49 protein-coding genes (1 of these 49 running past the window's edge) are annotated in these 55,530 nt (G+C 38.3%); 34 read left to right on the plus strand and 15 right to left on the minus strand.

Annotated features, from left to right (window positions below):
• Positions 1-635: the 3' portion of an O-succinylhomoserine sulfhydrylase gene (locus TW85_RS12155; RefSeq protein ID WP_046017377.1), read on the plus strand. The gene continues 538 nt to the left of window position 1, outside the view; only the last 635 of its 1,173 coding nucleotides appear in the window; its start codon lies off the left edge, out of view; it ends in the stop codon at positions 633-635.
• Positions 636-697: 62 nt separating this feature from the next.
• Here TW85_RS12155 and TW85_RS12160 read toward each other — a convergent pair whose 3' ends face one another.
• The 5 genes from TW85_RS12160 to TW85_RS12180 all read right to left on the minus strand — a co-directional run bounded on the left by TW85_RS12160 (position 698) and on the right by TW85_RS12180 (position 4,626).
• Entirely contained in the window at positions 698-1,126 is a 429-nt protein-coding gene (locus tag TW85_RS12160; protein WP_046017378.1) for a PilZ domain-containing protein, read from the minus strand.
• A 12-nt stretch (positions 1,127-1,138) separates the two neighbouring features.
• Complete coding sequence (locus TW85_RS12165) at positions 1,139-1,915, minus strand: OmpA family protein (protein WP_046017379.1); 777 nt, start codon at positions 1,913-1,915, stop codon at positions 1,139-1,141.
• Entirely contained in the window at positions 1,912-2,712 is an 801-nt protein-coding gene (locus TW85_RS12170; RefSeq protein WP_046017380.1) for a MotA/TolQ/ExbB proton channel family protein, read from the minus strand. The genes TW85_RS12165 and TW85_RS12170 overlap by 4 nt, the downstream gene beginning before the upstream one ends.
• Before the next feature lie 291 nt (positions 2,713-3,003).
• A complete protein-coding gene (paaX, locus tag TW85_RS12175; protein WP_046017381.1) occupies positions 3,004-3,924 on the minus strand; it encodes a phenylacetic acid degradation operon negative regulatory protein PaaX in 921 nt (306 codons plus the stop codon).
• 87 nt (positions 3,925-4,011) lie between these two features.
• Positions 4,012-4,626 (minus strand): phenylacetic acid degradation protein PaaY, encoded by a 615-nt coding sequence (locus TW85_RS12180; RefSeq protein ID WP_046017382.1) that lies wholly within the window; start codon positions 4,624-4,626, stop codon positions 4,012-4,014.
• A gap of 177 nt (positions 4,627-4,803) precedes the next feature.
• Here TW85_RS12180 and TW85_RS12185 point away from each other — a divergent pair, with 177 nt between their 5' ends.
• From TW85_RS12185 to pcaF, 4 genes are all read left to right on the plus strand, one after another.
• Complete coding sequence (locus TW85_RS12185; protein WP_046017446.1) at positions 4,804-5,589, plus strand: enoyl-CoA hydratase-related protein; 786 nt, start codon at positions 4,804-4,806, stop codon at positions 5,587-5,589.
• Positions 5,590-5,675: 86 nt separating this feature from the next.
• On the plus strand, positions 5,676-6,482 hold the full coding sequence (gene paaG, locus TW85_RS12190) for a 2-(1,2-epoxy-1,2-dihydrophenyl)acetyl-CoA isomerase PaaG (RefSeq protein WP_046017383.1): 807 nt from the start codon (positions 5,676-5,678) through the stop codon (positions 6,480-6,482).
• A 20-nt stretch (positions 6,483-6,502) separates the two neighbouring features.
• Positions 6,503-8,134: a 3-hydroxyacyl-CoA dehydrogenase gene (locus TW85_RS12195; RefSeq protein WP_046017384.1), complete on the plus strand. Its 1,632-nt coding sequence runs from the start codon at positions 6,503-6,505 to the stop codon at positions 8,132-8,134.
• Positions 8,135-8,167: 33 nt separating this feature from the next.
• A complete protein-coding gene (pcaF, locus tag TW85_RS12200; protein WP_046017385.1) occupies positions 8,168-9,394 on the plus strand; it encodes a 3-oxoadipyl-CoA thiolase in 1,227 nt (408 codons plus the stop codon).
• Positions 9,395-10,338: 944 nt separating this feature from the next.
• Here pcaF and TW85_RS12205 read toward each other — a convergent pair.
• The gene (locus TW85_RS12205; RefSeq protein WP_046017386.1) at positions 10,339-10,818 is read right to left on the minus strand and encodes a carboxymuconolactone decarboxylase family protein; all 480 of its coding nucleotides are present in this window, start codon (positions 10,816-10,818) and stop codon (positions 10,339-10,341) included.
• Positions 10,819-10,898: 80 nt separating this feature from the next.
• Between TW85_RS12205 and TW85_RS25480 the strand changes: the two genes are divergently transcribed.
• From TW85_RS25480 to modC, 18 genes are all read left to right on the plus strand, one after another.
• On the plus strand, positions 10,899-11,717 hold the full coding sequence (locus TW85_RS25480) for a helix-turn-helix domain-containing protein (protein ID WP_052702126.1): 819 nt from the start codon (positions 10,899-10,901) through the stop codon (positions 11,715-11,717).
• A gap of 56 nt (positions 11,718-11,773) precedes the next feature.
• A complete protein-coding gene (locus tag TW85_RS12215; protein WP_046017448.1) occupies positions 11,774-12,955 on the plus strand; it encodes an AAA family ATPase in 1,182 nt (393 codons plus the stop codon).
• 1,011 nt (positions 12,956-13,966) lie between these two features.
• Complete coding sequence (gene paaA, locus TW85_RS12220) at positions 13,967-14,956, plus strand: 1,2-phenylacetyl-CoA epoxidase subunit PaaA (protein ID WP_046017387.1); 990 nt, start codon at positions 13,967-13,969, stop codon at positions 14,954-14,956.
• A gap of 1 nt (position 14,957) precedes the next feature.
• On the plus strand, positions 14,958-15,239 hold the full coding sequence (paaB, locus tag TW85_RS12225) for a 1,2-phenylacetyl-CoA epoxidase subunit PaaB (RefSeq protein ID WP_046017388.1): 282 nt from the start codon (positions 14,958-14,960) through the stop codon (positions 15,237-15,239).
• A gap of 11 nt (positions 15,240-15,250) precedes the next feature.
• Positions 15,251-16,027: a 1,2-phenylacetyl-CoA epoxidase subunit PaaC gene (gene paaC / locus TW85_RS12230; RefSeq protein WP_046017389.1), complete on the plus strand. Its 777-nt coding sequence runs from the start codon at positions 15,251-15,253 to the stop codon at positions 16,025-16,027.
• Positions 16,011-16,604, plus strand: coding sequence for a 1,2-phenylacetyl-CoA epoxidase subunit PaaD (paaD, locus tag TW85_RS12235; RefSeq protein ID WP_084616267.1), 594 nt, complete (start codon positions 16,011-16,013; stop codon positions 16,602-16,604). The genes paaC and paaD overlap by 17 nt, the downstream gene beginning before the upstream one ends.
• 22 nt (positions 16,605-16,626) lie before the next feature.
• Positions 16,627-17,724, plus strand: coding sequence for a 1,2-phenylacetyl-CoA epoxidase subunit PaaE (gene paaE / locus TW85_RS12240; protein WP_046017390.1), 1,098 nt, complete (start codon positions 16,627-16,629; stop codon positions 17,722-17,724).
• A gap of 62 nt (positions 17,725-17,786) precedes the next feature.
• A complete protein-coding gene (gene paaZ, locus TW85_RS12245) occupies positions 17,787-19,847 on the plus strand; it encodes a phenylacetic acid degradation bifunctional protein PaaZ (protein ID WP_046017391.1) in 2,061 nt (686 codons plus the stop codon).
• Positions 19,848-20,173: 326 nt separating this feature from the next.
• Positions 20,174-20,761: a phospholipid scramblase-related protein gene (locus tag TW85_RS12250; protein ID WP_046017392.1), complete on the plus strand. Its 588-nt coding sequence runs from the start codon at positions 20,174-20,176 to the stop codon at positions 20,759-20,761.
• A gap of 64 nt (positions 20,762-20,825) precedes the next feature.
• On the plus strand, positions 20,826-21,140 hold the full coding sequence (locus TW85_RS12255; RefSeq protein ID WP_046017450.1) for a 4a-hydroxytetrahydrobiopterin dehydratase: 315 nt from the start codon (positions 20,826-20,828) through the stop codon (positions 21,138-21,140).
• Positions 21,141-21,265: 125 nt separating this feature from the next.
• Positions 21,266-21,826 carry a GNAT family N-acetyltransferase gene (locus tag TW85_RS12260; RefSeq protein WP_046017393.1) on the plus strand — a complete coding sequence of 187 codons (561 nt, stop codon included), beginning with the start codon at positions 21,266-21,268 and terminating at the stop codon, positions 21,824-21,826.
• A 321-nt stretch (positions 21,827-22,147) separates the two neighbouring features.
• Positions 22,148-22,876 (plus strand): DUF4956 domain-containing protein, encoded by a 729-nt coding sequence (locus tag TW85_RS12265; protein ID WP_046017394.1) that lies wholly within the window; start codon positions 22,148-22,150, stop codon positions 22,874-22,876.
• A gap of 2 nt (positions 22,877-22,878) precedes the next feature.
• Complete coding sequence (locus TW85_RS12270) at positions 22,879-24,063, plus strand: hypothetical protein (protein WP_046017395.1); 1,185 nt, start codon at positions 22,879-22,881, stop codon at positions 24,061-24,063.
• A 21-nt stretch (positions 24,064-24,084) separates the two neighbouring features.
• Positions 24,085-24,615 (plus strand): hypothetical protein, encoded by a 531-nt coding sequence (locus TW85_RS12275; RefSeq protein ID WP_046017396.1) that lies wholly within the window; start codon positions 24,085-24,087, stop codon positions 24,613-24,615.
• A gap of 46 nt (positions 24,616-24,661) precedes the next feature.
• Entirely contained in the window at positions 24,662-25,345 is a 684-nt protein-coding gene (locus tag TW85_RS12280) for a polyphosphate polymerase domain-containing protein (protein WP_046017397.1), read from the plus strand.
• Positions 25,346-25,507: 162 nt separating this feature from the next.
• Positions 25,508-26,296, plus strand: a complete 789-nt coding sequence (modA, locus tag TW85_RS12285) for a molybdate ABC transporter substrate-binding protein (RefSeq protein WP_052702128.1) — start codon at positions 25,508-25,510, stop codon at positions 26,294-26,296.
• Positions 26,297-26,319: 23 nt separating this feature from the next.
• Positions 26,320-27,036, plus strand: coding sequence for a molybdate ABC transporter permease subunit (modB, locus tag TW85_RS12290; protein ID WP_084616269.1), 717 nt, complete (start codon positions 26,320-26,322; stop codon positions 27,034-27,036).
• 1 nt (position 27,037) lies between these two features.
• On the plus strand, positions 27,038-28,192 hold the full coding sequence (modC, locus tag TW85_RS12295) for a molybdenum ABC transporter ATP-binding protein (RefSeq protein WP_046017398.1): 1,155 nt from the start codon (positions 27,038-27,040) through the stop codon (positions 28,190-28,192).
• Between the two features lie 86 nt (positions 28,193-28,278).
• Here the strand turns inward: modC and TW85_RS12300 are convergent, their stop codons facing one another.
• The gene (locus tag TW85_RS12300) at positions 28,279-31,431 is read right to left on the minus strand and encodes an efflux RND transporter permease subunit (protein WP_046017399.1); all 3,153 of its coding nucleotides are present in this window, start codon (positions 31,429-31,431) and stop codon (positions 28,279-28,281) included.
• A gap of 8 nt (positions 31,432-31,439) precedes the next feature.
• Positions 31,440-32,549, minus strand: coding sequence for an efflux RND transporter periplasmic adaptor subunit (locus TW85_RS12305; protein WP_046017400.1), 1,110 nt, complete (start codon positions 32,547-32,549; stop codon positions 31,440-31,442).
• A gap of 318 nt (positions 32,550-32,867) precedes the next feature.
• On the opposite strand from TW85_RS12305, the gene TW85_RS12310 reads away from it, so the two are divergent.
• From TW85_RS12310 to TW85_RS12325, 4 genes are read left to right on the plus strand one after another with little or no spacing between them, the layout of a single operon-like run.
• On the plus strand, positions 32,868-34,772 hold the full coding sequence (locus tag TW85_RS12310) for an ATP-binding cassette domain-containing protein (protein ID WP_046017401.1): 1,905 nt from the start codon (positions 32,868-32,870) through the stop codon (positions 34,770-34,772).
• A 3-nt stretch (positions 34,773-34,775) separates the two neighbouring features.
• A complete protein-coding gene (locus TW85_RS12315) occupies positions 34,776-35,375 on the plus strand; it encodes a DUF2760 domain-containing protein (RefSeq protein ID WP_046017402.1) in 600 nt (199 codons plus the stop codon).
• A gap of 4 nt (positions 35,376-35,379) precedes the next feature.
• On the plus strand, positions 35,380-37,149 hold the full coding sequence (locus TW85_RS12320) for an Hsp70 family protein (RefSeq protein ID WP_046017403.1): 1,770 nt from the start codon (positions 35,380-35,382) through the stop codon (positions 37,147-37,149).
• The gene (locus TW85_RS12325) at positions 37,149-39,872 is read left to right on the plus strand and encodes a hsp70 family protein (RefSeq protein ID WP_046017404.1); all 2,724 of its coding nucleotides are present in this window, start codon (positions 37,149-37,151) and stop codon (positions 39,870-39,872) included. The genes TW85_RS12320 and TW85_RS12325 overlap by 1 nt, the downstream gene beginning before the upstream one ends.
• Before the next feature lie 51 nt (positions 39,873-39,923).
• Here TW85_RS12325 and TW85_RS12330 read toward each other — a convergent pair whose 3' ends face one another.
• Positions 39,924-40,415, minus strand: a complete 492-nt coding sequence (locus tag TW85_RS12330) for a putative 4-hydroxy-4-methyl-2-oxoglutarate aldolase (protein WP_046017405.1) — start codon at positions 40,413-40,415, stop codon at positions 39,924-39,926.
• A 109-nt stretch (positions 40,416-40,524) separates the two neighbouring features.
• A complete protein-coding gene (locus TW85_RS12335; RefSeq protein WP_046017406.1) occupies positions 40,525-41,061 on the minus strand; it encodes a hypothetical protein in 537 nt (178 codons plus the stop codon).
• Between the two features lie 39 nt (positions 41,062-41,100).
• On the opposite strand from TW85_RS12335, the gene TW85_RS12340 reads away from it, so the two are divergent.
• Complete coding sequence (locus tag TW85_RS12340; protein ID WP_084616273.1) at positions 41,101-42,246, plus strand: M14-type cytosolic carboxypeptidase; 1,146 nt, start codon at positions 41,101-41,103, stop codon at positions 42,244-42,246.
• Between the two features lie 69 nt (positions 42,247-42,315).
• On the opposite strand, the gene trmJ is transcribed toward TW85_RS12340, so the two are convergent.
• The gene (gene trmJ / locus TW85_RS12345) at positions 42,316-43,059 is read right to left on the minus strand and encodes a tRNA (cytosine(32)/uridine(32)-2'-O)-methyltransferase TrmJ (RefSeq protein ID WP_046017407.1); all 744 of its coding nucleotides are present in this window, start codon (positions 43,057-43,059) and stop codon (positions 42,316-42,318) included.
• 42 nt (positions 43,060-43,101) lie between these two features.
• Positions 43,102-44,394, minus strand: coding sequence for a J domain-containing protein (locus TW85_RS12350; protein ID WP_046017408.1), 1,293 nt, complete (start codon positions 44,392-44,394; stop codon positions 43,102-43,104).
• Positions 44,395-44,537: 143 nt separating this feature from the next.
• On the opposite strand from TW85_RS12350, the gene moaC reads away from it, so the two are divergent.
• From moaC to TW85_RS12365, 3 genes are read left to right on the plus strand one after another with little or no spacing between them, the layout of a single operon-like run.
• Positions 44,538-45,020 (plus strand): cyclic pyranopterin monophosphate synthase MoaC, encoded by a 483-nt coding sequence (gene moaC / locus TW85_RS12355; RefSeq protein WP_046017409.1) that lies wholly within the window; start codon positions 44,538-44,540, stop codon positions 45,018-45,020.
• On the plus strand, positions 45,013-45,270 hold the full coding sequence (locus TW85_RS12360) for a MoaD/ThiS family protein (RefSeq protein WP_046017410.1): 258 nt from the start codon (positions 45,013-45,015) through the stop codon (positions 45,268-45,270). Before moaC ends, TW85_RS12360 begins: the two co-directional genes overlap by 8 nt.
• On the plus strand, positions 45,271-45,738 hold the full coding sequence (locus TW85_RS12365; RefSeq protein ID WP_046017411.1) for a molybdenum cofactor biosynthesis protein MoaE: 468 nt from the start codon (positions 45,271-45,273) through the stop codon (positions 45,736-45,738).
• A gap of 36 nt (positions 45,739-45,774) precedes the next feature.
• Here TW85_RS12365 and TW85_RS12370 read toward each other — a convergent pair whose 3' ends face one another.
• Positions 45,775-47,022, minus strand: coding sequence for a site-specific integrase (locus TW85_RS12370; protein WP_046017412.1), 1,248 nt, complete (start codon positions 47,020-47,022; stop codon positions 45,775-45,777).
• A gap of 218 nt (positions 47,023-47,240) precedes the next feature.
• Between TW85_RS12370 and TW85_RS12375 the strand changes: the two genes are divergently transcribed.
• Complete coding sequence (locus TW85_RS12375; RefSeq protein WP_046017413.1) at positions 47,241-50,222, plus strand: HD domain-containing phosphohydrolase; 2,982 nt, start codon at positions 47,241-47,243, stop codon at positions 50,220-50,222.
• Between the two features lie 36 nt (positions 50,223-50,258).
• On the opposite strand, the gene TW85_RS12380 is transcribed toward TW85_RS12375, so the two are convergent.
• Positions 50,259-51,518: a hypothetical protein gene (locus TW85_RS12380; protein WP_052702131.1), complete on the minus strand. Its 1,260-nt coding sequence runs from the start codon at positions 51,516-51,518 to the stop codon at positions 50,259-50,261.
• Positions 51,519-51,672: 154 nt separating this feature from the next.
• Here TW85_RS12380 and TW85_RS12385 point away from each other — a divergent pair, with 154 nt between their 5' ends.
• Both TW85_RS12385 and TW85_RS12390 read left to right on the plus strand, forming a co-directional pair.
• Positions 51,673-52,347, plus strand: a complete 675-nt coding sequence (locus TW85_RS12385) for a methylamine utilization protein (RefSeq protein WP_046017414.1) — start codon at positions 51,673-51,675, stop codon at positions 52,345-52,347.
• A gap of 8 nt (positions 52,348-52,355) precedes the next feature.
• Positions 52,356-54,692 (plus strand): EAL domain-containing protein, encoded by a 2,337-nt coding sequence (locus TW85_RS12390; RefSeq protein ID WP_046017415.1) that lies wholly within the window; start codon positions 52,356-52,358, stop codon positions 54,690-54,692.
• 26 nt (positions 54,693-54,718) lie between these two features.
• Here TW85_RS12390 and TW85_RS12395 read toward each other — a convergent pair whose 3' ends face one another.
• Complete coding sequence (locus TW85_RS12395; protein WP_046017416.1) at positions 54,719-55,228, minus strand: sugar O-acetyltransferase; 510 nt, start codon at positions 55,226-55,228, stop codon at positions 54,719-54,721.
• Between the last annotated feature and the right edge of the window lie 302 nt (positions 55,229-55,530).

The following is a 55,530-nucleotide window of genomic DNA, read 5'->3' on the forward strand; positions in this document are numbered from 1 at the left end:
TCGATACTGTTGTAGCGACACCGGCATTACAAAATCCACTTACTCAAGGTGCTGATATCGTAATGCAGTCAGCAACTAAATTTATTGATGGTCAAGGGCGCTGTTTAGGTGGTGCTTTAATTTCTAGCCAAGAGATTGTTGATCAATTTACCGGCTTTATGAGAAGTGCAGGGCCTGCAATGAGTCCATTTAATGCATGGACACTACTAAATGGTCTAGAGACCTTGTCATTACGTATGAAGGCTCATTCTACTAATGCAATGAAGTTAGCTCAATGGTTGGAATCTCACCCCAAAGTGATCAAGGTAAATTACGGTGGCCTTGCTAGTCATAAATACCATGAGTTAGCAAAGCAACAGCAAAAAGATTTTGGTGGTTTATTATCATTTGTTGTTGAGGGTGGAAGAGTGTCTGCTTGGAAGGTAATAAATGGAACTAAGTTGATGTCTATTACTGGTAATCTAGGCGACACGAAAACGCTTGTGACGCATCCAGCGACAACCACTCATGGACGCTTAACTGATGAACAAAAAGCTGCGGCAGGTATTGCTGAAGGTTTGGTACGCATTTCAGTAGGTCTTGAAGATATCGAAGATATTATCAATGATTTAAGAGCTGGATTGGATAGCTTGTAAGTTGTCAGTTTTAATCAAAAAAACGACCTTATTAGGTCGTTTTTTTTTATGTCTAAAGAAATTTATTTAGGTTCAAGATCATCATCATCTTGAGCCAAAAATTCGGCTTCTTTTTCAGCCAGCCTTTTTTCAGCTTCTTTTTTAAGTTCAATCTTTTGAACTTCTAATACAAACTTTTCAATGAATTCCTGAACGCTCTCTTGGGTCTTAGTAAACTGCCAACTGGTGGATTCCGTCCTCGCATAAACCATCTTAGCAATGAGTGCGCCGATCTTCTTACCTTTATATGTGACAACAAACTTCATTGAAGTATTTAATTCATATTGAGGGGTGTCTCCTAGAGAGCAGCCGGTAAAACTTAAATCAGTGCAGTTGAAACGAGTGTCACGGTCAATATGAAATACAAGAGGGTAGCCATGCGTATCTACTCTCACTGCATTTCGTTTATTTGAGGATTCATATGTGAATCCAATTTCTTCTAAGTTATCCATTGGTTTAATCGCTTAATTCTTCTCTAAAACAAATTCTACACGCCTGTTTAGGGCTCTATTATCTTCATTATTATTAGGAGCAATAGGGACACTGTCAGCATAACCTGTTGCTGTCATCCTTTGTGGCGCTATTCCTTCTTCTAAAAAGTATCTCAAGACAGTGGTTGCTCTTATTGCTGATAGCTCCCAATTACTAGGGAACTTAACTGTGCGAATTGGAATATTATCCGTATGGCCTTTGATATTGATTGAAAATTCATAATAGAATTGGAACATTCTAATAAGTTCTTCAAAAATATAATCTGCTTGCCAAGAAAGTTCGGATTCACCAGATTCAAATAAGGTTTGGCCATCAACTGTGATGATGAGTTGGTCACCGTTTTGTTGAACAGAGACAACATTGCTTATTTGGGATACCTCCAGCTGTTTGTGAACCTCTGCAGTCATTTCCTCTATTTCTTTTAGCTCTTCCTGCTCCAGTACTTCGGCAGCACCAGCAGTATTAGTTGAGGACGTAATAAAGTCATCATTCACACCAATCTGGTGCTCTTCTGGTTGTACTACGTTCTCACCACCCGCTGAGTGTTTTTCTGGGTCTTGGGTAACATTAGCACCACTACTGTTCATTGCAATTTGAATGGAAGATAGGGCCGACTCTAACGTATATTTAGAGACTTTTGTCATACTAAAAAGCAAGATAAAGAAGACTAAAAGTAGTGACATTAGATCGGCATAGGTAAAAATCCAGTCTGCGACATCTTCTTGTTCAAATAACGGATCATCATTCATTTGCGTGAGCCAGCTGCTTTTTCGTTCTCTTTATCACCTGCCGTTGGTAGTTTTCTTTGTTTGGCCGGTATATATGAAGATAGGCGTTCATAAACCGCTAGGTAGTTATTACTACCCATTAAGCTAACAGTACCATCACGGATGATTTCTAAAGTTTGTATTTCTAGAATTGTTCTTGCTTTAAGTTTACCTGCTATTGGCAAAAAGATAACTGTTGCCATCAAAGAACCATAAAATGTAGTAAGAAGGGCCACCGCCATAGATGGGCCTATCATTTCCGGGTCATCAAGTCTTGATAGCATTTGTATCAAGCCTATCAAGGTGCCAAGCATGCCAAATGCGGGGGCATATGACCCCATTTTTTTGAACACATCTTGTACTACATAATGACGAATTTTTAGTGAATCGATATCCGCTTGTAATGTTTTTCTTATGTAGTCTTCATCATTAGCATCGGACGCCATATTGAGTGCACGCTTTAAGAAAGGTGAATCGGCTTCAACTCGACTTAATGCGATGAGACCTTCACGACGGGCAAGTTTAGTCAATTGAAGCATTGTCGCTATCATGACTTGAGGGTTCTGTTTATCTTGCGAAAAAATGATAAAGCCGGCTTTAAATGCGGCCAAGGTGTCTCGTATCTGAAAGGTAACTAAGGTAGCTGCAAGCGTTCCTCCGATTACAATCATGACACCTGGTATATTGATAAAGATGCTGAAATCATTACTTCCAAGCACAATGGCGTAAAGAATTAAGCCAAAACCCGAAATAATACCAACCAGTGACGTAAAATCCATCTGCAGTGTTACCTTAATAAAATCAAAACGTTAATAATTTAACTCATGTTTTTCTAAAAAACACCTTTGATTAATAAAAGAGTACGAAACTCATGATTTTTTCATCTATTACTGAGTGAATATTAGACAAGAAATGCGAGATAATCGTCAATGTAACAAAGTGTAGTTTTAATGGAGTTTTAAAGCCCAAGAATAATGGCGTGCTTTAATTTGGCGTTATCAATCGGCAAATAAAGCTGTCAAGCAGTAGTCTTGATAGAGCGGGGCTTGATACTAAGTAGAGTTAACTGATTAGAGTCCACCAAATCTTTGATAAAAGCTATCATCTGCTGGAGGTAGTTTACCCATTTCATTTTCCAAATGTTTATCTAGCCAATTATCTGCTTGTGCATATAAAGACTGATATAAACTTCGGCACAATTGTCTTGCTTGATAACCTTCCCATTCATTTGGAAGCAGAGGGTCTGGTAACTGAGGGTCTTTCAAAACAATTTTACGATACTCGTGTATTAGTAATGTTCTTGCGAGATGACACTCTTGATCGGTCAGATTCATATTTTGTTTTATTGTTTGGTGCAAAGGGGTGAATCTAGCAATAAACTGATGGTACCTTTGCGCTAGTTGATCTAAATTCCAACTTTCGTTTACTTGCTTATATAAAGCTTGTGGACTTTTTTCAGAAATTGCTTCGGTTTGCATGACGATGACATCTTGCTGACAATTTAATTCGTTTAGTAAAGCGGTAATGTCATGACGGTTAATTCTAGGATGTAAAAGCACATCATTACCCATTGAACCAAAGCTTAGCCATTCAAGTTCATCTCTAACCTGCTTACGCATATCATTTTTTAACTGATTAAGAAAAACAAGACACCAGCTACCATGCCAATGAGGGGTCTTCATCTGATAAACATGCTCGAAAGCATTTTGAAAGCGTTTAGAGCCAGATTGAGTTAGAGAGTAATAACTGCGTCTGCCTTGTTTATCCGCATTCAGCCAATTTTCATTTACTAATCGATAAACGGATGTTCGTACAAGCCTCTCATTAATACCAAAAGGCGAGAGCAATTCAAATAAACTACCTAACCATACCTTATCTGCTCTTGGAGTAATTGCATCACCAAATAAGCTAATAATAAGAGAGCCTGCACGCAAAGGTCTTTGCTTTTTAAAGTCATCTAACAAAAGTGTTAACTCGATTTGTGCTGACATCTATATATCTCATATTATTGGCGTTAAAAGTCTATGATGAAGCATTATATAGTTCACTAAAGTGCTAAAGCTAATAGAATCATGTATTTACTTCTCATTCGATTCTATTTTTGGTGCCAATGATGTACTTTTTATAAACTCATCCATACGCACTCTATTTTCTTCTACGTGCGCAAGAGGTTGGCATTCCTCTAAGCTTTGAAGGCAGCGTTGGGCTAGGTGTTGATATTCTTCTGTACCAAGCTGTTTCCACTTTATCTCTTTGTCTCTAAGTTTACGTATCACTTTTGCTGGTGAGCCAATGATAAGCGATGCTTCTTCACACTGAAAGCCTGCTTTGACTATCGCACCGGCTCCTACGAGGGAGAATGCAGCAATTTCTGCATTATCTAGGATAACAGCATTCATTCCAATAAGGCTGTCAGTACCAACAATGCAACCATGTAACACTGCGCCATGTCCTACATGTCCGTTCTCTTTAATGACAGTATCTGACTTAGGAAACCCATGTACGACACAGTTGTCTTGTATGTTTGATCCTTTATTCATAACGATACGACCAAAATCTCCCCTTAGAGATGCATTTGGACCAACATAACATTGTTCGCCTACATGAACGTCACCAATGAGTACAGCTGTTGGGTGGACAAATGCATTTGGATGTACCACAGGGCAAATACCATCCAATTTATAACATGGCATAAAAGCTCCCAAGATTTTGTTGAGTTGAAGGTTAATTTGACTTTAATAATATGACACATAAAATCATTAGTCTATAAGTTGACCTGTATCATAAAGTTATTATAATCGAAATAAGCTAACGAATAAGACTAGAGCATAAACCATGATGGTTTAGCCATTAATGAAAGTGATTCTATGATGACAAAAGATCCTGAAGCAGTACTGATTGTTGAAAAAATTGAACAGCACATATGTCTATTAACATTAAATAGACCTAAGCAATTAAATGCGCTCAATAATGAATTATTGGGTCAAATTGCTAAGCAGGTTTCGATTGCTGATGAGAACGATGATATTCATTGCATTGTCATAACAGGCAATAGCAAGGTCTTCGCAGCAGGTGCGGATATTAATGAAATGTCGAATATGAATATGAAGGGACTTTTGTTTGATCAAAGAGTCGATTATTGGCAAACAATTTCAAATTGTAAAAAACCGATTGTCGCAGTGATAAATGGTTATGCCTATGGCGGTGGATGCGAGCTTGCCATGCACGCAGACATTCTTATTGCAGGTGATAACGCTAAATTTGCGCAACCTGAAATTCAGCTCGGCATCATGCCAGGAGCAGGAGGAACCCAAAGGCTTTTTCATGCAGTAGGTAAATCCTTAGCAATGCAAATGACCCTGACTGGCGAGCCCATAAATGCAAGACAGGCACTTGATTCAGGTTTAATAAGTGAAGTGTGTGTACCTGAGTTAAGTTTAGAAAGGGGGTTATCCATTGCAAAGTGTATATCAGAGCAAGCTCAAATAGCGGTAAAACAGATCAAGCAAAGTATTCTCAAAGCACAAGATTGTGATTTATCTACTGGGCTTGCTTTTGAGCGGCAGGCTTTCTGCCTTCTTGCTGCAACGGAAGATAGGCAAGAAGGTTTACATGCTTTCAAAGAAAAAAGAAAGCCAATATTTAAAGGTCGCTAACACTAAGTATTCACATTAATGCTTTTTATAGGCTTTGAATTTTGCTTACGAGCCGACTTCCAGTCAATAAGATAAAGGAATCATTCATGAAAGATAATGCTCAACCGTTCGAAACAATATTGCTTGAAATTAATCAGACCATCGCGGTTCTAACACTCAATAGACCTGAGCAGTTGAATAGCTTTAATGGGCTTATGCATGAAGAGGTACGCTCTGCTCTTAAGTTAATAGAGACAAATAGCAACATTCGGGTTCTTGTCATTACTGGTGCTGGTAGAGGTTTTTGTGCAGGACAAGACTTATCAGATAGAAATGTTGCTCCTGGGAGTGAGGCGCCAGATTTAGGTGAATCGCTGGAGTTAAGATACAACCCTATGATTCGTAAAATTAGAGCCTTACCTATGCCTGTGATATGCGCCGTTAATGGTGTCGCAGCAGGAGCAGGTGCTAACATTGCACTAGCTTGCGATATTGTTTTAGCGGCAAAATCAGCAAGCTTTATACAAGCTTTTTGTAAGCTAGGTTTAATACCAGACTCTGGCGGTACTTGGAGCTTACCCAAATCAATTGGTATGGCACGCGCGAAAGGTTTAGCGCTGTTAGGGGAAAAACTACCTGCTGAAAAAGCTGAATCTTGGGGTTTAATCTGGCGAGCTGTTGAAAATGAATCTCTAATGGATGAGGTAATGTCTATGGCTCAACACTTTTCAGAACAACCAACAAAGGGCTTGGCATTAATAAAACGTGCTTTACATGCGAGTGAGGAGCAAAGCTTTGATGCTCAACTTGATTTAGAACGAGATTTGCAGAGATTAGCAGGCCGATCTGATGATTATCGTGAAGGTGTTAGTGCTTTTATTGAAAAAAGACCAGCGAAGTTCACTGGTAAGTAGCAGAAATGGAGACTAACACTATGACACTATCTAAAGCATTGATAGCAAAGTTTGATAGCACCAGCGTTGTTGCTGTTATAGGTGCTGGCGCTATGGGAGCAGGTATTGCTCAAATTACGGCGCAATCAGGCCATAGGGTATTACTTTTTGATCAGAATGAAGCTGCAATTTTCAAAGCTAAAGAGTCGGTTGCTTTACAGTTACATAAGCGAGTTTTAAAGGGGAAGTTAAGCCAAGAAAATTATGATTTATGTTTAGAAAATATTATCCCGACATATTCAATGGATGAGTTGGCAAGTGCCGATTTAGTCATAGAAGCAATCATAGAGAGCCTAGAAGTTAAGCAGTCTTTATTTCTTGAGTTAGAGTCGATTTGCAAAGAAACCTGCATATTTACCTCAAATACCTCATCTATTTCTATAACATCCATCGCGTCTAAGCTTTCTAGGCCAGAGCGTTTCTTAGGGCTTCACTTTTTTAATCCTGCACCAGTCATGCCATTAGTCGAGGTCATTAGTGGATTAGCAAGTGATCAAGTACTCGCCAAAGTTTTATACAAAGCGTGTATGCGTTGGGGTAAAAAACCTGTTTACGCCAAAAGTAGTCCAGGTTTTATTGTAAACCGAGTTGCACGTCCATTTTATGCAGAAGCATTAAGAATTTTAGATGAACAGGGAGCCAGTATTTCGCAAATAGATGAACTAATGCGAGAGTGTGGCCACTTTAAAATGGGGCCGTTTGAGTTGATGGATCTAATTGGACATGATGTTAATTATGCTGTGACGGAGTCTGTATTTCGCGCCTATTACCAAGATCCCAAGTTTAAACCATCTCTGAGTCAAAAAAGTTTATTAGAAGCAGGGTTTCTTGGAAGAAAAACAGGACGAGGCTTTTATCAATATAATTCCAATGGAGAGAAATACTTACAGAACAATATTACGGATTTACCAATAGATAGAAATTGGACTGAAAGCAAAGCGCCAGATGGGCTTATAAAACAAATACAAGTCACATCAAAACAAGAAAATCAGCCAAGTCAGATGAGTCCAACCAAGGGTTTAATTGAGCGGTTTCTAAGTAATAATTTTTATTTTGATAATGAAACCAATCAAGACTTAGAGCAGCAAATAATTACCATTTTTACATTCGGCGAGGCACATATAGGGTTAACAAATGGCCTTACTGCAACCGAAAGAGCGAAAGAAGAAAAGCTAAATAATTTGGTGTTATTTGACTTGGCATTTGATTACTCAAGCATTACTAAGTTAGCAATTAGTGCTTCAGATAATTGTTCATCACAAGCTCTAGATGATGCCTTTACCTTATTCGATTTAATTGGAATAACGCTAATTAAACTCGATGACATTCCAGGCTTAGTATTAATGAGAACATTGGCAATGTTAACCAATGAAGCGGTAGAAACCCGCTTACAAGGCGTTGCGACAGGTGAAGATATAGATAAGGCAATGTGTGCTGGAGTTAATTACCCTCAAGGGCCAATAGCCTGGGGGCAAAGAGTTGGATTAACTCTTATTCATCAAGTGCTTACAAATCTCCAACTTAGTTATGGCGAAGATAGGTATCGACCCTCATCTTTGTTAAGACGTTTAAGTGTTAGCGGTAAAAAAATAGTAAATGAGCTTGCTCAATAAACAAAATTATAAAAATTACTTTTGGTGTCATAAATGAATCAATTACAAAATGCTTATATTATCGATGCAATTAGAACCCCAATTGGACGATATGCTGGATCTCTTTCGAGTGTGAGAGCCGATGATTTAGGTGCTATTCCAATCAAATCACTCATGTCTCGTAATCATACTGTGAATTGGAGCAAAGTGGACGATGTTATATTAGGCTGCGCTAACCAAGCTGGAGAAGATAATAGAGATGTAGCAAGAATGAGCGCCTTATTAGCAGGCCTTCCTATTTCTGTTTCGGGTACCACTATTAACCGATTATGCGGTTCGGGTATGGATGCCGTTGGGTATGCTGCTAGGGCGTTAAAGACAAATGAAAGTGCTTTGATGATAGCTGGTGGCGTTGAGTCAATGTCTAGAGCACCTATGGTCATGGGGAAAGCTGAAAGCGCTTTTAGTCGTCAAGCTGAACTTTTTGATACTACGATAGGCTGGCGTTTTATAAACCCCTTAATGGAAGAAAAGTATGGTGTAGATTCTATGCCAGAAACGGCTGAAAATTTAGCGCAAAAATACCAAATAAGTCGCCATGATCAAGATACTTTTGCTTATTTAAGCCAAGAAAAAACAGCTAAAGCGCAAACTGAAGGGCGCTTTGAACAAGAAATCACGCCAGTCTTGATTAAACAGAGAAAGAAAGAAGACAGGGTGATTGATCAAGATGAGCACCCAAGGTTAACCAGCTTAGACAAGTTAGCTCAACTTAAAGCACCCTTTAGGAATGAAGGCAGTGTAACAGCAGGAAATGCGTCTGGTGTAAACGATGGCGCTTGTGCTTTGCTTTTGGCTAATGATGAAGCCATCACTGAGCATGGCTTGAAGCCAAGAGCAAAGATACTTGCTATGGCGACTACAGGTGTTGAACCTAAGTTTATGGGGATTGGTCCAGTACCAGCAACACAAAAAGTATTGAGGCAACTTGGTTTATCATTAGATGACATGGATGTCATTGAATTGAACGAAGCCTTTGCTGTTCAAGCTCTTGCTGTTATTCGTAACTTAGACTTAGATGAAAATGATTCTAGGATTAATCCCAATGGCGGCGCAATTGCATTAGGGCACCCTTTAGGTATGAGTGGTGCTCGTTTAATTACCACTGCGTTACATGAACTAGAATTAAGAGCTAGCAAGGGTGAGAGGTCAAAATATGCGCTTTGTACAATGTGTGTAGGTGTCGGTCAGGGGATTGCAATTGTGATAGAGCGAATTTAGTTTGCTTTTCTGCGGTTAAACCTTAAGTGATGAAACAATGCCTTTAATGATTAGTTCTGACCTTTAAAGGCATTCATATAAGAAGCAAAATATTATGATTTGAGGGATGATTTGTATAAATATAATCGTCTTTATTGAGAGGTTAAGTATAAAAGCTTCAATTTTATGCTTTGAACAAACTTCTTCACTAAATTTTATGCGTGTATTTTTCATTATTATTTCTGTCGACAACTTATTAGTTAAGGTATTCCTTAAATAATTGCTAAGCGCCTAACCTACACTTTCCCTGCCAAAAGCATTCATTGCTTTGTGATAATTATTTATGATTTTTAAAAAGCTAAAACCAACTTATCTTATTATTTGTTGCTTGACGAATAGGTGTTGAGAGAATCGATAGAAGTAATAAAATTACGTGCTTTTTCGCTGGAAATGAAAAAAAACAAGTATGAAATATGAGTAAAACAGTATGATTTTCAGTGCTTTAAGGGCTTTAAGGGCTTTAAGGGCTTTAAGGGCTTTAAGGGCTTTAAGGGCTTTAAGGGCTTTATGGTTACTTTTAGTTATTTTTACTTGTTTGACTATAACCCAAATAGAGGCTCTTTACGGGAATTAATAGGTGCTTTCGAAACTATGAGAAGAGACGATTCTAGATAGCAATTTACTCAGATTCTAAAGCACATTTATTTTAACAACTTTGCCGATGTTAATCCTATAATCTAAGTTATACAGGGATGCCTTGTTATAAAATTAGTTATAGATAAAATACTTTCATATTTCAAAAAAAAATAAAAAACGCCATTTATATTTCAAAATACTTTGTAAGTTTAAAGTAAATGCGGATAGTATGGCCACCGATCTTCGAAATAGACAATAGATGGCCAATTTAGCGCTTAAGTATTTACTCTACTTAAATTGCCATTATTTCAATAAACAATCTAGAGTGATCAAAGGTCGAAGTTGCCAACTTGATAGCCGCCTACTTCGGGCTTAAAACTTATTGCTATACGGTTCCAGCTATTTATCGTGGTAATAACCAACGTCAAATCTACCAGCTGCTCTTCTGAGAAATGCTCTCTCGTTGACTTATACAGTTGATCATCAATTTCATTTTGATGAATTAATGTATTTGCTTCGGCCCAAGCTAACGCTGCACGTTCTTTTTCACTAAAGAAGTTTGTTTCTCTCCATGCTATCAAGCTATGTAACCTTTGCTCTGTTTCACCTAATGCTCTTGCATCCTTACAGTGCATATCAAGACAGTAAGCGCAGCCATTAATCTGTGATACACGTATTTTTACTAATTCTGATAGGGTGCTATCCAAAGTATTTTTGATTTTGTAACAGCTAGAAATATACTTTTCAGCTTCAATTAAAGTGTTCATTGCGCCAGGGGATGCTTGAAAATGGTTAAGTCTTTGTGACATGGTATCGCTCCTTAATGGATTAATCGTATGAAGCAAGATTAGACTTAGCGCTTTATTAAAAATTGGATAAAAACGACTTAATGCCAACACTTGATGATATTAATTATCTTAAAATCTCTCCAGAACCGCCTTTGGGTGATTATGTACAAGCCATATGGTTGGCACGGCATGATAAGAACAAAGAGGTATTAGCCTTTAGTTTGTTAAGCGATTGTGGTTCTTGCATTTTGTTTAACTATGGTGATGAGATTAGATTAACAAGGAATAATCACTCGCACAGGATTTCAAAACAGGCCGCGGTAGTAGGACCAAGCAAAGCGCTTTTTGAGATTGGTTTTAATAATCAAATTTGCACACTCGGTATTAATTTTCACCCCGGTACTGGTTGTGCTTTCTTAGAGAGTGGAATGGAGCAATTGATTGATATAATAGACATTTCTAATGAAACACGTTTTGCAAATGCTTATCATATGTACATCAAATTTGAAACTAAAATTAAAGCGGAAACAGGTGAAAGCTTACTGAGAAAAGTAGAAGAAGGTTTAATTAGTAACTTGTCTAATTATCACTTACAAGCACAGGATAAATTAGAATCTCTCATTACTCTTTTTAAGCGCGAACAGGATATGCCATTAGAGTTATTAGCGGATATGTCTGGTGTTTCCGCTAGAGAAATTCAAAGAAAATTTAAACAGTACGTTGGTATCAGTCCAAAAGTTTATCAAAGGCTCATGAAGCTAAATAAGGTTAAAGGTAGGCTATCAAGTGGGGATTATGAAAGCTTAACTCAGTTAGCAATTGATAATGGCTATTATGATCAAGCCCATTTTATACGAGAGTTTAAATACTTTATGAAACTCACGCCAAAACAGTACCGAAAATTAAAGGAAAACAAATAAATTGAGCGCGCTCAATTAATTCGTCTTGTTAATAAGACATCAAAATGGAAGCTTTCATGTTAAACACGCTATCGATTTCAAATTATCGCTCATTAGTTAAGTTAGTTATCCCTTTAGGTCGACTTAATTTGATAACGGGCGCCAATGCTAGTGGTAAGTCTAATCTATATAAAGCCTTGAGATTATTAGCTGAAACTGCCCAAGGAGGAGTTGTCAACGCTCTCGCAAAAGAAGGAGGGCTTGAGGCTTGTTTTTGGGCTGGGCCAGAAGTTATTTCAGATAGAATGAGACGAAGTGAGATCCCTATACAGGGTGGACCAAGAAGCAAGGCGAAACGTTTAAGGCTAGGCTTCACAGGAGATGACTTTGGATATTCAATTTCTTTAGGTTTACCTAAACCGAGTAATTCTGCTTTTTCATTAGATCCTGAGATTAAAAGAGAATGTATTTGGGCGTGTCGCTCTGGCTCAAGTACATATCGTCCAGCATCGTCTCTCATCGACAGAGATACAAGCTTGATTAAAATTAGAGAAAAGCGTAATTGGCAGGTAATGAGTCAAAATATAGCTACTTTCGATAGTATTTTTAGTCAGATATCTGACCCAGATAAAACGCCAGAAGTAATCACTCTAAGAGATAATATTAGACATTGGCGTTTTTATGATCACTTTAGAAGTGACATGGATGCGCCTGCAAGGCATGCTCAATTAGGGACAAGAACGCCAGTTTTACATCATGATGGTCGAGATCTTGCCGCTGCACTGCAAACGATTAATGAAATTGGGAGTCATGAGGCTCTGGCTGACGCCATTAGTGATGCGTTTCCAGGAGCGCATTTAAAGATAGCGATAAAAGAAGATGCTCGTTTCGCGATCGAGTTTTACCAATATGGCTTGTTAAGACCTTTATCCGGGCAGGAGTTATCAGATGGTACTTTACGGTACTTGTTATGGGTGGCGGCACTATTAACACCAAGACCTCCACCATTAATGGTACTTAATGAGCCTGAAACAAGTTTACATCCAGATTTATTGCCTGCTTTGGCAAGGCTTATCATCAGCGCTTCTGAACGAACTCAAGTCTGGGTCGTATCTCATGCTTCAAGGCTTATTGCTGCTCTTGAAGAGCATGAAGATTGTCATAGTATCCGCTTAAAAAAAGAGTTGGGGGAAACAAGCGTTGTGGGTCAAGGTATGCTTGATGAGCCACATTGGGTATGGCCAGATGCGAGTAAATAGTGTCAAGTTTGATGAACCTGACACAAATATTAATTGTTAGTCATGGTGTCCCTAATGTGGCATTTGATAATGACTTGAGTTTGTTATCTTAAGCTCAACATGGGCGCATTAAACTGGCCATGTTTGCCGTATTAACTCTTAATTTAGCGAACCCGTTTTCTGCCACATCGTGATGGAATTTATATACTGATACTAGAATATCAGCATTGAGAGTGAAGTTTTTGTCAAAAGGCTCTTCAGAAAATGCCATATTTACAGAGTTACGAATGTCATTAATAAGGGTCAGATATTTATCTATATTCTTACGTGAAACTATGTTTTCGAGTCCTGTGTTGAGATACTTCCTTAACCTTCTTATAATTATTCTCAAGTGGTGCTATTTCAAGTGCGCCGACTAATCTGAAGTAAGGGATAAAGTCCTCTGGTTTAATCGCATCAGGGTAATGATGTACACCTTTACCTTCCAATAAGAAGATTTAATTTTCAATATTATGATTATCCGCACTATTAGGGAGTGGGCGTTACGCTATTCAAGCCGATTGATTCACTACAAATGATGTCTAGTTGAGTGATGAAGTATCAAGCTTTGTTAGTCCTTTTACTTCAACTAGCTTTTCTTAACTAGATGACACTTCTATTTCGGGAGGTGGATTTTAGGGCTAAATATGTTCTTTTTTTCACGCATATCTAGCTGATATCCATTTCATATAACTCTCCGATATAACTTCTTAAGTCTTGTTTCAACGTGATACTTGTTTGGCATAAGAGGCTTAATTTTTAAATTTACACTTTAAAATACTCATTAGGATACACAATAAAGCCTTTTTCTATAATTATTGTGCTGTATTTTTATCATTCTAAAACAATTAGTTATCCAATTAATTGTTAAATTTAGCGCTGTAAAAATAATTAACGACACATAATTTTATTGTTTTTGATCTTTATTGTGTCATAAACTTAATGCAAGTTAGTTAAACCTAATAGCCAAAATTAGTAGTTATAGAGGTGGTAATGTACGCTCAACTTGTCGAAACAGGGGTTAAAAAAGTCAAAAGTCAGGATGAAATGAGTCAGGACGAGAGTGACTTTCAAGCAAAAATAGATGCTGAAATTAAAATTGAAGCTAAGAATTGGATGCCCGAAGCTTATAGAAAGACTTTGATAAGGCAGATCTCTCAGCATGCCCATTCTGAAATTGTTGGTATGTTACCAGAAGGGAATTGGCTAACGCGTGCGCCAACTTTAAAGCGTAAATTGCAGCTATTAGCAAAAATACAAGATGAGGCCGGTCATGGCCTATATCTATACAGTGCAATGGAAACACTAGGTGCAGATAGGGATTTAGAAATAGAAAAGCTGCATACAGGAAAAGCAAAGTATTCGAGTATTTTTAATTATCCAACCCTAAATTGGACTGATATGGGGGCGATAGGCTGGCTGGTAGACGGCGCAGCCATAGTCAATCAAGTGGTATTACAAAGAACCTCTTATGGCCCTTATTCACGTGCCATGGTGCGAATTTGCAAAGAAGAAAGCTTTCATCAGCGCCAAGGCTACGAAATTTTATTAACCATAATGCAGCATGGTACAGTTGCACAAAAAGCCATGGTTCAGGATTCAATTAATCGTTTATGGTGGCCGTCTCTTATGATGTTTGGCCCTACAGATGATGACTCTCCTAATTCTAAGCAATCCCTAGCTTGGAAAATTAAACGTAAATCAAATGATGAATTACGCCAAATGTTTATCGATCAAACGATTCCTCAACTTGAATTTCTAGGCTGTACCGCACCTGATCCGGACTTAAAGTGGAATGAAGAAACGGGGCACTATGATTTTGGTGAAATTGATTGGGGTGAGTTTTACGCCGTGTTAAAGGGCAATGGTCCTTGTAACCAAGAAAGATTAGCTAAACGTAAAAGTGCGATTGATAAGGGTGCTTGGGTAAGGGAAGCCGCTGTTGCCTATGCCAAAAAACAAGAATTAATGAAGGGAGCTTAAGATGTCAGAGTATCCATTATATGAAGTGTTTGTACGAAGTAAACATGGTCTGAACCACAAGCATGTAGGTAGTGTTCATGCGATAGATGATGCCATGGCAATGGAAAATGCAAGAGAGCTTTACACCAGACGTTGCGAAGGTGTCAGTATTTGGGTTGTTCCTTCAAAAATGATTACAGCCTCTGCACTAGATGATAAAGAGGCCTTGTTTGATCCATCTGAAGACAAGGTATATCGCCATGCTTCTTTTTATGAGTTACCTGATGAAGTCGGTCACATGTAAGGATGAATACCATGATTAAAAATACCAAGCCTGTTGATGCTTTATTTATTTACCTGTTGCGACTGGCTGACTCTAATTTAATTCTATCGCAAAGGTTATGCGAACTTTGCGGTGATGCACCTTCTTTAGAAGAAGAGTTAGCAATTAGTAATGTTGCGCTAGATTTAATTGGACAAGCAAAAAATTGGTATGAGTACGCCAGTGAATTAGATCCATTAAAGCGCACAGTAGACCATTTAGCCTTTCGACGTGATGCCCATGAGTTTTATAACGTCCTTTTAGTTGAACAAAAAAATGGCAACTTTGCTGAAACAATTACTAGACAGTTTTTCTTCGATGCCTGGCATTTATCGATATTAGAGTCGTTACAGGACTCAAAAGATGAGCGTATTAAGTCTATTGCTAGTAAAGCAGTGAAAGAAGTTTCTTATCACCTAAGGCGTTCGAGTCAATGGATGATTCGATTAGGTGATGGAACTGAACTAAGTCACGAAAAAATGCAATCAGCGATAAATCAATTATGGCGATTTACTGGTGAACTTATAACGAGTGATCACCTTGAAGATGCTTTAGAGCGAGATGGGCTTATCCCTGACCCCCATAAAATATTTGGTTTGTGGAAGCATTCAATCGAGACAGTGCTATCGCAAGCTAAGTTAGTTAATCCTGATTATGATGCCTGGATGTACAAAGGTGGTAAACAAGGGGAACACACCGAGTTATTGGGTTTTATTTTAGCTGAAATGCAATATCTGCAGAGGGCATATCCAGATGCAAAAGTATGGTAGGCCTTCACCTAAATCATTGATAGATAGCACTCCTTATCAAAACTCGACTAAGAAGCAAATTTTAGCTACAGATATTCTAGGTGATCTTAGTAAACCTCTTGAGTATGACGAGACATCTATCTGGCAAGTTCTAACTCAAGTACAGGATCCAGAAATTCCGACAGTTAGCATTGTTGATTTAGGCATTGTTCGTAGTGTAAGTCTTAGCTTAAGACAAATTTCTGTTGAGGTAACACCTACTTATTCAGGTTGTCCTGCAACTGATCTCATCAATGATTTGATTTTAGAGGCATTGGGTCATGCTGGTTATCAGAACATTAAAATAGAACAGGTTCTGTCTCCCGCTTGGACGAGTGATTTTATTACAAGCACAGGGCGAAAAAAGCTGGTAGACGCAGGAATAGCACCTCCTAAAGGGCTTGTTTCTAAACCAAGTTTAATAGACCGAGAGATTTCGTGTCCCCATTGTAATAGTGAAAATACTAGATTAATAAGCGAATTTGGTTCGACAGCATGTAAGGCATTATATCAATGCCATGATTGTCGTGAGGCCTTTGATTATTTTAAGTGTATTTAACACTGGATGAGTATTAAATGTTATGAACAAATTTTACCCGCTAACAATTAGTAAGATACAAAGAGAGACGCGCGATGCTGTCTCTATTCATTTTTCAGTGCCTGATGAATTAGAAGACAAATTCAATTATGAACAGGGTCAGTATCTAGTTTTTAAAAAACACATTGAGGGTACTGATGTAAGGCGCTCTTATTCTATTTGTTCAAGTGTTAACGATGAGCAGCTTAGAGTCGGTATAAAGCAGGTTCAGAATGGTCTCTTTTCTAGTTTTGCAAATCATGATCTTAAAGAAGGGGATACACTTGAAGTAATGCCTCCTCAAGGTAGGTTTGGTGCCAGTTTGAGTCTAGCTATTGATTCAAAAACATCTGAGAGTAAACATATTTTAGCTGTTGCCGCCGGTAGTGGTATTACTCCTATTTTATCTATTATAAAAACCTGCTTAGAACAAGATGCAAAGAGTCAAGTGACTCTATTGTATGGTAATCGTTCAACAGCCAGCTCCATGTTTCGTAACGAATTAGAAGATTTAAAAAATGCCTACATGGATAGATTTAATCTTGTGTTTATCTTTAGTCGTGAGACACAAGATATAGATCTCTATAACGGGCGTATCGATGCGAACAAGTGTCAATTGCTATTGAAAAGGTTAATGCAGGTTAGCGAATTATCAGGAGCTTTCATTTGCGGCCCTCAATCCATGACAGAACAAGTGGCCAATAGCCTGATTGAGCAAGGCCTTGATAAGGATAAAGTACACTTTGAATTATTTCACACAGAATCAGATTCGACAGAAAGGCGTCAAAAAAATCAAGAAAATCTAGCCGTTCAAACCTTCGAGAAGAGCGATATTACCGTGATTCATGACGGTAGAGAAATGCAGTTTGAATTAGCTCATAACTCAAAAACAATTCTTGAAGCAGGTAATGATATTGGTGCCGATTTACCATATTCCTGCACCGCTGGTGTTTGCTCTACCTGTAAAGCAAAAGTCATTGAAGGTGAAGTAGAAATGGATGTGAATTTCGCACTTGAAGACTATGAAGTTGAAGCTGGCTATGTGCTCTCGTGCCAATGTTATCCCATTACGAACAAAGTCGTACTGAGTTACGACCAGTAAGCTTTTATCCCCAAAATAATAATTAGTTTAATTGCTAAACGAATAAGCAAATAGAGGTTTTCATGAAGATAATCCAAAGTTTTTTAAATGGCCAATGGATAGGTGAAGAAAAGAAGAGCGCATTAAAAAGCGCCATTAATGGTGATGTAATTGGTTATATCCATGCCGAGCTGCCTGATTTCGAAGAAGCAACTGACTATGCAAGAAAAAAAGGCCAAGCCTCATTAATGCAGATGGATTTTCAGCAAAGAGCTACCTGTCTTAGAAATCTTGCCAAGTACCTACTAGAGCATAAAGAGTCACTCTATTTATTATCTCGTGAAACTGGTGCAACACGTGGAGATAGCTGGATAGATATTGAAGGTGGTTTCGGTACCTTGTTCGCTTATGCCAGTATGGGGAGAAACCAGCTTCCATCAGGCAACCTAATTCACCAAGGAAGCGCTATGCCCTTGGGCAAAAACAATGATTTTGCAGGTACTCATATTTTAGTGCCAAAAGGTGGCGTTGCTGTACATATTAATGCATTTAACTTTCCTATCTGGGGGATGCTTGAAAAGTTTGCGCCTTGCTTCCTTGCTGGTATGCCTTGCATTGTTAAACCTGCCAGTGCGACAAGTTATTTAACTGAAGCCACGGTTCGTTTAATGAATGAATCTGGTCTGCTCCCCGAGGGGTCTTTACAACTTATTATTGGTAGTACAGGAAACCTATTAGACCATCTTATCGAACAAGATGTTGTAACATTTACAGGTTCCGCACAAACCGCTCGTCTATTAAAAAACAATGACAATATTATAAAACGTTCAATTCCATTTAATGCCGAGGCGGATTCTCTTAACGCAGCTATTCTCGCTCCAGATATTAATCTAGAAGATACTGAAATAGACTTGTTTGTTCGTGAAGTCTTTAAAGAGATGACAACAAAAGTTGGTCAAAAATGTACGGCTATCAGACGCATAATTGTTCCAAGAGAAATTATGCCTCACGTTATCGATAAGTTAAGCCAGAAACTTGCCAAAGTGACTTACGGTGATCCTGATGTAGAAGGCGTTAGAATGGGAGCGTTAGCATCAATTGAACAGCTTGAAGATGTTAAAGCAAAAATAGCAGAGTTACGAGAAACGAGTGAACTTGTTTATTCTCAGGATACCAAACCTCAAGGTGTTGGCTGCCAGAAAGGTGCATTTATCTCTCCACATCTATTTGTTAATCATCAACCTTTAATCAATTGTGCAGCACATGATGTTGAAGCATTTGGTCCAGTTGCGACCATGATGCCTTACGATACAATTGATGAGGCGATAGCAATTGCAGCCTTAGGTAAAGGGAGTTTGGTAACGACGCTATGTACTAAAGACCCAATGATAGCGGCTCAAATGATTCCACAATTAGCAGCTTTGCATGGCAGGCTGCATATTCTTGATGCGCAGGCCGCACTTGAATCGACTGGTCATGGTTCTCCTTTGCCATTTTTGAAGCACGGTGGTCCAGGCAGAGCTGGTGGAGGAGAGGAGTTAGCAGGTATTAATGCTGTATATCATTATATGCAGAAGGCCGCGATTCAAGGTTCACCAACCATGTTAAGTGCTGTTACTGGCGAATATGTAAGAGGTGCGAACATAATAGAAACTGACGTACACCCGTTTAAGCGTAGTTTTGAGTCGGTTCAAATTGGTGAGTCATTGTTGACCCATAGACGTACGGTGACTGAAGCGGACATTGTTAATTTTGGCTCCTTATCGGGTGATCACTTTTATATGCATTTTGATGATATTGCTGCCAAAGAATCACAATTCGGTGAACGTATTGCTCATGGGTATTTTGTTTTATCAGCTGCTGCTGGGTTATTTGTCGACCCAGGTGTGGGCCCAGTACTTGCTAACTATGGGCTTGATAATTTGCGTTTTATTGAGCCTGTTCCAATCGGGACAACAATACGTGCAAGGTTAACGTGTAAACGTAAAATCGACCAAGGAAAAGAGTCAAAGGACGGAAAGCCACAAGGGGTTATCGTTTGGGATGTACAAGTCACTGATCAAGATGATGTGCTGGTGGCGAGTTATGACATTTTAACTCTAGTGGCGAAAGAGATGAACGAGTCAATAAATATGCATCCCTAGTATCAAAGACTCAAAATTATACAGTATGGTTTCTTTGATATTAGATGAACTGTACTGTATATTTATACAGTTATTTTAATCCTTACATAAAAACCGCACTAAAATTTGCATTCTTTAAAGATTCTGTTCATTAAATATACTAATAAGAACAGAATTAATGACTTTTCTTAAATAAATTAAAAATACAGATACTGTATTTTTATACAGTGTTTTGTTTGTGTGGATAATTTCGACTCAGCCAATTCTATAATTCGAATTACTTATTCAAGATCAATCTCTTGGTGAATGTGATAAATTGATACTTTAAAAATTAATAGGGTATCAATGTGAGCCAGGTAATTAATAAAAATCTTTTTTTAGTCAAAGAACATATAGGCTTATTCAAAGCGGCTAATAACTTTGATATTTATGATCCTGAGAATGGCGAATTGATCATGGAGTGTCGCGAACCTAACTTAGGCTGGATTACTAAATTATTACGTTTTACTGATTATAAAAGGATGACTCCTTTTGATGTGCAAATCAGAACGCCTGATGATCAAAGAGTCGTCCGCATCACCCGTGGCATCTCCTTCTTTTTATCTAAAGTTGAAGTAAGAAATGAAAACAATGAACTAATAGGTGGATTTAAGCAGAAGTTTTTATCCATTGGTGGTCGCTTTGATGTTCTTGATAAACAAGATAACGTAATTTGTACTTTATCTGGAAAATGGACTGGTTGGGACTTTTACTTTAAACGTGATGATCAAGAATTTGCTCATGTATCAAAAAAATGGGCTGGGATTGGACAAGAGCTTTTTTCAAGTGCAGATAATTACATACTAAAAATAGCAGAGGAAATAGAAGCAGATCATGACGTGAGAAAGCTAATTCTAGCTGCTGTTATGTGTATAGATATGGTTCTAAAAGAATAAAGGTGTTTTACAAACAGAGCCCAGTAAACAAGAATTAATGAAACCTCTAATAAAGGGTAAGCTGATGAGAATAACGAAAATTTCAGACAAACAACTTCTCGAAAAACTCGCTGAGCTTAATTTTGATGATGAGGTTCAATGGTTCATAAAAGACGAAAAGTTAACTAAAAATTTTAAGTTTAGTCATTTTCAATCTGCATTTAGTTTTATGACAATGTGTGCTCTGTATTGTGAAAAGATTGATCATCACCCTGAGTGGACAAACAGTTTCAATCAAGTTGATGTTCAGTTGAGCACGCATTCAGCGAAAGGAATAACCTCAAAAGATTTTGAATTAGCCGAATATATGGACAATGCGTTTAAACACTTTTCAATTTAGGTCCTTATTAGCTTGAAAACTGGTCTTATAAAATTAATTTATCTAATAACAGCGAAATTCTCTCTTTGTGGCTATAGTGTTTCTTGATTACGAAAATATGACAGAAAGGCGTCAAGGAGAGAGAAATGGAATTTATATCGCCAACAAGCGTACTCGAAAGTGCTTTCTTACGTTTTTACAAAGACTTCGAGTCTAGTGATCCTATTAATTCACTAAATTATGAAACAGCTCGTATTGGTTTCAAATCTTATGTTAATCAATTAAAAGACGAAGCGCAGGGAATCTATAACGCAGAAGGTAAAGTGCGCTGTAACCATTATTGGTTGATAAATAAGCATGATGAAATCATGGCTGTATTGAGAATACGACACCATATCGACACACCATTCCTAGCGTCAGAAGGTGGGCATATTAGTTTGGATGTTTCACCTTGTTTTAGAAACCAAGGCATTGCTAAACATGCCCTAAACCTAGCGAAACAAAAATTAAAGCGTTTAGATATAGAAGAAGCGCTTATCACTGCTCCAGAATCTAATGTAGCCGCTCGCAAAGCAATTGAAGCAAGCGGAGGTAAATTAGAGTCAATAATAAAGAGTAAAGTTAGCTTTAAACCTGTTGTAAGGTACTGGATCAGCACAAAAACAAAACAAACTAATCAGGAGTTTAAGTTTGCCGAATTGGTTTAATTAATCACATCCCCTTCATTTGCGGAAGCTAGCTAGAAAATTAGCTTGCTTCTGTATCTTCTTTTATTCTTTCTAAACCTCTCTATACGCTCTTATATTAATAGGCCATCACTATTTGAGTCTCAAATTGAGAATCACATCACAAAAAACGCAGTCTTTAAATTGTTAATCAAAAGCAAAAATTACTTAACTTATTGCTATTAAAGCCTAAAATTAAACTGGCTTAAAAACTGCTGAATAGTAATAGCAATTAACAAATCACAGACTTTATATGTTGAGTAGCTCAGGAGTGAGTTATATAAAGTCGGTATAGGAGGCTATATGGAATCTATTGATCCGTTTTTAATCGCATTTTTGCCTAAAGAAATTCAATCCATGTTTTTCCCATTCGCAAGTGTTCAGCTTGTGTCATTACTTTTCAATTTGATACTGGGTTTTATCCTTGCGACAGGCATAGGACTTCATTTTAGAAAGTACTCTTCAGCATTTTGTAATAGACAAGACTTCTCTCGATTATTCCCTTTGCTTATGTTGTCCGTGATTTTAATTATCACTGTTGTTAAGGCATCTCTGGCTTTGGCGTTAGGATTAGTTGGAGCCTTATCTATTGTAAGGTTTAGAACCCCAATTAAAGAGCCAGAAGAATTACTCTACTTATTCTTGAATATAGGTATCGCGGTTGCATTAGGAGCAGGGCAAACACTCGCTGCGCTGGTTGCGTGTATTTCAACGCTAGGCTTGGTTACGCTTGCTAAAAAACAACAAGTTAAAAGCTATGATGAAAGTGGCTTGTTCCTATCATTAAATTACCGACCTAAACTTAACTTTAACTCAGATACCTGCTTAACCAAGGTAAAAGAGACCGTACTTAAACATGTTGAACGTATGGAGATGAGGCGCTTTGATGTTGGTGAAAAACATTTTGATGCCACTTTCTTTGTATCCGTCATAGATTCAGAGCAAGTAGACTCATTAATATCTGATTTAAAGGCGCAATACCCAGAGATCAATACATCGTTACTCGAGCAACATAATATAGCAGGGGTGTAATTATGAAGCTTGATAAGACGGAAACTAAAACCTCTAAGACAGAGAAATGGTTAAGTATTATCGGTATATGCTTACTTGTTATTTTTGTCTTGCCTTCACCTACGTTTGTGACAACAAGCCTTTTACATCTAGGTTTTGTGTCACATCATGAGTCAGCTAAAGATAAGCTAATTCAACTTGGACAAGAGTTAGTGGCTAGCCCTAATCGTTATCTTGCTTCTGATTCAGACATGCCATTACTTAAAGTTGATGTTAGTTATCAAGATTGGCAAGTATTGGCTCAAGATAGAGCATTAGCCTTTGAAACAGGCATGATAGCCGAGAAAAGACATATGGTTAATGGTGTCATTCATTTCAGGGGTGATGCTTATAAAACCAAGTTGCGTCTACAAGGTGATGCACTTGAACATATTGTCGGTGCAAAAAGGTGGTCCTTACGGTTTGACCTTAAAAACAACAAATCAATTCTCAATAATAGGCGTTTTGCGCTACTAAGCTCCAATGTACGAATACATCAAGGACTTTACTTATTTGATCAAACACTTCAAAAGTCCGGCTTTGATATTGTTTCACCACAAATGAACCCAGTTAAAGTTGTAGTAAACGGAGTTAATTGGGGCGTCATGTTAATGGAAGAAACTTTTGGCCAAGATTTATTAAGCTTTAATAATAGAAAGCATGGCTTAGTGGTGAGGTTAGATATATTAAAAGAAACGACTGATAGTCAGGGAGATATCACGCGTACTTTTCAACCCAGAGCAATACAACGTACAAGTATCTTAAGAGACCCAGAATTAAACAAACACAGAATGGTTGCCTTATCTCTGATAAGTGATTTTTTTGAAGGAAAAAGGCTAGCCAGTGATGTATTTGATTATGAAAAGTTAGGTCAATATTTAGCAACAATTGATGTTTGGTCTGCTTGGCATGCACTGAGTTGGAATAATTGGCGCTGGTATTACAATCCAATAACAGCAAAGTTAGAACCTATACAAAGTGATGTGGCAGTTACTCCAGCGAAGCACTATTGGTTAACGCAAGCTGTGAGCAAGGAGTTTCCTGTCGCTAAAAAAATGTTATCAGATGCAAAGGTAAAAGAAGCCTATGATAATGCTTTAGCAGTGATGCTAAATCAATTAAATACCGGTGAGATGCAATCGTATCTAAAAGAAAAACAATCAGCTTGATTAAGTAAACTCCATTATGGTATGCCATTAATTAATGACTTTGATTTTGAGATTATGCACAAGCAAACGCTTTGCCTGACTTCAGGTTATGACCAAGGTGAATGTCAGCGTATCTCTAAACTAGACACTCAACTTCACTTACATCTAACCCATTTTCGAGCAGTAAAGAATTGGGATTTAGCATCTAGGTTTAGTTCTACGAAAAATAAGAAAGAAGCGAGTTATTTAGATCTCGTAAATACCTCCTTGGAAGACCTGCACATTCACGCCATTGAAGGGATTAATCATTTAGAGTTTAAAGAAGAATTGGAGATTGATGGGCTAGAATTGCCTCTGGTATTAAAGCCTAATGAACAGAGGCAAATAAGGATATCAAGTCACATTACCGATTTGATTTTACATGCGGCGGTAACCTCTAAAAAAATTGTGCCTTTTTATTTTAAACGAGATCTAGATCCACTAGCACCTATTCCAAGAACACCAATAAACCAAGAAAGGATAAGTGAAACAACTTTAGAGTTTGATGAAAATATTTCGATTGTTAATCGCTAGTTTATTTAATCAATCAATTAGATTAATGAAAAGAAGGATATAGGTTATGGATACTAAGGATTTAAGGTTTGAAGTAAAAATTCCTGTACCACTCAATCAGCTCGAAGAGATGCTTATATGGCTTCGAACGCACCCTTTGATGTTTAGAAATCGATACAAAGATAGGTACATTAATAGTCTTTATTTAGATAATCCAAGCATGTCTATATACGAAGAAAACTTAAGCGGGGTAAGTAGACGAAGAAAAGTAAGAATACGTTGGTATAAAGCACTCAATAATACCAAGAAAGCCTGTTTAGAGTTTAAGAATAGATTATCTGGAAAAGGCTATAAGCTAGCTTTTCCTATTGATTTTGATATTTCAAATTCAATTATGAACTGGAGAGAGCATATCCAAGGAAGCTATTCACAACTAAAGGAGCTAGATAAACAAAGTTGGGGGAACGAGCTCTCACCCATACTTATTTGTCGTTATCATCGACAATACTTTGAGAGCGCTTGCGGTTTAGTCAGAGCGACAATAGACAGTAAAATCCATGTTTATGATCAACGTAACCAACATAAACCAAATATTGAAAAGGGCGTTTCCCTTGGTGAATATGTATTGCTTGAACTCAAAGCAAGTCACGGATATGAAAAAGAACTCTCAGCTTTAATCGCAACATGTCCCCTAAGGCCATCAAGACATTCTAAGTATGTTTTAGGAGTTCGAACGCTTTTCTGGCGCTGATTGAGAATAGGGTGATTAATGTTTAAGCAAATACGATCGGGTTTTGTTTGAAAGTGACCTAAACCGCATAGGATTTCTTGTACCAAGCCAAGCTCAGCTATTGAATCCTGCTCAACCTTGTTATTATTAGGCCTCTATAAATTAATCAATTAGAGGTCAGGCTTGCTTAAGATCAAGTATAAATTACAAGGTCTATGTGTCTTTTTACTTAGTGCCTGTGCGCAAGCCGAAACGGTTTACATATCGGCAGCCGCATCACTTGCACCAAGCTTAACAATAATTGAAAGCTTGTATAAAGAATTATACCCAAATGATAATCTGGTACTAAATTATGCCTCTTCCTCTGTGCTAGCTAGACAAATTCAGTATGGCGCACCAGCTGATATATATTTATCTGCTAATGAAAAGTGGATTAACTATTTAAGTGAGAAAAATCGAATTGAGGGAGAGAGCATTACTCCCTTCATTGACAATCAACTGGTTATCGCCAAAACTGGCCAAAAAACTCATTCTGCTTTAACTCAACGCTGTTTTGATCAAGCTTCAACTAAAAGTACCTTTCAAAATATTTATAAGCAAAATAAGAAAATTGTCGTTGCCGATTTAGCTCATGTGCCTTTAGGTATTTATACAAAACAGACTCTTAATGCTTTAGTTGATGTATCTGACTATCAAAGTCTGTTAATTCCAAGTGCGAACGCGAGGTCAGCCTTAGCTTTTATTGAGCAAGGGCAAGCAGAATTTGCCTTCCTATATTACTCTGATGCGATAAATTCAAAAAAAGTAGAGCTTGTCTGCATAATTCCTAGCGATTTTCATGATCCAATAAGCTATTACTTAGCAAAAGTTGTGACAAAAAATAGTAATAAAGCCAAACAGAATGTTTATAACTTCTTGCAAAGTGAAGTAGTGAAAAATATCTTGGTAAAACATGGATTTTTAGAGCATTAATAATAAGTAGGAATTACACCTTAATGATGGACATGATTCATAACCTTGCTCTAAGTGAGTTCGAAATAACAGCCTTATGGTTAAGTTTAAAAGTGTCAGGCATTGCCACTTTATTGACTTTACCTTTTGCAATTTTTATTGGTTTTACTTTGTCTAGGCGTGATTTTCTTGGTAAATCCCTACTTGAAGCCATAATCTATTTACCGCTGGTTTTACCCCCAGTGGTTATTGGTTATTTATTACTGATTAGTTTTTCAAATCAATCTTATTTTGGACGTTTTTTGTTTGACTATCTTGGTTTGGAGTTTGCTTTTCGTTGGCAAGGCGCTGCATTAGCCGTTGCCGTTGTCTCTTTACCTCTAATGGTTCGAAGTATTCGTTTAGCTTTTGATTTAATCGATACTAAAATCGAACAAGCAGCCCTTACGCTTGGCGCTTCTCCATTTAGAATATTTTTAAGTATTAGTCTTCCTTTAGCTCTGCCAGGAATAGTCTCTGGCGCAGTTCTAGGCATGGCACGTGGTTTAGGGGAGTTTGGAGCAACAATTACTTTTGCTGCTAATATCCCTGGTCAGACACAAACCTTACCACTTGCCATGTATAGCTTCATTCAAACCCCAGGCGCAGAATTTATGGCCGCAAGACTCTGTGTCATAGCGATTGTTATTGCCATTATTGCGTTACTCATTTCAGAGTTTTTAACGCGCCAAATGAAAAAGAAATTAGTGGGGCAAAGCTAGCATGTCTTATCTTAATGTGAAAATTAGAAAACGATTTGGGAATACATCATTAGCTTTTAACTTCGAGTTACCAAAAACTGGTGTAACCATGATTTACGGCCCATCAGGGGCGGGTAAAACCAGTCTAATTAATATGATTTCAGGTTTAACCTCACCGGATATGGGGAAAGTTAAATTTGGTGATGAGGTGATGTTTGATAGCCATGCTCAAATTAATGTAAAACCAAATAAGCGACAAATTGGCTATGTTTTTCAAGATGCTCGTTTATTCCCTCACCTTAACGTTAAGCAAAACCTTTTCTACGCTTCAAAAGCTGAAAATAATGATGAAGCCAAGTCGCTAATCAAATTGTTAGCGTTAAATACGTTATTGAAGCGTATGCCAAACACACTTTCTGGTGGCGAGAAGCAACGTGTCGCAATAGGTAGAGCGCTTTTATCTAAACCAAAATTACTGTTACTCGATGAGCCGCTAGCGTCTTTAGATCAATCAAAAAAGAAAGAGCTTCTTGGTTATTTTAAACGCTTAGTAAAGCAGCTAAATATTCCAATTATTATGGTAAGTCATGATGAAAATGAAGCTATGGCATTAGCTGATAACCTCATTATGATTGATAAAGGTAAAGTGGTTAATTATGGCCCATTAGAAACGGTTTGGAATGAGCAAAATCAGATAGGTACTACCGCAATCAAGCACAGCATGGCCTATAGTGCACTTCATAAATTTGACCACCTTGATTATGCAATGTCTCAAGTTGAGTTTATTCACGAGAAATCGGGTAATCTTACTGGCTCATTCTTATGGATGAAGGCCCAAGGTATGGGGAATGGCCAAGCAAGAAGTGAAACTAAAAACTTACGTCATAAATCCAATGTAAATCTTGATAATAAGTTCCGCTTATTAATTGATGCACAAGATGTTTCCATTGCTCTTGATAATACTTCTCCTTCAAGCATTCGTAATAGAATTGTTTGTCGTATTGTGACATGTCAGGAAGTAGGGCGTGAGCAATCTTTACTGGTAAATCTTGCTGATGCGAACGGTGTTATTTTTATGGCAAAAATCAGTAACTGGGCATGGCGTGAAATGAAGCTAAAAATGGGCATGAAAGTTGTTGCTCAAATTAAATCCACCAGCCTAATACCCATATATTAATTATTAACATCTTGGACTCTCAGTATCTTGATAATAAGAGCAATAAAAAAGGCATCCTAAGATGCCTTTTTTATTATTGAGATGATTTAAGCTTGTGGTGCTAAATCGTCATTTGATTCAGCTGCTAACGCTTTAAGCAGTTTTCTTTCTTTACGACGATAACCTAGTACTAACAAGCAAGGTGTTAATAACAAAGTTAATGGCGTAGCGAAAAGTAGGCCACCTGCAATTGCAGTTGATAACTGAGTCCACATTTGTGATGACGGAGCACCAATACTAATGCTTTGGTTCATCAGATCCACATTAAGCTGAAATACCATAGGCATAAGCCCAAGTATGGTTGTGGCTGTCGTCAGTAATACTGGCCTTAGCCTTTGAGCACCTGTTCGCACTGCCGCTTCAACAACCATCATTCCCTGTGATCTGAGACCATTAAAGGTATCTATGAGTACGATGTTGTTATTTACCACAATGCCAGCCAGTGCAATAACGCCAACACCACTCATAACTATCCCAAATGGTTCGCCCTTAGCCATAAGGCCGATGAACACTCCCATAGTTGAGAATATGACTGCACTGAGTATCAATAAACACTGGAAGAAGTTATTAAACTGTGTGACTAGAATGATCGCCATAATGAAAAAAGCAACCGCAAATGCTTTCATCAAAAATACCATTGATTCATTTTGATCTTCAGTATTACCTCTAAACTGATAATCAATTTCAGAAGGTATACCGGACTCTTTCATCTCAGCGGCAATGGCTTTAATAACTTGGTCTACAACGAGTCCATCTTTTACATCGGCACTGATGTTAACCACTTTCTTGCCATCCACACGGTTAATCAGGCCCTGTTTTGGTGCCGCATGTCTGTTAATGAAGTTACTAACAGGAATAGGGCCTACATTTGATGGAATCATGATGTTATCAAGTTGTTCTAGGCTACGCTGATTTATTGGGTAGCGTAAAACAATATCGATCTCATCATCAGCACCTTCTGGCAAGAAGTCAGATAAAGTAATTCCATTAGTAACAAGCTTAATAGCATTCCCTAAGGCAGCAACACTTACATCAAAACGTTGCGCTTGAGCACGGTCAATATCAATTTGCCATTCGATACCAGGTAGTGATCTATCATCATTAACGGTAACTATTTCACTCCGTTGACCAAGCTCTTCTACTAAACGATCAGCAGTTAGGTTTAATAACTCACTGAAATCAGATGAAAGCTCAAGTTCAATATCAGTCCCTGATTGAGGACCGTCTTGTTTTACTTCAGCTTCAACAATAATTCCCGGAATTTGATCAGTTTCTTCACGAATCTTGGAAAGAATCGCTGAAGCAGGTATACGTGAGTGCCAATCTATAAATTCAAGTGACAAGGTACCTATACTATCCGGTGATGCTTGGTTACCAGGCGAAGCGGTTGTCGTAGTAACAACACTCTGAAGATCAGGATGACCTATGATAATGTTTTCTACTTGTCGAACGATTTCGTCTTTCTCATCAAGAGATAGGTCGCCACGAGCACGAATTTCAAGATTAGCTACATCTGGCTCGCTTTCAGGAAAGAATTCCATGCCCTTACCAAACTGGCCATAAGAAAACATGACAGATATTAATAGAGTGATACAAAATAACAGAACAAGCCAAGGTGACTTAACTAGACTAGATAGCAAACTTGCATACCAGCCAGTTACGCCTTTAAGTTGTGTTAAATCTCCAGACTCTGTTAATTGTAATGTTCGCTCGGTTGCAGGACTATATGTTCCTTTTTTACCAATTATTGAGCCGATTGTTGGTATAACAACCAAAGCCATAATCAAAGAAGAGGATAGGGTAGCAATTACCGTAATCGGCATGTACCCCATAAACTCACCAACAATTCCTGGCCAAAATAACAACGGCATAAATACTGCCAGAGTCGTTGCCGTAGATGCTGTAATTGGCCAAGCCATACGTTGCGCAGCTTCAGAGTAGGCTTGTTGTTTTGAGGCACCTTCCGCTAATTTTCGGTCAGCATACTCCGTAACAACTATAGCGCCATCTACCAACATACCGACACTTAATATCAGGCCGAATAGCACCACCATATTCATGGTATAACCTTGAATATGTAAGAATAGAATCCCCATTAAAAATGCGCCTGGGATAGCTATACCAACAAGGAAAGAGGTTCTTAAACCTAAGAAAGTCACAATCACTATCATTACCAATAAGGTAGCGAAAATGACGTTATTAAATAAGTCATTCAAAGACTGAAGTATACTGACAGATTCATCTTGAGTAAGGCTATACTCAATACCTTCTGGCCACTTTTTACTTTCTTCTTCTATGACTTCTTTTACTGCGGCAATCATATTGACGGTGTTGCCACCAACACGTTTAGATACACCTAAGGTGATGCTACTTTTACCATCTAATCTTGCATAGCTAGTGGCATCTTTATAGGTCATTTGACCTGTGGCAACATCTTTTAATAATACAACTTTGTCACCATCTACCTTCATAGGAAGGTTAAAAATGTCATCTTGGGTTTTAAGAAGACCTGGTACTTTTAAGGAAAAACGACCTGATCCTGTATCCAAAGTACCAGCTGCAACAAGCTGGTTGCTGTCATTAAAAGTATTAACAACATCAGATAGACTGAGATTATAAGTTTCTAACGCATCAGGGCTGATTATGATTTCCGCTAGCTCTTCTCTATCACCACTTATTTCAGCTTCTAAAACACCTGGCGCAGCTTCGATGTCATCTTGTAAATCATTGGCGATACGACTTAATATTCCAAATTCGACATCACCATGTAAATTAACTGTTAATACAGGGAAAGTAGATAGGTTTATTTCATTTACAGTTGGTTCATCTGCATCATCAGGTAAATCTGCTTTAGCAGTATCAACCTTGTCCTTCACATCAACCAAAGCTTGGTCTATATCTGTGTTGCTATCAAACTCAAGCGTAATTGATGCATGGCCTTCAGAGGCTGTTGAAGAAATTTTATCTAAGCCTTCAACGCTTTTAAGCTCCTTTTCCATAGGATGAACTAAAAGGCTATCAGAGTCTTCTGGTGAAATCCCATCCAATGAAATTGATACGTAAATTGTGGGTATTGTGATGTCTGGCGTTTCTTCTTTTGCAATACTTAGATAAGAGGAAACTCCTAGCAATAATAGTAAAACAAAGAACATTAATACTGTTCTTGAACGCGACAGCGCCGCATTTATTATACTAACCATGTTACTTCCTATTGATTTTTATAATATGCGTCAACAATGTCACCAGCCTTAGTAAACCCTTGACCAACAGTAATCAAATTAATATTTTGAGGTAAACCACTTACCCAAACTTGATCACGATCGGATTTAAGGATTTCGACTGGAGAGACAACGACTTCATTATCTATATTGAGAGTCTTAACCGCTGTCTTACCATTATCATCCAAGGTTAACAAAGCAGCTGAAAAAGCATGAGCCATACGCTTTGGCAAAGCCAGATCAACATGGGCAGTAATACCAGCAGGTATTTTACTATCTTGGTTAGGGACTTTTATCTCAACTGCAATGGATCGAGTTTCACTAGAGGCTATTGAGCTCACATAACTTACCGTTCCTTCAACCACATCACCTGTACTCAATTCAATGTTGGCATTTAAACCTTGCTGAATACTGTTGATTTTTTTCTGAGGAACATTGATCTCGATTGTAAGTGGGTTGATTGAGATAAAGTCGCCTACTGTGGCATTGTTTTGTACCAGCTGTCCCAGTTCAACATCTAGTGTATTTAGAACGCCAGAGAAGGGGGCAACAAGTACGGCATTTTCAAGATCAATCTCTAATGAACGAAGCGTTGCTTTCGCTGATGCTAGGTCCGCTTTAGCTGTCGCAACATTGACCGCAGATGAGTATTTCTGCTGTTTTAGCTTAACTGCACCATCTAACTCAAGTTGGCGTTGTGCAATTAATGCTTTTGCTTCAGCAATATCGGCTTTCAAAGCACGAGTGTCTATAGATAAAATTGCTTTGCCTTTTTTTACATAGTCGCCTTTATTAACAAGGATTTGGCGAATTTTACCAGCTGCACCTGAAGTAAGTTGGATCTCTTTACTTGGCTGAGTCGTACCGGAAAGAGTCATCTTATCTTCCATAATCTGAGCACTAATGACTTGCGCTTGAACCTTTTTCTTTAGTTGGTTCTCATTAGATACTTTCTGCTCTACGGTTGACGGTTTAGCTAGCGTACTCGAATCTTGAGCTTGTGCTTGCGTTATTCCGTTACCACCAACAGCCATCCAAACAACAGCTGCACCTAACACGGTGATTGCGGTTATCGGTCCAGCTTTACTTTTTAGATCCATCAGGGACTCCATATAACAAACTTAAATTTACAATCGAACTAATATTCAATATTTTGGCATAAGCTTATTGTGACAGGGAATGAACTGACATACTTCATAAAAACCCATACAAATGTGCAAGAAATATGAACATTTGACTTTATCAACTAAATTCAAATTTTCAAACTTGTTTGTTTTCTACTCAGTAATGAAAAAACGATTAGTTACAAGTGCTTATTTCAATTTGCAGAGACAAAATGAACTGGATTCGCTAAACGTTTTCACTCTTAACTGATAGAATGCGCGCCATTATCATTTTATTTTCTAGTGAAAAAACATATGAGCTTATTATCTCTTGAACAAGTGAGTGTTGCTTTTGGGCATAATCCTCTCTTGGCAGCAATCAGCGTTTCAGCAGAAGCGGGTGAAAGAATTGCAATTATTGGTCGAAATGGCGCTGGTAAATCTACCTTTTTAAAAGTTGTCGCTGGCGAAATTATCCCTGATGAAGGGGTTGTACGGATTGAAGGCGGTATTAAAATTGCGCAACTTCCCCAAGAGCTTCCTCAAGCTGATGACAAATTAGTCAAAGAAGTTGTAAGCGAAGGTAGACCAGACGCGAATAATCTATTAAGTCGTTACTACGCTTTATTAGAAGACCTAGATAATGATCACGCTAACGAATTAAGTGATATACAGCACAAACTCGATGATATCCAAGGCTGGGATCTCGAACAAAAAGTAAATCAAATGATTCAGCGACTTCAGCTCCCAGGCGACAAAAAAATGGCTGAACTTTCAGGTGGTTGGCGTCGTCGCGTTATTCTTGCTCAAGCTTTGTTAGCGGAACCTGATATTTTATTACTCGATGAGCCGACTAACCATTTGGATGTACCCACTATCGAGTGGATGGAAAAGCAGTTACAGCAATTCCGCGGCTTAATACTCTTTATTACTCACGATAGACGCTTTCTTGAACAACTTGCTAATCGCATTATTGAGCTAGATAGGGGCAACCTTATTTCCTTTAATGGCAAATTAAGTGGCTTTTTAGACTTTAAAGCAAAAATGCTTGAAGAAGAGGAAAGGGCCAACGCGTTATTTGATAAGCGACTCGCGGAAGAAGAAGTATGGATAAGGCAAGGAATCAAAGCAAGACGTACCCGTAATGAAGGTCGTGTTCGTGCTTTAAAAGCATTACGTGTTGAACGTTCTGAACGCATTAACCGCCAAGGTAATGCCAACATGAAAATTGAAAGCACTGATAAGTCAGGCAAATTGGTTGCTGAGTTCACACAGGTTGAACATAGATTTGAAGACAAAGTCATTCTAAAACCGATGGATCTCATGGTTACCCGTGGGGACAGAATTGGTCTTATTGGCCCAAATGGTTGTGGTAAAAGTACTTTTTTGAAAATCTTGTTAGGTCAAATTACGCCTAATGAAGGTCATGTTAGACAAGGTACAAAATTGAATGTTGCCTATTTTGATCAACTTAGGGAGCAGCTTGATCCAGAAAAAACCGTTGCAGAAAACGTTGGTGAAGGCAAAGACACTGTCGAAATTAATGGTCGTGATAAACACATTATCGGCTATTTGAGCGATTTTCTTTTCCCGCCGGAGAGAGCAAGAACACCCGTTAAAGCCTTATCAGGTGGAGAAAGGAACCGTGTCCTATTGGCCAAGCTTTTTACTAAGCCAGCTAATCTCTTGATTATGGATGAGCCAACCAATGACTTGGATGTAGAAACATTAGAGCTACTTGAAGAACTTCTTATGAATTACCAAGGTACATTACTTTTGGTTTCACACGACAGGGCTTTCTTAGACAATGTGGTAACCAGTGTTATTGCTTTTGAAGGTGAAGGTGTTGTTAGAGAGTATGTGGGGGGTTATCAAGATTGGATTCGTCAAGGTGGCCGCTTTGTTGTTGAACCAGAAACACCTGAAGAAGTTAAAGCGTTAAAACCGCAAGAAAAAGTAAAGACAACAGAAGCTAAAAAGCCAAAAAGCAAGAGCAAATTAAGCTATAAAATGCAGCGTGAGCTTGATGCTATGCCTGACACAATTGCTAAAATTGAAGCCGAACTTGACGCGATAGTTGCAGTGACAAGTGCTGATGATTTTTATAGTCAGGACCAAGATGTGGTTCAGGCTGAATTAAATAAAATGACAGAAATTGAAGCCCAGCTAGAACAACAAATGGACAGATGGGTTGAATTAGAAGAACTGCAAAACGGATAAATTATGACTAAAAAAGTAAAACCTATGGCATTTGCACCACGCTTCTTTGGCGCATTTGGCCAATTTTTTAAATATCTTTCATCGTCTGATTATGCTGCTCGTTGTCAAATTGTCGCGAGTGATGAAAAATTTGCTTTTGAAGTACCTGAGAAAATTGTTAAAGAAGTCGTTGTTGAAACAGTGACTGAGATTAAAGAAGTAGAAGCACCAAGACTTGAAACCGTGTCTGTAGATGGCGCGTATCAATTATTACAACTGATGCAACAAGAAGCTCGTCTAATTGATTTTATTCAAGAAGATATTAGTGGTTATACCGATGCTGAAGTTGGTGCTGCGAGCCGTGTCATACATCAAGGTTGTGCCAAAGTATTATCGCAAAACTTTGAAATTGCAGCAGTATCACCTCAAGAAGAAAATGCACGAGTTCAAGTGCCTGAAGGGTACAACAATAGAGAATATAAGCTTGAAGGACGTGTAGAAGGTGAAGGTCCTTTTAATGGCACCTTAATACACCCCGGCTGGAAAGTTGTTAAACAGACCTTACCTAAGGTTATGGATACAAAAGATATGAATATCCTAGCGCCAGCAGAGGTTGAGGTTTAATAAGATGTCTAATACTCAATATTTTGTTGGTATCGATTTAGGTACAACACACTCTGCTATTTATTATGCTAAAGCCGGTTCTGAAGAAAGCGTATTAACTCAACTTCAAATTCCACAACTTGTTGCACCAGGGCAAGTTGCAGATCGAGACTTGTTACCCTCTTTTATATATCAAGCACATGCTAATGAAATGTTAGCAAGCGATATGCAGTTACCTTGGGGTAAATCTGAATTTGTAGTTGGTGAATTAGCGCGTGATATGGGGGCAAAATCATCTGGGCGTTTAATCCAAAGTGCCAAAAGTTGGTTATGTCATAACACGGTTTCTTCACAAGAAGCCATATTGCCTATAGATGCTATCGATGAAGTTGAAAAATTCTCGCCTGCTAAAGTAACTCAAATTTTAATTGAGCACCTAGTTTCAACTTGGAATCATACGTTTCCTGAAGCCTTACTGAGTGAGCAAGATGTTGTTATCACAGTACCTGCATCGTTTGACCCTGCTGCACGCGCAAGTACAGAAAGTGCCGCTCAAGCATCAGGGATAAATGCAAGATTAATAGAAGAGCCGTTAGCTGCCTTTTATGCTTGGTTATCCAGTGCAGGAAAATGGCAGGATAAGATCCAGCTAGATGATCAAATTTTAGTTGTAGATGTCGGTGGTGGTACAACTGATTTATCACTTATCCAAGCTGTAGATAATGAAGGTGAAATGCGACTGGATAGAGTTGCCGTTGGCCGACATATATTACTAGGTGGCGATAATATGGATATGGCCATTACTTATGTGGCTGCTGGACAAATTGCTGCAACAGGCACCAATCTAGAAGCGTGGCAAATCTCAGCGTTAACACAAGCCGCTAGGCAAGCCAAAGAAAGACTGTTAAGCAATCAAGAGCTTGCGGAAGTTGAGCTTGTTGTTCCTAGTCGTGGTAAGAGTTTATTTGCTAATAAAGTGCAAACTAGCATCAAGCGTGAAACTGCGTTGGCAAGTTTAATTGAAGGTTTTTTCCCTATAGTTAATTATGGTGAGCAAGCTCAATCAACTGCAAGGTCGGGCATAGCTAAACTAAACTTAGAATATGAAGCAGATCCAGCCATTAGTCGCCATATCAGTGAGTTTTTAGCCAAACATCAAGCAAAGCCAAATAAAGTTTTACTTAATGGCGGGGTGTTTAAAGCAGACATTATTAAGCAAAGAGTTGAAGCTCTTTTAAACAATCTACTTGCTGATAAAGTGCAAAATATTGAAATACTGACTTCCAATGATGCCAATTACTTAGACAATGCTGTTGCTAAAGGTGCTTGTTATTATGCCTTAGTCCAAGCTGATGGTGGCATTAAGGTTAAAAGTGGCTTAGCAGCAAACTATTATATTGGCGTTGAAAGTCCGATGCCTGCTATTCCAGGCATGGCCCCACCTGTGGATGCTGTTTGTATTGCACCTTTTGGTTTAGATGAAGGTTCTGATGAACAAATGCTAAGTAGCGAGTTCGCACTCGTTGTTGGTCAGAGTGTTGATTTCAGATTCTTTCAATCTAAAACAGCTGATGTGGCAGAGTTAGGTGAAACAGTAAACGCATTCTCATTAATGAGTTTGAATGAGCTTGGTAAAATTCAGGCTAGATTGGATGCTGGTCATTACCAAGAAGGTGATATGGTCAGAGTTATTCTTTCATCTCGTATCACAGAACTTGGTGTTTTGTTACTTGAGGCTCATGACACTCAATCAGATTTGTCTTGGACACTGGAATACCAAGTAAGGGATGCTTAATGTCAAAGTTTAAGTATTTTGTTGGCATCGACCTCGGTACAACTAATTCGGTTGTATCTTATAGAGGTGCTAACGATGCCGTTGATAACTATCATTTGCTATCAATTCCGCAGTTTATGTCTGATGCCAGCATAAGGGAGTTTACTCATCTCCCTAGTGCTATCTATATATTAGCGAAAGATGAACAGGGGCAGTTAAGTCAAACTTTACCTTGGTCTCAAGCCGATAAAACAGATAATTTTGTACTAGGGATGGGCGCATTAGAGCTTGGAAAAAGACGCGCAAATCAATTAGTACAAAGCGCAAAAAGTTGGCTTAGTCATAGACAAGTGGATCGTCGTGAAAAGATACTACCTTGGGGCAGTGATTGTGAATCCAAACTTTCTCCGCTGGAAGCGACAGCATTAATACTTAAACATTTGCATCAAACTTGGAATCATAAGTTTAAAGATGCGCCACTATCAGAACAGCAGGTTGCTTTAACCCTACCTGCGTCTTTTGATGAAGAGGCCAGAGCTTTCACTCTTGAGGCTGCAAAAAAGGCAGGCTTAGATAACCTCTATCTTATCGAAGAACCACAAGCAGCCTGTTACCACTGGATCAGCAAACCAGAACAACTAGACCAGCTTAGTAATAAAAAGATGTTGCTAGTGGTTGATATTGGCGGTGGTACGACAGATTTTAGCTTGGTAAAAATTCAAAATCTTAACAATAAAGTATCCTTGCACCGTGTTGCGGTTGGTAATCACCTTTTACTTGGTGGCGATAACTTAGATCAGGCGCTGGCTTATCAGTTAGATCCTCAAAAAATTTCCGCTTTGTCTGCTTCAAGACTCGCTGCTTTGGTGCAACAAACGCGTCAAGCTAAAGAAGTGCTACTTTCGTTAGATGCGCCTGAGACTTTAACTTTGACTGTATTGGGTGGTGGTAGCAAACTCATAGGTGGCTCCCAGAAGTTTACCGTTGAAAGAGATACTTTAATCAGCCAGATCGATAACGGCTTTTTCCCTTACGTTAAGCTAGTCGATAAGGTAAACCAAGCTAGTTATGGAGTGCATACATTAGGTTTACCTTATGAGAAAGATGCTGCTATTACGCGGCATCTAGCTGAGTTCTTAAGCATGCACACTAATGACATCCAAGCAGCTTGTGGTGCTGGTATTCTTGTTCCTGATGCAATACTTTTTAATGGTGGTTTATTTAACAGTGATAAGCTGAAAAACCGTTTGATTGATCAGCTCACTCAATGGCGAGGTGCTGAGCAGTTTGAATGTAATGATTTAGAACCTAACGATGCTGTCGCTAAAGGGGCCTGTGTCTATTTAGCTGGTTTAACTTCATCTGAGTCAGACGTTGCTCGGATTGAAAGCGGCGTAGCACATACACTTTATTTAGCTTTGCAAGGAGGTCAGTTTTTAACTCTTTTACCAAAAGGACAGGCTAAAAGCCAATGGGTTGAACTAGAACAAGAATTTCGGGTAACACTAGGCCAAGATGTACAATTTCCACTGTACCGTGGTGACGATAGCCTAATAAATGCACCAGGAGATCTATTAGATAACGATGATGACGTTATGTTTATCTCAGATCTTGAGGCACATTTATCATCTGATAATGAACAACAAGTAGCAGTTAAAATCAGAGCCCAATTGACTGAAATAGGGGTGCTTGCTGTTGAATTAAATGCGGTCAATTCTCAAGACACTTGGTCTTTGGATTTTACAACATTCAATAAGAGTGAAGACTCAGCTAAAAATACCTCATCGAATGATGATTTAATGCATAAAAATCTGGGCTTAGCTGAAGAGCTATTAACCCAATGTTTTTCAAAGCTTGGTCAAAAGCAAGATGGCAAAGCCATCAAATCTCTTAAAACAGAAATAGATAAGCTTTTGGGTCCTAGAGATGACTGGAACCTTGTTACAAGCAGGCGTTTAGTCGATAAGTTGTGGAGTCTTAGGTCTGGTCGGCAGAAAAGTTCTAGTCATGAAAGACAATGGTATCAATTAACGGGTTTTTGTATGAGACCTGGCTATGGCGCTGAAAATGATCATGAGAGAGTAAAACAACTGTATACACTAACTCAACAAGCGCCAAAGCATGATGATTCAATGGTTTGGGGTCAATACTGGACTCTATGGCGACGAATTTCCGCTGGATTGGATGAGAAAGAGCAAGGCCTTTTACATAAGAAATTTGCCGAGTACTACTCTCCAAGTGGTCAAAGATCTAGAGATAAAGTAAAGCAGTTAACAAGTCGCTCAGGGGATGACTTAATTAGAATGGTAGGTAGCTTAGAGAGATTACCGCTTGAGATTAAAATTAACAGTATCGACTGGCTTAAGAAACGATTAACTAAGTCTTCCGAACCTGATACAGCATGGTGGACCATAGGTCGCTTAGCAAGTCAGCAATTGATTTTGTCCGATGTCATTGAGCCCATGCCTTTAGACAAGGTAAAGCCTTTACTGGAAACTTGCCTTAAAGAAGATTGGAAGAAGAGAAAACAAGCCGGTCTTGCTGGTGTTCTAATGACTCAAATTAATACTAATCAAGATAAAGAAATAGAAGTATTAAAGCAGAAGGTCATTAAAAAACTTAAAAAAGACAAATGTCCAAATCACTGGATATCAAGATTAGAAGAAATAGAGCAGCTTGATAAAGATGCATTAAACCGATTTATAGGTGATTCTTTACCGATTGGCTTGAGTTTAATCGATTAGGTTTAAAAAAACGGCCAATAATCATTGGCCGTTTTTTTTTGCTTTACAGGATTAAAGAAAATCTAATGCCAATGGCTGCTTTGCAAGTGCAATTCCGTTTAGGTCGGAATATAGATAATCACCATCTTCAAACCTTAAGCCCGCAAAAGCTACATTAACACCAACTTCACCAACACCTTTACGAGTCGATCTTAATGGTGTTGCCGCTAGGGCTTTAACACCTAAATTAATCGTTGCTTGGGTTGCAACATCACGAACAGCACCATTAATGATAACGCCTTCCCAACCATTATTTGCAGCAAGCTCTGCTAACATATCACCTAGCAAAGCTACACGTTTACTGGCACCACCATCAACCACCATGACTTTACCCGTGCCGTCTGTAGCGACTAGCTCTTTAACTCGGGAATTATCTTCAAAGCATTTAACTGTGACGACTTCACCGTAAAAAATCGTTTTCTTACCATAAGTATTAAAAATGGGATCAGCAATGAGTAGGTGATCTGGGTATTGGTCTGTTAAGTCAGGCAATAAATCGAGCATGAGAATTCCTTAAACATAATGATTGAGAGCTAAAAACTGTAATTTAACTAACAATAACAGTCTTTTAGCTCATCGCCAGTCATCATGACTAATGCTCAACATTTATCTTTTAAATGTCAGTATCATGTTCTGATAGGTCATCTTGTTCTGCTTCAGGCAAGTCAATCAAAGATTTACTATGTGCGATTCTAAGCAAAATAGCGATTTGCTCATCTGGTGGCAGTAATTCAACGGCTTGTGACAAATCTAATAAGGTAAGTTCATAATGCAGATCAACATCTCTATCATTGAACCACCTGTGGGCTGAAACTACTTCAAAGCTTGGGTCCATCCCTTTTGCATCAAAAGTTGCTTCAACCATAGAGCCAACTAGATCTGTGTCTAATGCTAGTACAAAGTCAGTATCAAATTCTGCAGTCCATTCAGCTAAAATATCGCTGGCTTCATAGCCAAATTCATATAATTGGTTTTCATCAATATCACATAAGTTAGACTCGATATTGGCGTGATGCAGCCAGTCATCATCAGGAATAATGAGAACTTCTTTAATCTGTAGATCAGGTGTCGACCAAGTAAATAGCAAAGGAAAGCTAGCTTCGTCTGCAGAATTAGCGACACAGGTAAGGAATATAGGTAAACTTGTCATATCAATGAATTACATACCAAAATTTAGAGAGTGGTTAGGATGAGCAGCCGAATTAAAGTCAGCAGTGCCTTCGATGGCGGAAACATTAGTCTGATTGAAGCCAACGAGCCGGACAATATTAGAGTAAATATACCAAAAGATACAAACTCTAATTTCTTGCAGTGGTTTTATTTTCGTTTACAAGGGGTAATGGATGAAAACTGTACCATTAGGTTTGAAAATGCGCATGAAGCTGCATATGCCGATGGCTGGTACGATTATCAAGCCGTTGCTTCATATGATAGAGAATATTGGTTCAGAGTGCCCACAGAGTACAAAGATGGGAAGTTAACCATTCAGCACACGCCTGAGAAGGATAGTGTGTATTACGCTTACTTTGCACCATATTCGTACGAAAGACATCTAGACATGCTTGCTTGGTCTAGCTCAAATGATGATTGTATCAATCATGATTTAGGCACTACAGCAGAAGGCCGTGATATTAGTTTGTTAGAAATCGGCCGTAATCAAGCAAGTGCAAAGAACATCTGGATAATTGGCCGCCAACATCCAGGTGAAACCATGGCTCAATGGTTTATTGAGGGCTTATTAGAGCGTTTGTTTGATGAATCTCACCCTATTTCAAGAGCATTATTAAACCAGTGTCGTTTTTATATAGTGCCTAATATGAACCCTGATGGTGGTGTTCATGGTAACTTGCGAGTGAACTCTAAAGGTGTCAACTTGAATAGGGAATGGATGCAACCTTCTGAAGAGCTAAGTCCTGAAGTATTAGCGGTACAAACTAAAATGGCTGAAGTAGGCGTTGATTTATTTCTAGATATTCATGGAGATGAAGAGCTTCCTGTTAACTTTATCGACGGATGTAGCCAAATTTCTTCTTTCGATCAACGTATGGCAAATATGGAATCATTATTCAATGGTACCTTGTTAGCCGTAAGCCCTGACTTTCAAACTAAACAAGGTTATGAAAATAATCATTTTGGTGAAGACACATTAAAAGTGGCTGCGAAATGGGTAGGAGAAACCTATAAATGTTTATCGCTAACACTTGAAATGCCATTTAAGGATAATGAATTATTACCAGACCCAGAGGTTGGCTGGTCACCTGAGCGCTCTAAAATTTTAGGGGCCGATGTGCTTTATCCGATTTACCAAGTGGTTAACAGCCCTGAAATGAAATAGATACCTTTTAGGTAATTCGTTCATATAAAAAAGCCCTAACGATTGTTAGGGCTTTTCTTTTGAAACCTACTAGTCATCCTGTTTAGATGATCGAGCTTTTTCAGTCTCTCTTTGTACTGCAGCAAGCACACCTCGTAATATACCTAACTCACTCTTTTCTGGCCTTGAGCGATTAAAGAAGCGCTGCAGTTTCTCTAGTACTTTACCCGGGTGGTTTTTAATCACAAAGTTAATATCATAAAGCGTTTCTTCAAGGTGGGTATGAAATAGGTCCATGTCACCTTTGCGTGGATATTCAGCGACTTCAACTTTACCTTTATCGGCTTTGTTTTGGCTTGCCATCCAAATTTCATAGGCAACGATCTGAACGGCTTGCGAAATGTTCAATACAGGATATTCGTCATTGGCATCGATATACACCTGACGATGACATTGTGCTATCTCTTCATTAAGTAAGCCTGTTTTCTCACGACCAAAAACAATTGCAATTGGTTGATTTGTTGCTTCAATAACAGTCGATTCAGCACATTCTCTAGCGTTCATAATAGGTAGCTGAAACGTTCTATGACGAGCACTAGTACCTATAACTAAACTACAGTCTGAAATCGCTTCTTCAAAAGTAGATACTATGGTGGCGTTTTCTAAAAGGTCGACAGCGCCAGCCGCTCGGCTAGTTGCTTCATCAGAAGGGTAATCATTTGGATCAACCAGATACAAGTTTGATAAGCCCATATTTTTCATTGCTCTGGCAATAGCGCCAACATTACCTGGGTGGAAAGTATTAATTAAAACGATTCGAATATTACTTAGCATATGGTGTTTTCTATCTTTAAGTGTTTCTGATTAAGGGCGTTATTATAAGGCCAAAGTGAGGGATAACTCTGTGCTGGCAAAATCAACCTGATCCATCACTATGGTACTGGTTTGATTAAATAAGAACTGCTTACAGGCGCCATGATACAAGGATCCAGTATGTAATACCAAGCGATAACGACCTCTTGGAATATAGTTTGCTGCAAAAGACTGTCCAGCCCTTAAATAAAGCGTAAATGGCGCTAAACCATCATAGGATTCAAAGCTCAGCATACTGTGACTATTTAGCTTATTAAGTAGGCGTAAACGGCTATGGCCATTAGGCTCAACATCACTGATAAGCTTGCCATGTGCTGGCGCAACACCAGGATTACCAAGGCATGTTGTTTGATTTGCTGCGTCAATCGAGCCAAAGCCCAAGTCAGACTCTTTCACCCATCCAGCCTGATCCTGATAGCGAATCGCTAACCAACCAGGTTTTGAATTATTTGTGACCTGAACATCTTCTAAAGGTGCAATACTGGCCATTTCTTGTGCTTGTATATCAGGCGTTGCAAATAAGCCAGTTAGACCAAAAGTATAGTTTGTACCAAGCCTAAACTGAGGATAAAGCCCAGCTATAAAAGGAATTTGTTTTTTCACATCAAATTGATTATCTTGCTGCGCTTTACTGGCTTGCCAATATAGTGTGCTATAAATCCCCATAGCAAAAACAACTAAATAGGAAACAGACATAAAGACCTTTTTAAAAACAGAAGAGGTATCCTCATTTACCGGTTCCGATTTAATATCATTTTGCTGAAATGATTGTTCGAAAGTACGGTAAATATTCGGATCAATGATTGATTCGGTTTGAGTTTGCTGTGTGTCAGATTCATCGGCAAAAGCAGTATTAGAAAATGTATTCAGATTGGCTTTTGCTGCTTGCTCGTAAACTTTTTTAGCGTTTTTTTCATTAATTTTACTGCGAGCACTTCTAAGGGCGGCTTCTTTTGCTCTTTCACTGGATGCTGCTTTGCGTCTCATTTCATCATAAGCACGCTGGCTTTCTTTGATGTAAGCTTTTTGAAGGTCATCATTATCTGAATGAGTCTGATTAGCTTTATCCGCAGTAAACTCATATTTATGCCAATCTTGAACGATGGCGCCTTGTCGCATGGACGACAAAACACTCTGATAAGCATCTTGTAATCGTTGGAAATGTTCTGTCGTATCTATGTTTGGATTCTTATCAGGATGATAAAGACGAGCTAATCGTCGATATGATGCCTTAGCATCTTGCTCTGTCGCATCAGAATCCAGTTCTAATAAGTGATAATCGTCTAATAAACTCATTTTGAAATTAAAATTTTTCCAAAAAGCTGTTCACAGGAGCCTTGCAGTGGCATTCTACGTTTTTCAAAATTGTTGAATTTGCCTTCTGATTGAAAGCAGACGATATTATGCCTGATTTACTATAATGTACAAAGGAAAGCTTAATGACTGATAGGCTGACTCACCTAGATCAATCTGGCCATGCCCATATGGTTGATGTTTCAGATAAAGATATTTCACACCGCAGCGCTACTGCTCAAGCCATCATAGAAATGCTACCAAGTACTCTAACCAAAGTGGTTGAAGGTGGATTACCAAAAGGCGATGTAATCGCAACAGCTCGTATAGCGGGTATACAAGCCTGTAAAAAAACCGCTGATTTGATCCCACTTTGTCACCCTTTGATGCTTACAAAGGTCAGCGTGGAAATAAATGTTATTTCAGACACTCAATTAGAAGTACTGTGCACATGTAAATTAAGTGGAAAAACGGGTGTGGAAATGGAAGCGTTAACAGGTGCCACAGTTACAGCATTAACCTTATATGATATGTGTAAGGCAGTAGATAAAGGAATTATCATTAAAGAAGTCGCTCTATTAGAGAAATCAGGTGGTAAGAGTGGCGATTGGAGCAAATCAAATGCATAAATTGGATGTCGTATTCTTTGCCTCATTAAGAGAATCATTAGGTAAAGAAAAAGTTACTATCGAACTAGACAAAGTAACCAGTATTGAAGAAATAAAGCAGGCTGTTGCGAGCTTGCTAGATAACCCTGATCCTTTATTTGAGGAAGGAATCCAAGCGTCTATTGATTATAATTTTGCTCGTGATAGTAGCAAGGTTGACCCAGAGAGCGTGAAAGAGGTTGCTTTCTTCCCACCGGTAACAGGGGGATAAATGATTAAAGTACAAAAAGCCGATTTTGATGTGGCAAGTTTGTATCAAGCATTATGTGACAATAACCAAACAGGTGCCGTTGCCATGTTTGTCGGTCGTGTCCGTGATTTTGGTGACAAATCTAATCAAGCTGATTCAAATAAAGAAGAAACGCTTTTTGAATTAGAGCATTACCCAGGTATGACAGAACACAACTTGCAGCAAATTGTCGATGAGGCTCACAGCCGCTGGGACTTACATGAGGTTCAAGTGGTACATAGAGTAGGTGAACTTAAAGTTCAGGATCAAATTGTATTTGTTGGTGTGAGTAGCTCCCACAGGGCAGAAGCCTTTCAAGCCTGTGATTTTGTAATGGATTACCTCAAAAGTAGAGCCGCTTTCTGGAAGAAAGAGACTCAATCAGGTAAAAGTCAGTGGGTTTGTGCAAAAGAAAGTGATGAAAAGAGCCTAGAAAGGTGGTCTAACTAGGCGAATGATAAAAATCAGACTTAAAAGCCCTTATGATTATTTTGGTCTAAGGGCTTTTTTCTTACCGCTTGCATGCCTTTCTCTGTATTCTGTATCTATATATCTATCCGTCGTTGCCATACTTGCGTGCCCTGCATCTTCTCTTACATGCTCTTTAGGGCGAGTTTTTACATCTTCTGATATGCCTGTATGGCGTAACCAGTGAACAGTAGCAACACGAAGGTCTTCAGCATCGGATTTCATGCCATCTTCAACCATTCTTTGATATGCCGCATCAAAACAGAATTGGACGATATTTCTAATCTGACGAGTGCTAGTCATCGCTCCTTGGCCTCGGTTTTTCGGTATGAGGGCGGTTTGTTCGGCGATTGTCGGTAATAATGGCAATTGTCTGAACTCACGATAACGCTTTAGAGCTGATAACATTTCATCTGATACAGCAACTAACCTTTCTTTATTCCCTTTAGAAAGCACCTTAAGCCACCAGTTTCCATCACTGTCCTTAATGAAGTCTCCCATAACAGGGGCTGACCTTTCATCGGCAACGAGTTCAGAAATACGTAAGTACATGCCTAATAGTGCATTCATGATGAATAGGGTTCTTTCATGCATATTGGCATCTTCTTCAGCCAGTAATTCTGCCGTCTCAATTACATAGTCCCACTGTAAGTTAGAAATACGACGAACTTGTCGTCTGGTAACTTCTTTTTTTACAAACTTACTTTTTTGCCTAATCAAAGCAACTGGATTTTGTTGTACGGCATCTTCTTGGATTAGAAAACCGTAAAAAGAAGAGAGGATAGAGAAAGTAGCTCTAATGGCTGCTTGCGAGAGGTTATGAGACTTAAGTTCTGGTGCTTCGCCGCTTCTAAATTTAATTTTACTGACATGTGCAACAAAAGGGCGCCACTCATTATTCGCCACTCTTCCACCTTGCTTGTTCTTAAATCTCGCCACGTTCTTGACGCCAATCCAGTCATGAGGCGGAGAAATACAGAAATGAATAAACTCTTCTATCTCGTCACGACGTAAATGGGTTGTAGGACTTTGCTTAACTAGCCAAGACCAAAGTAGTAGTCTCTCAACTTCACGTCGATATGAGTTGAAGGTTGCTTGAGAACCGTTATAGCTATAAATAAAACATAGGGCTAATTGCAGGTCACGACGATAGTCGGCTTTATCTAATTGAGGCCAGTTATTAGCAAGTTGATCCTTAATCGCTTCGAACTGGGTAAAAGGATTAGGTAAGTGCTCAAGGTTATCGATTAAAGCGGTAGAAGACATAGATACTTTTTACAAACGAGTAGATAACGCTATATTAGCTTATTAATTTATCCATTAATAACCCATTGAGACATTTCACTTACAGAATAAAAACTAATTGAAACAAACAAATAAAATTAACTGCTTCGCTTCTGTATTTTCCTATCTATACTAGTTTCTATTAATTGAAAACTGGTGCTCGACCGGTTTTAAAAAACAGGTTTGGAAAGGAAATCCACATGCCGCTATTAGGATATAGTTACCGTTTTTATATTTCGCTCGCGTTTACCTTATTAATCATACTGGTAGGTGCTACGTTTTCATCAATTTTCTACTATCAAACTAAAGACATTATCACTGATCTAACCAGTAATGTATTTGGCTTTACGGTAGAGGAAACCGCGCTTAAAACGTCTGGGCTATTTGAAAATGCAGAGTCACTTGTGTCTGTTATTGCTAGCCATGAAATTACTAATACAACGAATAAGGCTGAAAGAAAACCTCATTTCAACTTCCTGTTAAGCAGCTTTTCAAAAACCAAGAATATTACATCTGCATATATTGCTTTTAATGATGGTGATTTTTATCTAGTGAGACGCTTACCCAGTAAAAATAAGCGGTCGTCATTTTTTAATGCGCCTGATGAAACCCGTTATGTCATACAAGTCTCGGAGAAAAACCTTGATACAAATTCAGGCGAGTATCGTTATTACGATGAATCTTTATCTTTAATCTCAGTACAATCAGACATTACTTATGGTCAATTTGATCCCAGAACACGTCATTGGTATCAGATGGCTATGGCTAGACATCAGCCAATCACAGCGGATCCCTATGTTTTTTTCACAACAAAGGAGATTGGCACCACCATTGCTCAAAGGTCTCCCTCTTCTAGAGCGGTTATCGCTGCCGATATTAGCCTGACAAAATTGACACAATTTCTGACAGATTTTAAAACAACAGAAAACACCAAGGTGGCATTATTAACCCGAGGAGCAGGAATGATTGCTTCCGTTGATAATACAATTAATGGTCATCTCACCAAATTAACGCCAAACACACCAATTCGCCTGCCATTATTGGATGATAAGGTTCTTAAAGATGTATTGATGAACCGTGAAAAGCATCAACAAAAAAACAGTCTTGTAGAAATAGATAGTCAAGGTCAAAACTGGCTGTCTATGGTAAGAAATATAGAGTTGCCCAATAATATTCAGTACACACTTGTGATTGCGATACCAACATCTGAGTTGCTAAGTGAAGCTACAATTATGTTGATCAAAAGCGCTATTTGGCTAACAACCTTACTCGTTATTTTCTTGCTCTTAACAAATAAACTAGCTTCGAAAATGACTAAATCCATTTACTATTTAGTGAAGCAGACTAACCAAATTCGAGATTTTAACTTCAAGCGTAAATTTGATTTTAGATCTAACGTGAAAGAAGTGAATATGCTCGGTAGCGCCATGAATCAAATGAATGCCACTATTACAGAGTTTATTGAGATGAATAAACTTTTAGCCGAAGAAGATGATTTTAGTAAGCTGCAAAGTGTCTTATTGGATAAAACGATTAATATCTGTGAAGCCAAAGCGGGTGTTCTTTATCTAATCGATGAAGATGAAAGTAATTTGCTTTTGCCCCAAGTCACCATGATTAACAATAAACAATTCAAACAACATACTTTGATTCCTTTGAGAATTAATGAACTCCCTGAACAGATACAAGATGGTGTAATCGACCAAAGCCTAGTTAAGTTGGATTTCAAAGATAAAGATTATGTCGCTTTTACACACAACTCAGGCCTAGAAAGTGTTATTTCACACCTTGAAGATAAAATCCAAAATTTGGTTTTGGTGCCACTCTTCAATCGACAAAATAGCTTGATAGGTTGCCTGACTTTATTGATGGATACAGAGCTAAATACCCATCATAAAGCTTTTATTCAGGCTATCTCTAGTAATGCGGCATTATCTATTGAAACGAGGCAGCTTATTCAATCGCAAGATGAACTTTTCGAATCATTTATTATGCTACTTGCTAGTGCGATAGATGGTAAAAGTAGTTACACAGCTGAGCATTGCAAACGCGTACCTGAAATCATGAAGCTGTTAGCACAAGCAGCCCATACAACAGATACAGGCCCGTATGCTGAATTTGAATTAACCAAGAGTAGCAAACAAGCGATTCATGTTGCGGCTTGGTTGCATGATTGTGGCAAGATAACCACGCCAGAATATGTCATAGACAAAGCGACTAAGCTTGAAACAATTTACGATAGATTGCATGAAGTTAGAATGCGCTTTGAATTAATTAAAAAAGAAACTGAATTAGCATTTTGTAAGCGTGAGCTTAATGGTGAGGACCCAATTGCCTTAGCAACTGGACTTAAAAAAGAGCTGAAAATTTTAGATGAAGAGTTCTTACTTGTTGCAGCTTGCAATCAAGGCGACATTGTCATGGATGACTGGACGACTAATCAGCTAAACAAAATCGCCAAACGTAAATGGACAAGAACTTTGAATGATAGAGTGGGCTTATCTCATCTTGAATTAGCGAGAAAACTCAGATCTGGCACAACACCAAACCTGCCTGTTCAAGAATCATTATTGGCAGATAAGGAGGAACACAAGATCTTAAGGGATGAGGGGGACACTAGTGATAGCTATCACAAGCTTGGCTTTAATATGAAACAACCTGAATTGTTATATAACCGTGGTGAGCTCTATTCACTTATGGTCAAACGTGGCACTTTAAATGAAGAAGAAAGATATAAAATCAATGAGCACATAATTCAATCAAGTTTGATGATGGACAAGTTAAACTTTCCAAAACATTTGAAAAATGTACCAGAAATTGCCTGTGGTCATCATGAAAAGATGGATGGATCTGGTTACCCGAAAGGGCTTACAGCAGATGAAATGTCGCCATTAGCAAAAATGATGGCAATTGCAGATATTTTTGAAGCGCTAACATCAGACGATAGGCCATATAAAAAACCAAACACCTTGTCTCAATCTCTTGAGATCATGTCGAGAATGAGAGATCAAAAGCATATAGATGCTGAACTATTTGACCTATTTGTTGAAAACGGTGTTTATAAGGAATATGCCGTAAAATATTTGGATGAAAAACAAATTGATAGCATTCAACCGGAAAAATTTCTTAGTGAAAAAGGTAAAATTCACTATTTTAATATCGCCAGCCGCTATACAAGTTAGTTAATTTAGAAATGGAAGAGCCCAATAGGGCTCTTTTTACCAACGATACATAGCGGTCAATTGATAAACAGTGTCTTTGGTGTATGCGTTTTGGTTTAAATCTGTTCGGTTGGCTTGAAAAGAGTTTAAACCCGTTACTTCAAACCTAAGGTTTAGCTCTGGCTTAATCTGGTTAGCTAAGGATAAAGTGATAGCTTCACCATGGCCATTATTGTTATCCACAGCAAGCTGATCTTTATCTATCGTTTCATAGTTATCATAACGAATACTAAGCTTATAGTTTTCAATATCGTGACTAACTAAGCCAAACCATGCTCGGTAGTCAACATTGACTGCATTATCACCCATGATGGTGTTTCCTAGTAACCACTGAGCTAAGAATTGAGTGTCTTTGGCAATAGGATAAAAAAGAGAGAGCGTGTCAAAACGCGTATCCCAAGCATATTGCTGATGCTTAACCACAAGTGGATCACCATTATTATCATAATGGTAAAGTCTTAATTCTGCACCACTTCTATGCTTAATATGACCACCAAAATAATGACCAATACGATTGTCTAACTCATAATATGGGTTTACCCAATTAGGTTGTCTAACCAAAGCGCCTGATTGGAGGCTAGGGTAGTTAGCAAAATATACTCTGTCGCCAACATTTGTTTGTGCTGAGTGTAGAGAAAAACCTCGCCAGCTGATAATACTACCAATAGCATCGTTACCTACAAAAAGCCCACCAACACCTTTAAGGGAATACTTAGATCGAAATGCTCTTCCAGGTCGCGTAATAGACCATTCTAACCCAGACACCTTTAACTCTTCAGCAAACCAAGAGTTAATAGCGGAGAAGTTATTACTATAAGTGCTAGTCCAAGCCGTATCATTGTTTTCTAATGACATTGATGGATAAAAGCTGCCGAATCGAAAATTATGACGATATTTTGAGCTGGTTATTGGGCGATAATTTGCCCAGAACTCTGTAACACCAAGTGCGGATTCTGTATTTTCTGACACTTGACCATGAACTTTATAACTAAAGTTGGAGTCAGTAGCTATATCAAGACTAAAAACACTGTCAGCAATAGATATTCCAGATAAAGAATCTAGTTGGCCTGAATCTCTGTCATACCAAGCATTTGCCTGAGTGTCAGAAGCACCTAGGGTAAGGCCACCTTTAATTTCAAGATTCGTATATGGGGTCAATTGCGCTGCGTAAACTTGATCTATACTCATAAAGGTTAATGAGTATGCTAGACACTTTTTAACGCTAGTTAGCTTGGTACTTTTACTATGATTGTTCAAATTAACTTCTTTATTTAAGTATGTTTTTTATCATTATAAGCAGTGCATTAAAATACACACAAACTATCTGTATACTAGTGATATTACTGACAAAACTTTCTATTAATTTACAGCGTTATAATAACGCCTTTAACGCCAAAGGAATATTAGATTCATGTTCAATCTAGCACAGAAGGGACAAAAATTATTGTTAACTGGCCTTTTGGTTACGACTTCGCTAAATGTCTATTCAGCTGATTTAAGTTTGGTAATGACAACGAAACAAGGCAGCTTATTAAGAGATGCTGTTGTTGAGCTCAAACCAATCGAAGAAAACCTAGCTTACAACACATTAGCAGCGAGTCATGGCAAAGGTTTAGATCTAGTTTCTATCAGTCAAAAAGACAAAACTTTTATTCCATTTGTAAGTGTGGTCCCGACTGGAACGCCGATAGATTTTCCTAACATGGATAAAACCCGTCACCATGTTTACTCCTTTTCACCAGCTAAAACCTTTCAATTACAGCTATACATAGGCAAACCTGAAACACCAATAGTATTTGATAAAGCAGGCGTTGTTGCGCTGGGGTGTAATATCCATGACTTTATGGAGTCCTATGTATATGTCGCTGATGGTCCATTTGCTGAAAATAGTAATTTAGAAGGTGTGATCAGATTTAAAGGCGTACCTGACGGTAAATATGAAATGTCTTTTTGGCATCCTTGGCAGGACAGTGAAGAAGCAAGTCAGATAATTACGGTCGCTGGTAAAGATCTCACTATCCAGCAAAGTATGGATGTTTATGAAGAAGAATATCCAACAAATGAAGGCATAAACGACAATTATTAAGGGATAATATGTTTAAAAGTTTCCGCTCACAATTAATTGCCTTGCTTGTATTTTTCCTAGCAATGATACAGTTAATTTCAGGAACAGCCATTCTTGATACCATCAAGCGTGACAGCATTAATCAAGCGATTAAGCGTATTGATGTCGCTAAAAATGTCTTTCAATTAACTTTAGATAATAGAAACAAACACCTTGGTGTTGGTGTGAGTTTATTAGCATCAGACTTTGGCTTTAAAACAGCCGTGGCAACGCGAGATGAAGCCACAATAAGATCTTCACTTGAAAATAACGCACAAAGAGTAAGTGCAGATTTTGGTATATTGCTCTCAAGTGATGGACAAACCATCAATTCTACGTTCGATATGGCTTATAACAGTGACTTTACACAACTTATAAAGCGTAACCGTAGAAGCCGAACTATCAATGGCATCATAGAAGTTGACCATAAGCCTTATCAATTAGTACTTGTTCCAGTTAGAGCCCCAAATATAGTTGCTTGGGTTGGCATGGCATTTCAAATGGGTAATGAATTAGCCAACGAAATTAAGGGCATCACAGGTCTAGAAGTAAGTTTTGCAACATTAAAAGGTATTCATAATGTTGAAAAGCATGACAGCCACACAAGTACGTTAAATGTTACCGCTATTGATTCAATTCTAAATAAGTTCAAAGGGGATGATGTTGACGATAACACTACGTTATTTTCAGATGATGAGAACTTTTTAACCTCAAGGGTGAAGCTAGACCTTGATAATCACTGGGCTTTCTTGCATTTACCTTATAGTTCTTGGATTCAAAATATCAATGAAGTTACCAACCGCCTAATCATTATTTTCTCAGTAATTTTATGTCTATCTATTCTCTTGAGTTGGTTTAGTGCACGTCGCTTACTAAAACCAATTCAAGTGCTCGTTTCTAAAGCTAAAAAAATAGGTCGTGGTGAGCATGTAGAAATTGAACATCAAGCAGGTGAATTTGGCGTTCTTTCAAAAACCTTATCAGGTATGCAGGTTCGGATTGCAAAAAGGGAAGAAGAGCTCTCTTTTCAAGCCTCTCACGATAGTCTAACTGGCCTGAAAAACCGAAATGCAGTGGAGAGTTTTCTCACAGAGAACTTAAATACCAGTTTGGGTGGCGTACTGCTTATCAATATTCGCCATTTTAAAGACATTAATAGCATGATGGGCTTTGAAACGGGCGATACATTACTTTGCCAATTTGGACAAAGAATAGATGGTCTAATTACTAATAGTGATGTTGTTGCAAGACTAGCGGGAGATGAGTTTTTAGTTGTATTCAACAGTCAGCTTGATGAAATGACCCTGACTAAAATGCACCAGGCACTGCAAGAAGAATTTGATATTTCGGGTTCTAAAATATGCTTACAGCTTTGTATGGGCGCTTTATTCTTTGCTGATCAGGATGACCTGAGCGTTAATGGCGTCATGCGACGAGTTGATATTGCAGCTGATGAAGCCAAGCAAAGCGAAAACGGCATTGCGATTTATGAGCAAGGACAAGACGAAAGCCATAGACGTACCTTATCACTTATTCGTGATCTACCTAATTCATTAGAAACTAACCAGCTTTTTATTGTTTACCAGCCAAAAGTCAATATACAAAAGAGAAAGTGTTATGCCGCAGAGGCACTAATACGCTGGATTCATCCTACCTTAGGCTTTATTTCCCCTGCAGAGTTTATCCCTCTATTAGAGAGATCTGGCAACATCCAACTGGTAACTAAGTGGGTAATTGAGCAAGTATGCATGCAGCAGTCTCATTGGCAAACGCAAGATATGCAAGTTCAAGTTGCGATCAATTTATCAGCTTTGGACTTACTTGATTTGAGCTTACCTGGTTTTATAAAAGGAATGATGGAAAAGTATCATGTTAACCCTCAGCAACTTGCTTTTGAGGTGACTGAAAGCTCTGTGATGAAGGATACCAAGACCGTCATCCATGTACTAAACGCACTGAAAAGAATGGGGTTCAAACTGTCTATTGATGACTTTGGAACAGGACAATCCTCTTTAGCTTACTTAAGAGATTTACCGGTTGATGAAGTAAAAATCGACAGGTCATTCGTACATGATGTGGATACGAATGAGTCCAATGCCTTAATAGTTAATACAACCATTCAACTTTCACATAGTTTTGGATTCTCAGTGACAGCCGAAGGTATGGAGAATGTAGAAGGTTTGTCTATCTTAGAAGATTATGGTTGCGAAACCATTCAGGGCTATTACTTCTCTAAACCATTAAAACCAGATGAGTTCCTAAATTGGCAATCAAGTTTTAGTTACTCATCCGATGAATGGTGGCATGAAAATACTATGGAAAAATAGGGCGTTTGTGTTCAATTTATACCAAGCTAGTAGTAAACAGCCCCTTCAGAAATATCTTTAGTCACAACCGCATTGGCGCCGATAATGGCGCCTTTACCAATTTTAACACCCGGTAATATCTTCACTCCACCTCCAATCCACACATCATCACCAATATCTATCGGTTTGGCTGAACAAGCGCCTGTGCGTCTAAGTTCAGTATCTTTAGGGTGTTCGACAGTATATAGGTGGGTTCCTGGGCCTATTAAAACGTTATTTCCGATAATAATAGGTGCAGCATCTAGAAATACGCATTGAAAATTGACATAGACATTTTTCCCCAGACTGATGTTTACGCCATAGTCACACTGAAACCCAGGCTCCAAAATGACAGAGTCAAAGGAAGTAAATAGTCGGGTTATATGCTTCATATTGCCTTTACTAGGATGCGCGTTGAATTTGGCGCAAGCTAAACGAGCAGATTCTCGTAACTGCCTTAATTCAAGGTCCAAAGCGTTGAAAGCATGGCCAAGACGCATTTTTTCTAGTTCAGTCATAAAGTAGCTCATCGAGATAAAATAAAATCGAAAGGATTATATATTAACGCGTATAAGATAAAACCAGTGATAACAATCTAGATACTATAAATTCAAACTTAGAGACTTAGAGACTTAGAGACTTAGAGACTTAGAGACTTAGAGACTTAGAGACTTAGAGACTTAGAGACTTAGAGACTTAATTTAAATAATAAGATAAATAAAATAATTTATATTCATTAATTATTTTTAAATTTACTTTATAGCATTACAGATCAATGAATTAAAAATTCATAATCCTGAGAACACAGAACACAGAACAC

The sequence above is a fragment of the Marinomonas sp. S3726 genome, assembly GCF_000967665.1.
In the GTDB taxonomy this organism is placed as follows: domain Bacteria; phylum Pseudomonadota; class Gammaproteobacteria; order Pseudomonadales; family Marinomonadaceae; genus Marinomonas.

Bases quoted from the DNA above. Each gene is read 5' to 3' on its own strand.
- TW85_RS12205 (WP_046017386.1), bottom strand. From the start codon at position 10,818: ATGTCACAAAGACTTAACCATTTTCAAGCATCCCCTGGCGCAATGAAC.
- TW85_RS12335 (WP_046017406.1), bottom strand. From the start codon at position 41,061: ATGACAAGTTTACCTATATTCCTTACCTGTGTCGCTAATTCTGCAGAC.
- TW85_RS12370 (WP_046017412.1), bottom strand. From the start codon at position 47,022: ATGTCTTCTACCGCTTTAATCGATAACCTTGAGCACTTACCTAATCCT.
- TW85_RS12185 (WP_046017446.1), top strand. From the start codon at position 4,804: ATGACAAAAGATCCTGAAGCAGTACTGATTGTTGAAAAAATTGAACAG.
- TW85_RS12330 (WP_046017405.1), bottom strand. From the start codon at position 40,415: ATGCTCGATTTATTGCCTGACTTAACAGACCAATACCCAGATCACCTA.
- paaZ (WP_046017391.1), top strand. From the start codon at position 17,787: ATGAAGATAATCCAAAGTTTTTTAAATGGCCAATGGATAGGTGAAGAA.
- TW85_RS12280 (WP_046017397.1), top strand. From the start codon at position 24,662: ATGGATACTAAGGATTTAAGGTTTGAAGTAAAAATTCCTGTACCACTC.
- TW85_RS12315 (WP_046017402.1), top strand. From the start codon at position 34,776: ATGACTAAAAAAGTAAAACCTATGGCATTTGCACCACGCTTCTTTGGC.
- TW85_RS12275 (WP_046017396.1), top strand. From the start codon at position 24,085: ATGCCATTAATTAATGACTTTGATTTTGAGATTATGCACAAGCAAACG.
- paaE (WP_046017390.1), top strand. From the start codon at position 16,627: ATGAACAAATTTTACCCGCTAACAATTAGTAAGATACAAAGAGAGACG.
- TW85_RS12180 (WP_046017382.1), bottom strand. From the start codon at position 4,626: ATGCCATGTTATAAATTGGATGGTATTTGCCCTGTGGTACATCCAAAT.
- paaA (WP_046017387.1), top strand. From the start codon at position 13,967: ATGTACGCTCAACTTGTCGAAACAGGGGTTAAAAAAGTCAAAAGTCAG.
- TW85_RS12390 (WP_046017415.1), top strand. From the start codon at position 52,356: ATGTTTAAAAGTTTCCGCTCACAATTAATTGCCTTGCTTGTATTTTTC.
- paaG (WP_046017383.1), top strand. From the start codon at position 5,676: ATGAAAGATAATGCTCAACCGTTCGAAACAATATTGCTTGAAATTAAT.
- TW85_RS12265 (WP_046017394.1), top strand. From the start codon at position 22,148: ATGGAATCTATTGATCCGTTTTTAATCGCATTTTTGCCTAAAGAAATT.
- moaC (WP_046017409.1), top strand. From the start codon at position 44,538: ATGACTGATAGGCTGACTCACCTAGATCAATCTGGCCATGCCCATATG.
- TW85_RS12360 (WP_046017410.1), top strand. From the start codon at position 45,013: ATGCATAAATTGGATGTCGTATTCTTTGCCTCATTAAGAGAATCATTA.
- trmJ (WP_046017407.1), bottom strand. From the start codon at position 43,059: ATGCTAAGTAATATTCGAATCGTTTTAATTAATACTTTCCACCCAGGT.
- pcaF (WP_046017385.1), top strand. From the start codon at position 8,168: ATGAATCAATTACAAAATGCTTATATTATCGATGCAATTAGAACCCCA.
- paaC (WP_046017389.1), top strand. From the start codon at position 15,251: ATGATTAAAAATACCAAGCCTGTTGATGCTTTATTTATTTACCTGTTG.
- TW85_RS12375 (WP_046017413.1), top strand. From the start codon at position 47,241: ATGCCGCTATTAGGATATAGTTACCGTTTTTATATTTCGCTCGCGTTT.
- TW85_RS12270 (WP_046017395.1), top strand. From the start codon at position 22,879: ATGAAGCTTGATAAGACGGAAACTAAAACCTCTAAGACAGAGAAATGG.
- paaX (WP_046017381.1), bottom strand. From the start codon at position 3,924: ATGTCAGCACAAATCGAGTTAACACTTTTGTTAGATGACTTTAAAAAG.
- modB (WP_084616269.1), top strand. From the start codon at position 26,320: ATGATGGACATGATTCATAACCTTGCTCTAAGTGAGTTCGAAATAACA.
- TW85_RS12340 (WP_084616273.1), top strand. From the start codon at position 41,101: ATGAGCAGCCGAATTAAAGTCAGCAGTGCCTTCGATGGCGGAAACATT.
- paaB (WP_046017388.1), top strand. From the start codon at position 14,958: ATGTCAGAGTATCCATTATATGAAGTGTTTGTACGAAGTAAACATGGT.
- TW85_RS12165 (WP_046017379.1), bottom strand. From the start codon at position 1,915: ATGAATGATGATCCGTTATTTGAACAAGAAGATGTCGCAGACTGGATT.
- modC (WP_046017398.1), top strand. From the start codon at position 27,038: ATGTCTTATCTTAATGTGAAAATTAGAAAACGATTTGGGAATACATCA.
- TW85_RS12255 (WP_046017450.1), top strand. From the start codon at position 20,826: ATGAGAATAACGAAAATTTCAGACAAACAACTTCTCGAAAAACTCGCT.
- TW85_RS12350 (WP_046017408.1), bottom strand. From the start codon at position 44,394: ATGAGTTTATTAGACGATTATCACTTATTAGAACTGGATTCTGATGCG.
- TW85_RS12170 (WP_046017380.1), bottom strand. From the start codon at position 2,712: ATGGATTTTACGTCACTGGTTGGTATTATTTCGGGTTTTGGCTTAATT.
- TW85_RS12260 (WP_046017393.1), top strand. From the start codon at position 21,266: ATGGAATTTATATCGCCAACAAGCGTACTCGAAAGTGCTTTCTTACGT.
- TW85_RS12385 (WP_046017414.1), top strand. From the start codon at position 51,673: ATGTTCAATCTAGCACAGAAGGGACAAAAATTATTGTTAACTGGCCTT.
- TW85_RS12320 (WP_046017403.1), top strand. From the start codon at position 35,380: ATGTCTAATACTCAATATTTTGTTGGTATCGATTTAGGTACAACACAC.
- TW85_RS12365 (WP_046017411.1), top strand. From the start codon at position 45,271: ATGATTAAAGTACAAAAAGCCGATTTTGATGTGGCAAGTTTGTATCAA.
- TW85_RS12195 (WP_046017384.1), top strand. From the start codon at position 6,503: ATGACACTATCTAAAGCATTGATAGCAAAGTTTGATAGCACCAGCGTT.
- TW85_RS12160 (WP_046017378.1), bottom strand. From the start codon at position 1,126: ATGGATAACTTAGAAGAAATTGGATTCACATATGAATCCTCAAATAAA.
- TW85_RS12310 (WP_046017401.1), top strand. From the start codon at position 32,868: ATGAGCTTATTATCTCTTGAACAAGTGAGTGTTGCTTTTGGGCATAAT.
- TW85_RS12215 (WP_046017448.1), top strand. From the start codon at position 11,774: ATGTTAAACACGCTATCGATTTCAAATTATCGCTCATTAGTTAAGTTA.
- TW85_RS12300 (WP_046017399.1), bottom strand. From the start codon at position 31,431: ATGGTTAGTATAATAAATGCGGCGCTGTCGCGTTCAAGAACAGTATTA.
- TW85_RS12325 (WP_046017404.1), top strand. From the start codon at position 37,149: ATGTCAAAGTTTAAGTATTTTGTTGGCATCGACCTCGGTACAACTAAT.
- paaD (WP_084616267.1), top strand. From the start codon at position 16,011: ATGCAAAAGTATGGTAGGCCTTCACCTAAATCATTGATAGATAGCACT.
- TW85_RS25480 (WP_052702126.1), top strand. From the start codon at position 10,899: ATGCCAACACTTGATGATATTAATTATCTTAAAATCTCTCCAGAACCG.
- TW85_RS12305 (WP_046017400.1), bottom strand. From the start codon at position 32,549: ATGGATCTAAAAAGTAAAGCTGGACCGATAACCGCAATCACCGTGTTA.
- TW85_RS12395 (WP_046017416.1), bottom strand. From the start codon at position 55,228: ATGACTGAACTAGAAAAAATGCGTCTTGGCCATGCTTTCAACGCTTTG.